General features: G+C 69.5%; 48 protein-coding genes and 4 pseudogenes (1 of these 52 only partly in view). 29 read left to right on the plus strand and 23 right to left on the minus strand.

Annotated elements, in window-relative coordinates; genetic code table 11:
• From ACHFIV_RS12670 to ACHFIV_RS12690, 5 genes are all read left to right on the plus strand, one after another.
• Positions 1-4,683 carry the 3' portion of a DNA repair ATPase gene (locus ACHFIV_RS12670; protein ID WP_398967026.1) on the plus strand. It extends 174 nt beyond the left edge of the window, so only the last 4,683 of its 4,857 coding nucleotides appear in the window; the start codon falls outside the window, past its left edge; the stop codon is at positions 4,681-4,683.
• A gap of 606 nt (positions 4,684-5,289) precedes the next feature.
• Positions 5,290-6,822: an alanine/glycine:cation symporter family protein gene (locus tag ACHFIV_RS12675; protein WP_398967029.1), complete on the plus strand. Its 1,533-nt coding sequence runs from the start codon at positions 5,290-5,292 to the stop codon at positions 6,820-6,822.
• Between the two features lie 545 nt (positions 6,823-7,367).
• Entirely contained in the window at positions 7,368-7,811 is a 444-nt protein-coding gene (locus tag ACHFIV_RS12680) for a hypothetical protein (protein WP_398967032.1), read from the plus strand.
• Positions 7,812-8,042: 231 nt separating this feature from the next.
• Positions 8,043-8,267, plus strand: a complete 225-nt coding sequence (locus ACHFIV_RS12685; protein ID WP_398967034.1) for a hypothetical protein — start codon at positions 8,043-8,045, stop codon at positions 8,265-8,267.
• A 162-nt stretch (positions 8,268-8,429) separates the two neighbouring features.
• Complete coding sequence (locus ACHFIV_RS12690; RefSeq protein WP_398967037.1) at positions 8,430-10,589, plus strand: cellulose binding domain-containing protein; 2,160 nt, start codon at positions 8,430-8,432, stop codon at positions 10,587-10,589.
• 306 nt (positions 10,590-10,895) lie between these two features.
• Here ACHFIV_RS12690 and ACHFIV_RS12695 read toward each other — a convergent pair whose 3' ends face one another.
• A complete protein-coding gene (locus ACHFIV_RS12695) occupies positions 10,896-11,576 on the minus strand; it encodes a TetR/AcrR family transcriptional regulator (RefSeq protein WP_398967040.1) in 681 nt (226 codons plus the stop codon).
• Between the two features lie 101 nt (positions 11,577-11,677).
• Between ACHFIV_RS12695 and ACHFIV_RS12700 the strand changes: the two genes are divergently transcribed.
• Positions 11,678-12,643: an NAD(P)-dependent alcohol dehydrogenase gene (locus ACHFIV_RS12700; protein WP_398967043.1), complete on the plus strand. Its 966-nt coding sequence runs from the start codon at positions 11,678-11,680 to the stop codon at positions 12,641-12,643.
• A 553-nt stretch (positions 12,644-13,196) separates the two neighbouring features.
• Here ACHFIV_RS12700 and ACHFIV_RS12705 read toward each other — a convergent pair.
• From ACHFIV_RS12705 to ACHFIV_RS12720, 4 genes are all read right to left on the minus strand, one after another.
• Complete coding sequence (locus ACHFIV_RS12705) at positions 13,197-13,670, minus strand: hypothetical protein (protein WP_398967045.1); 474 nt, start codon at positions 13,668-13,670, stop codon at positions 13,197-13,199.
• Positions 13,671-13,746: 76 nt separating this feature from the next.
• Positions 13,747-14,625 carry a DUF3626 domain-containing protein gene (locus ACHFIV_RS12710; protein ID WP_398967046.1) on the minus strand — a complete coding sequence of 293 codons (879 nt, stop codon included), beginning with the start codon at positions 14,623-14,625 and terminating at the stop codon, positions 13,747-13,749.
• A gap of 187 nt (positions 14,626-14,812) precedes the next feature.
• A complete protein-coding gene (locus tag ACHFIV_RS12715) occupies positions 14,813-15,202 on the minus strand; it encodes a WS/DGAT domain-containing protein (RefSeq protein ID WP_398967048.1) in 390 nt (129 codons plus the stop codon).
• A gap of 303 nt (positions 15,203-15,505) precedes the next feature.
• Positions 15,506-16,165, minus strand: coding sequence for a ScbR family autoregulator-binding transcription factor (locus ACHFIV_RS12720; RefSeq protein WP_398967051.1), 660 nt, complete (start codon positions 16,163-16,165; stop codon positions 15,506-15,508).
• A gap of 538 nt (positions 16,166-16,703) precedes the next feature.
• Between ACHFIV_RS12720 and ACHFIV_RS12725 the strand changes: the two genes are divergently transcribed.
• Positions 16,704-17,384 carry an HAD family hydrolase gene (locus tag ACHFIV_RS12725; RefSeq protein WP_398967053.1) on the plus strand — a complete coding sequence of 227 codons (681 nt, stop codon included), beginning with the start codon at positions 16,704-16,706 and terminating at the stop codon, positions 17,382-17,384.
• Between the two features lie 337 nt (positions 17,385-17,721).
• Here the strand turns inward: ACHFIV_RS12725 and ACHFIV_RS12730 are convergent, their stop codons facing one another.
• Positions 17,722-18,657: a helix-turn-helix domain-containing protein gene (locus tag ACHFIV_RS12730; RefSeq protein ID WP_398967055.1), complete on the minus strand. Its 936-nt coding sequence runs from the start codon at positions 18,655-18,657 to the stop codon at positions 17,722-17,724.
• 127 nt (positions 18,658-18,784) lie between these two features.
• Here ACHFIV_RS12730 and ACHFIV_RS12735 point away from each other — a divergent pair, with 127 nt between their 5' ends.
• Complete coding sequence (locus ACHFIV_RS12735) at positions 18,785-19,828, plus strand: saccharopine dehydrogenase family protein (RefSeq protein WP_398967058.1); 1,044 nt, start codon at positions 18,785-18,787, stop codon at positions 19,826-19,828.
• Positions 19,829-19,922: 94 nt separating this feature from the next.
• Here ACHFIV_RS12735 and ACHFIV_RS12740 read toward each other — a convergent pair whose 3' ends face one another.
• The 3 genes from ACHFIV_RS12740 to ACHFIV_RS12750 all read right to left on the minus strand — a co-directional run bounded on the left by ACHFIV_RS12740 (position 19,923) and on the right by ACHFIV_RS12750 (position 22,918).
• On the minus strand, positions 19,923-21,089 hold the full coding sequence (locus tag ACHFIV_RS12740; RefSeq protein WP_398967061.1) for an alkaline phosphatase PhoX: 1,167 nt from the start codon (positions 21,087-21,089) through the stop codon (positions 19,923-19,925).
• Between the two features lie 304 nt (positions 21,090-21,393).
• On the minus strand, positions 21,394-22,167 hold the full coding sequence (locus tag ACHFIV_RS12745) for a calcium-binding protein (protein ID WP_398967062.1): 774 nt from the start codon (positions 22,165-22,167) through the stop codon (positions 21,394-21,396).
• 235 nt (positions 22,168-22,402) lie between these two features.
• Positions 22,403-22,918: a lytic polysaccharide monooxygenase auxiliary activity family 9 protein gene (locus ACHFIV_RS12750; protein ID WP_398967065.1), complete on the minus strand. Its 516-nt coding sequence runs from the start codon at positions 22,916-22,918 to the stop codon at positions 22,403-22,405.
• Between the two features lie 454 nt (positions 22,919-23,372).
• On the opposite strand from ACHFIV_RS12750, the gene ACHFIV_RS12755 reads away from it, so the two are divergent.
• Positions 23,373-23,519 (plus strand): hypothetical protein, encoded by a 147-nt coding sequence (locus tag ACHFIV_RS12755; RefSeq protein WP_398967067.1) that lies wholly within the window; start codon positions 23,373-23,375, stop codon positions 23,517-23,519.
• A 751-nt stretch (positions 23,520-24,270) separates the two neighbouring features.
• Here the strand turns inward: ACHFIV_RS12755 and ACHFIV_RS12760 are convergent.
• Positions 24,271-24,888: a TetR/AcrR family transcriptional regulator gene (locus ACHFIV_RS12760; RefSeq protein WP_398967070.1), complete on the minus strand. Its 618-nt coding sequence runs from the start codon at positions 24,886-24,888 to the stop codon at positions 24,271-24,273.
• 121 nt (positions 24,889-25,009) lie between these two features.
• Between ACHFIV_RS12760 and ACHFIV_RS12765 the strand changes: the two genes are divergently transcribed.
• From ACHFIV_RS12765 to ACHFIV_RS12790, 6 genes and pseudogenes are all read left to right on the plus strand, one after another.
• Entirely contained in the window at positions 25,010-25,849 is an 840-nt protein-coding gene (locus ACHFIV_RS12765) for an alpha/beta fold hydrolase (RefSeq protein WP_398967073.1), read from the plus strand.
• A 541-nt stretch (positions 25,850-26,390) separates the two neighbouring features.
• A complete protein-coding gene (locus tag ACHFIV_RS12770) occupies positions 26,391-27,644 on the plus strand; it encodes a PP2C family protein-serine/threonine phosphatase (RefSeq protein ID WP_398967076.1) in 1,254 nt (417 codons plus the stop codon).
• A 397-nt stretch (positions 27,645-28,041) separates the two neighbouring features.
• Positions 28,042-28,317 (plus strand): annotated as a pseudogene (locus ACHFIV_RS12775) (alpha/beta hydrolase); the annotation flags it as partial.
• 42 nt (positions 28,318-28,359) lie between these two features.
• Positions 28,360-28,947 (plus strand): TetR/AcrR family transcriptional regulator, encoded by a 588-nt coding sequence (locus tag ACHFIV_RS12780; RefSeq protein ID WP_398967079.1) that lies wholly within the window; start codon positions 28,360-28,362, stop codon positions 28,945-28,947.
• A 125-nt stretch (positions 28,948-29,072) separates the two neighbouring features.
• Positions 29,073-29,780 (plus strand): type 1 glutamine amidotransferase domain-containing protein, encoded by a 708-nt coding sequence (locus ACHFIV_RS12785; RefSeq protein ID WP_398967083.1) that lies wholly within the window; start codon positions 29,073-29,075, stop codon positions 29,778-29,780.
• A 623-nt stretch (positions 29,781-30,403) separates the two neighbouring features.
• Positions 30,404-31,831: an MFS transporter gene (locus ACHFIV_RS12790; protein WP_398967086.1), complete on the plus strand. Its 1,428-nt coding sequence runs from the start codon at positions 30,404-30,406 to the stop codon at positions 31,829-31,831.
• 293 nt (positions 31,832-32,124) lie between these two features.
• Here the strand turns inward: ACHFIV_RS12790 and ACHFIV_RS12795 are convergent, their stop codons facing one another.
• The 5 genes from ACHFIV_RS12795 to ACHFIV_RS12815 form a co-directional block, all read right to left on the minus strand.
• A complete protein-coding gene (locus ACHFIV_RS12795; protein ID WP_398967089.1) occupies positions 32,125-32,709 on the minus strand; it encodes a hypothetical protein in 585 nt (194 codons plus the stop codon).
• Positions 32,706-34,265: a sensor histidine kinase gene (locus tag ACHFIV_RS12800; RefSeq protein WP_398967092.1), complete on the minus strand. Its 1,560-nt coding sequence runs from the start codon at positions 34,263-34,265 to the stop codon at positions 32,706-32,708. The genes ACHFIV_RS12795 and ACHFIV_RS12800 overlap by 4 nt, the downstream gene beginning before the upstream one ends.
• Positions 34,262-34,945, minus strand: a complete 684-nt coding sequence (locus ACHFIV_RS12805) for a response regulator (RefSeq protein WP_398967094.1) — start codon at positions 34,943-34,945, stop codon at positions 34,262-34,264. Before ACHFIV_RS12805 ends, ACHFIV_RS12800 begins: the two co-directional genes overlap by 4 nt.
• A 79-nt stretch (positions 34,946-35,024) precedes the next feature.
• Positions 35,025-36,698 carry a murein biosynthesis integral membrane protein MurJ gene (murJ, locus tag ACHFIV_RS12810; RefSeq protein WP_398967095.1) on the minus strand — a complete coding sequence of 558 codons (1,674 nt, stop codon included), beginning with the start codon at positions 36,696-36,698 and terminating at the stop codon, positions 35,025-35,027.
• A complete protein-coding gene (locus tag ACHFIV_RS12815; RefSeq protein ID WP_398967098.1) occupies positions 36,695-37,852 on the minus strand; it encodes a lipid II:glycine glycyltransferase FemX in 1,158 nt (385 codons plus the stop codon). Before ACHFIV_RS12815 ends, murJ begins: the two co-directional genes overlap by 4 nt.
• Positions 37,853-38,045: 193 nt before the next feature.
• Here ACHFIV_RS12815 and ACHFIV_RS12820 point away from each other — a divergent pair, with 193 nt between their 5' ends.
• Together ACHFIV_RS12820 and ACHFIV_RS12825 are read left to right on the plus strand one after the other, a co-directional pair.
• Complete coding sequence (locus ACHFIV_RS12820; protein ID WP_398967101.1) at positions 38,046-39,251, plus strand: L,D-transpeptidase; 1,206 nt, start codon at positions 38,046-38,048, stop codon at positions 39,249-39,251.
• Positions 39,252-39,780: 529 nt separating this feature from the next.
• Positions 39,781-40,350: an SMI1/KNR4 family protein gene (locus tag ACHFIV_RS12825; RefSeq protein ID WP_398967104.1), complete on the plus strand. Its 570-nt coding sequence runs from the start codon at positions 39,781-39,783 to the stop codon at positions 40,348-40,350.
• Between the two features lie 240 nt (positions 40,351-40,590).
• Here ACHFIV_RS12825 and ACHFIV_RS12830 read toward each other — a convergent pair.
• Positions 40,591-40,698: pseudogene (locus tag ACHFIV_RS12830) on the minus strand (IS5/IS1182 family transposase); the annotation flags it as partial.
• Between the two features lie 208 nt (positions 40,699-40,906).
• Here ACHFIV_RS12830 and ACHFIV_RS12835 point away from each other — a divergent pair.
• Positions 40,907-41,398: an SRPBCC family protein gene (locus ACHFIV_RS12835; protein WP_398967106.1), complete on the plus strand. Its 492-nt coding sequence runs from the start codon at positions 40,907-40,909 to the stop codon at positions 41,396-41,398.
• Between the two features lie 493 nt (positions 41,399-41,891).
• Here ACHFIV_RS12835 and ACHFIV_RS12840 read toward each other — a convergent pair whose 3' ends face one another.
• Positions 41,892-43,064, minus strand: coding sequence for an epoxide hydrolase family protein (locus ACHFIV_RS12840; RefSeq protein WP_398967109.1), 1,173 nt, complete (start codon positions 43,062-43,064; stop codon positions 41,892-41,894).
• Between the two features lie 80 nt (positions 43,065-43,144).
• Between ACHFIV_RS12840 and ACHFIV_RS12845 the strand changes: the two genes are divergently transcribed.
• The 7 genes from ACHFIV_RS12845 (at position 43,145) to ACHFIV_RS12875 (ending at position 49,795) form a co-directional block, all read left to right on the plus strand.
• Positions 43,145-43,720, plus strand: a complete 576-nt coding sequence (locus tag ACHFIV_RS12845) for a CGNR zinc finger domain-containing protein (RefSeq protein ID WP_398967110.1) — start codon at positions 43,145-43,147, stop codon at positions 43,718-43,720.
• A 710-nt stretch (positions 43,721-44,430) separates the two neighbouring features.
• Positions 44,431-45,141: an urease subunit gamma gene (locus ACHFIV_RS12850; RefSeq protein ID WP_398967113.1), complete on the plus strand. Its 711-nt coding sequence runs from the start codon at positions 44,431-44,433 to the stop codon at positions 45,139-45,141.
• Between the two features lie 5 nt (positions 45,142-45,146).
• Positions 45,147-47,120 (plus strand): urease subunit alpha, encoded by a 1,974-nt coding sequence (locus ACHFIV_RS12855; protein WP_398968189.1) that lies wholly within the window; start codon positions 45,147-45,149, stop codon positions 47,118-47,120.
• Positions 47,121-47,169: 49 nt separating this feature from the next.
• Positions 47,170-47,844, plus strand: a complete 675-nt coding sequence (locus ACHFIV_RS12860) for an urease accessory protein UreF (protein ID WP_398967115.1) — start codon at positions 47,170-47,172, stop codon at positions 47,842-47,844.
• 34 nt (positions 47,845-47,878) lie between these two features.
• Positions 47,879-48,586 (plus strand): urease accessory protein UreG, encoded by a 708-nt coding sequence (ureG, locus tag ACHFIV_RS12865; protein WP_398967118.1) that lies wholly within the window; start codon positions 47,879-47,881, stop codon positions 48,584-48,586.
• Entirely contained in the window at positions 48,583-49,398 is an 816-nt protein-coding gene (locus ACHFIV_RS12870) for an urease accessory protein UreD (protein ID WP_398967121.1), read from the plus strand. Before ureG ends, ACHFIV_RS12870 begins: the two co-directional genes overlap by 4 nt.
• A gap of 109 nt (positions 49,399-49,507) precedes the next feature.
• Entirely contained in the window at positions 49,508-49,795 is a 288-nt protein-coding gene (locus ACHFIV_RS12875; protein ID WP_398967124.1) for a hypothetical protein, read from the plus strand.
• Between the two features lie 55 nt (positions 49,796-49,850).
• On the opposite strand, the gene ACHFIV_RS12880 is transcribed toward ACHFIV_RS12875, so the two are convergent.
• The 3 genes from ACHFIV_RS12880 to ACHFIV_RS12890 form a co-directional block, all read right to left on the minus strand.
• Positions 49,851-50,180, minus strand: coding sequence for a hypothetical protein (locus ACHFIV_RS12880; protein ID WP_398967127.1), 330 nt, complete (start codon positions 50,178-50,180; stop codon positions 49,851-49,853).
• A 172-nt stretch (positions 50,181-50,352) separates the two neighbouring features.
• Positions 50,353-51,291, minus strand: a complete 939-nt coding sequence (locus ACHFIV_RS12885; RefSeq protein WP_398967130.1) for a DUF1963 domain-containing protein — start codon at positions 51,289-51,291, stop codon at positions 50,353-50,355.
• 97 nt (positions 51,292-51,388) lie between these two features.
• Positions 51,389-51,637, minus strand: a complete 249-nt coding sequence (locus ACHFIV_RS12890; RefSeq protein WP_398968259.1) for a hypothetical protein — start codon at positions 51,635-51,637, stop codon at positions 51,389-51,391.
• Between the two features lie 110 nt (positions 51,638-51,747).
• On the opposite strand from ACHFIV_RS12890, the gene ACHFIV_RS12895 reads away from it, so the two are divergent.
• Positions 51,748-52,569 (plus strand): DUF1963 domain-containing protein, encoded by an 822-nt coding sequence (locus tag ACHFIV_RS12895; protein ID WP_398967133.1) that lies wholly within the window; start codon positions 51,748-51,750, stop codon positions 52,567-52,569.
• Positions 52,570-52,588: 19 nt separating this feature from the next.
• Here ACHFIV_RS12895 and ACHFIV_RS12900 read toward each other — a convergent pair.
• Both ACHFIV_RS12900 and ACHFIV_RS12905 read right to left on the minus strand, forming a co-directional pair.
• A pseudogene (locus ACHFIV_RS12900) lies at positions 52,589-53,847 on the minus strand (ISAzo13 family transposase).
• A 114-nt stretch (positions 53,848-53,961) separates the two neighbouring features.
• Positions 53,962-54,288, minus strand: coding sequence for a hypothetical protein (locus tag ACHFIV_RS12905; protein ID WP_398967135.1), 327 nt, complete (start codon positions 54,286-54,288; stop codon positions 53,962-53,964).
• 425 nt (positions 54,289-54,713) lie between these two features.
• On the opposite strand from ACHFIV_RS12905, the gene ACHFIV_RS12910 reads away from it, so the two are divergent.
• From ACHFIV_RS12910 to ACHFIV_RS12920, 3 genes and pseudogenes are all read left to right on the plus strand, one after another.
• A complete protein-coding gene (locus tag ACHFIV_RS12910) occupies positions 54,714-55,427 on the plus strand; it encodes a tectonin domain-containing protein (RefSeq protein WP_398967138.1) in 714 nt (237 codons plus the stop codon).
• A 214-nt stretch (positions 55,428-55,641) separates the two neighbouring features.
• Positions 55,642-55,758 (plus strand): annotated as a pseudogene (locus ACHFIV_RS12915) (hypothetical protein); the annotation flags it as partial.
• Between the two features lie 26 nt (positions 55,759-55,784).
• Positions 55,785-55,994, plus strand: coding sequence for a hypothetical protein (locus ACHFIV_RS12920; protein ID WP_398967140.1), 210 nt, complete (start codon positions 55,785-55,787; stop codon positions 55,992-55,994).
• Between the two features lie 73 nt (positions 55,995-56,067).
• On the opposite strand, the gene ACHFIV_RS12925 is transcribed toward ACHFIV_RS12920, so the two are convergent.
• Complete coding sequence (locus ACHFIV_RS12925) at positions 56,068-56,415, minus strand: hypothetical protein (RefSeq protein ID WP_398967142.1); 348 nt, start codon at positions 56,413-56,415, stop codon at positions 56,068-56,070.
• Between the last annotated feature and the right edge of the window lie 272 nt (positions 56,416-56,687).

The following is a 56,687-nucleotide window of genomic DNA, read 5'->3' on the forward strand; positions in this document are numbered from 1 at the left end:
GAGTTGCTGGACGTCGCCGCCGTCGGAAACGATGTCCTGTTGTTCGGCTCCCACCCGGCCTCCGCGCAGAGCGCCGAGCCGTCGGTCGCCGACCTCTTCACCCTCCACGACCGGGACCTGAACCCGCTGTCCGAGGGCGCGGTGCCCGGTCTCCTCGACGACCCCGGCTTCGTACGGGATTTCTCGGCGCTGCACCGGTACTTCCGGGACGCGCGCCTGCTACGGCTGCGACGCGTGGAGGGCCGGCTCCTCGCCGTCTTCCGGACCGGGCAGAAGGCCGACGACATCCGCGTCCTGCGCTGGTCGGTCGGGCCGTCGGGCGAGACGCGGTTCCTCGACGCTCTGGGAGAACGCGACCACGTCTTTCCGCCCCCGCATGATGTCGACTGGGTGGACACGACCCGCGACGACCACGTCCATGGCCGGCACCCGCACGTCTCGCTCGGCGGCCGTCTCTTCGTCTCCACGGTCGGCGGGGCGCTGACGGTCAAGACGGAGAACGACGCCGAGACGGCCGAGGGCGTGTACGCCGAGCCGGTCGACGAGCCGCTCCAGGCACTGGCCGATGCCGAGGTCGCGTATGCGTTCGTGAGGGCCCTGACCCTGGTGCGCGTCCGCCCGTACAAGGAGGAGGTCGTCCGCCACCTGGTCTTCAACGGCCTGACCGGGAGCGTCGTCAGGCTCGACGGCATCGGTCAGTCGTGTCTGCGGCTGCCCGGGGACGAGGGAGTCGTCTTCCCCGGTGGCTACTGCCTCGCCTCCGGTGCGATGAAGACCTTCGACACCGACACCTCGGGGCTGGTCCTCGACCGGGTGATCCGTTCGCCCGACGGCGAGAACCTCCTGTTCTCCTTCCACTCCCGGCCGGAGCACCGCGGTCTTCTCCTGCCGTACAACCTGATCCGAAAGGAGATCGCCCATCCGGTGTCCTGCCGTGGATACGCGCTGCTCGACGACGGGACGATGGTCGTGCTGCGCGACGAGGCCGGCGAGCCCGGCCGGGTCCACCTCGTGCAGATCTGGCGGACTCCGTACGTCTCCGACACCCATGTGAACCCTGCTGTGGACGGCCCGTTGGCCCGCATCGGCAACGCGGACCTCGTCCGAGGGATCGCGGACTGCCTGTCGATCGTCCGCCAGGCCACCGAGCTGACCCCCGCCGGCGAGGTCTACGAGGCACTCGCCGCCGCCTGCGTGCGCGCGGGCGACGTCCACCACTGGCTGGGAGACCCGGAGACCGGTGACTTGCGCACCCCCCTGGCCGAGCTCCGGGCCACCGCCGCGCAGGTCCTCGACGAGTTCGAGACGGTGACCACGCTCACCCGGCAGGCGGCGGAAGCGTACGCGGACTCCGCCCAGCAGATCGGCCGGCTGGTCCGGCGCATCCGGGGCGAGGCGCCCGCCACGGCCGACGAGTGGATCTCGCGGATCACCGAGCTCCGCCGGGCGCAGGGCCATCTGCTGACCCTGAAGGACATGCGGTACGCCGACACGGACGGCATCGACAGCCTCGCCGGGGACGTCGAGGCCGACATCGCTTCGGCCGCCCAGCGGGCCGTCGACTTCCTCCGGCGTGAGGACGCCTTCGCCGCCCACCACATCGAAGCGGAACGGTTCGCGACAGAGGCCGGCGCCGTCACCACCGTGGCGGGCACGGCCCCGGTCGCCGGCCGGCTCGACACGCACACCGCCGACTTGCGGACGCTCAGCGAGATCATCGCCGGTCTCGACATCGGCGACGCCACCGTCCGCACCTCGATCCTGGAACGGATCGCCGACGTCCTGGGCGCGCTGAACCGCGCCCGGGCCCTCCTCGCCGCCCGCCGTGCCGAACTCCTCGACCAGGAGGGCCGGGCGGAGTTCGCCGCCGAGTTCGCCCTGCTCGGCCAGGCAGCCACCGGCGCGCTGGCCGCCGCTGACACCCCCGACCGCTGCGACGACCAGCTCGGCCGGCTGCTGCTCCAGCTGGAGAACCTGGAGTCCCGCTTCGCCGAGCACGACGGTTTCCTCGGCGAGATCGCCGGCAAGCGCGCCGAGATGTACGACGCCTTCGCCGTGCGCAGGCAGTCCCTCCAGGACGCCCGCGCCCGCCGCGCCGAGCGCGTCGCAGCATCGGCGGACCGCGCCCTGGAGACGATCGCCCGGCGAGCCGCGACCCTTTCCGACCTGGACGAGGTGAACACGTACTTCGCCTCCGACCCCATGGTCGCCAAGATCCGGCGCACCGGCGCCGAGCTGCGGGAGCTCGGCGACGAGGCACGGGCAGAGGAACTGGAGGGCCGCCTCGGCGCCGCCCGGCAGGAAGCAGGTCGCGCGCTACGGGACCGTACCGAACTGTTCGCCGACGGCGGCGCCACGATCCGGCTCGGCCGGCATCGCTTCGCCGTCAACAGGCAGGCCCCCGAGCTGACCCTCGTACCGCACGGGGACACCCTCGTCCTCAGTCTGACCGGGACCGACTACCGCGTGCCCGTCACCGACCCGGACGTCGCCGAGACCCGCCCGTACTGGGGCCGGGTCCTTCCCTCCGAGTCGCCCGGCGTCTACCGGTCCGAGTACCTGGCCGCGCGCCTCCTCGCCGAGCACGGCGCCGGCGGACTTGCGGGTGAGGACGTGGCCGCGCTCACGCGACGGGCCGCCGAGGCCGCGTACGACGAAGGGTACGAGCGCGGCGTCCACGACCACGACGCGGCGGCGATCCTGCAGGCCGTCCTCAGGTTGTCCGCAAGCACCGGACTGCTCAGGTACCCGGCTCCGGCACGCGCGGCCGCCCAGGTCTTCTGGGCCCACACCGCCACCGCCGAGGCGCGGGAGCAGTGGACCCACCGCGCCGACGCCCTGGCCCGGGCCCGCGACCTGTTCGGCACGGAGTCGGCCGTCGACGGCCTGCGGGACGAGCTGGCCGAGGAGATCGGCGACCCGACGGCCGCCGCGTACCTGGTCGAGGAACTCGTCACAGCGCCGACGGGCTTCGCCGTCTCGGACGCGGCACGGACCCTGCTCGACGAGTTCCGCCGCGCCGTCGGAACCTCCGCGTACGACGACTCCCTCGTCTCCCTCACGGGACCGCGCGCGCGTCGGCAGGTGGTCGAGGCCTGGCTCACCTCCTACGCGTCGGTATCCGGGGAGCCGCTCGACGAGGGCGTGCTCGCCGAGGCCGTAGCGGTCGAACTGTGCCCGGAGCTCGACCGCTACGAGGTCGCCGCCCCCGTCACGGAGACGGTCACCGGACTCCTGGGCAGCCACCCCCGCCTGCGGGGCGGCGCGTTGGAGGTGCGGCTCGACGAGTTCCTGGTGCGGACGCGGGAATTCGCCGCCACCGACGTGCCGGCCTACCGCGCGTATCAGGAGCGCAGAGCTCACCTTGTCTCCACCGCGCGCGACCGGCTCCGTCTTGACGAGTACCACCCCCGGGTCATGTCGTCCTTCGTCCGCAACCGGCTCGTCGACGAGGTCTACCTCCCTCTCATCGGCGACAACCTCGCCAAGCAGCTCGGCGCGACCGGAGGCGCCCGGCGGAGCGACTCCCAGGGCCTGCTGCTGCTCCTGTCCCCGCCCGGTTACGGCAAGACCACGTTGATCGAGTACGTGGCCGAACGCCTCGGCCTGCTCCTCGTCAAGGTCGACGGACCCGCCCTCGGACACCGGACGACCTCGCTCGACCCCGCCGAGGCGCCCGACGCGACCGCCCGCCGGGAGCTGGAGAAGATCGCCTTCGCCTTGGCGGCGGGCAGCAACGTCCTGCTGTACGTCGACGACATCCAGCACTGCTCGTCCGAGTTCCTGCAGAAGTTCATCCCGCTCTGCGACGCCACCCGGACGCTGGACGGGCACGACCTTCGCGGCAAGCGCTTCGCCGTCTGTATGGCCGGAAACCCCTACACGGAGTCCGGGCAGGCCTTCCGTGTCCCGGACATGCTCGCCAACCGGGCCGATGTGTGGAGCCTCGGCGATGTGCTGACCGGCAAGGAGGAGGCCTTCGCGTTCAGCTTCGTGGAGAACGCCCTCACCTCCCATCCGGTCCTGGCGCCCCTGGCGGGCCGTGACCGCTCCGACCTGGAGCTGCTGGTACGGCTGGCGGCCGGGGATCCGACAGCTCGCCGTGACCGGATCACGCACCCCTACACCCCGGCGGAGCTCCAGCAGGTCCTCGCCGTACTCCGTCACCTCCTGACCGCCCGTGAGACCGTGCTCGCCGTCAACGAGGAGTACATCGCCTCCGCCGCAACCGCCGACGGGGCTCGCGTCGAACCGCCGTTCCGGCTCCAGGGGTCTTACCGCACCATGAACAGGATCGCTGCCCGTGTCTCACCCGCGATGAACGACGCCGAGCTCAGCGCGGTGATCGACGACCACTACACCGCCGAGGCCCAGACCCTCACCGCCGAGGCCGAGGCGAACCTCCTCAAGCTCGCCGCGATCCGCGGCCCCCTCACCCCGGCGCAGGCCGCCCGCTGGACGGAGGTGACAGGCGCCTACACACGCACCCAGGCACTCGGTGGCTCCGCCGGCGACCCCCTCGCCCGGGCCGTCGCCGCCCTCGGCCTGCTCGCCGACCGCATCACCGCCGTCGAAGCGGCCATCACCCGCGCCACTGATCCGCGCCACCCCCTTGCGCACCCCGCAGGACGGCACGCGTCACACCCCGTGGACGTCACCGCTCCCGATTACCGCCGCAACTGACGCAGGAAGGGGCGAGCAGCATGGACCGGCCCTTGCACGCGGCGATCGGGGAGCACCCGGTCCTCTGCCTGATGTGCGACAACGACACATTCCGGAAGCGAGAGGTGATGCTCAACGGCAGCCGAGGCCGGCGCCCACACGCGCCCTTCACCACCGGCCGTCAGGCGCCGCCCGCCCCGGACGGCGGTTGGAGGACGGCCGGTGATGCTGCTGTTACCGCCGACACATCGCACCGATCGACAGGAGTGTCCTGCCGCGAGCTCCTGACCAGGGAAAATAAGTGCACGGTGAACGGATAGGCCTGTCCGGATAACGGTCACATCACGCTTCCTGCGCTTTTCGCAGATCACCGTGAGTGAGGTGATATGCGTCACACTGCGGACGTGCGGTGTCGTGGTAGGAATGCGCAACTCCGCAGGTGGCACCACCCCTCGCCTGTCCTGCGGAGAGCCGGGCACATCCCGGCTGCACGACCGAGGTGATCACACTCCGAGTCCACGGACGTCGGTCCCTCGGCTCGCCGACCGGACAACGGCGTTCGCTCACAGACCGCACCCCCACTGGCGCTGCCTCCCGCACGCCGGTCCTGCGCACTGAGGTCCCACCGTGTCACTCGATTCCTTCACCCAGTCCGTCGACAAAGCCGTCAGCGGCTTCTTCGAACCGATAGCCACCTGGCTCGTCGAGATGGTCTTCTACGCCGTGCCCGTGGGCGGCACCCAGCTGCCACTGATCGTGGCCTGGCTCGTCGTCGCCGGCCTGGTCTTCACCGGCTGGTTCGGTTTCGTCCAGCTGCGCAAGTTCCGGCTCGCCGTGGACGTCGTGCGCGGGAAGTACGACGAGAAGGGATCGGATGGCGAGGTCAACCACTTCCAGGCGCTGACCGCCGCCGTTTCCGGCACCGTCGGACTCGGCAACATCGCCGGTGTGGCCGTCGCGGTCTCCATCGGCGGCCCGGGCGCCACGTTCTGGATGATCCTGTGCGGCCTGCTCGGCATGGCCACCAAGTTCGTCGAGGTCACGCTCGGCGTGAAGTACCGCGAGGTGCACGCCGACGGCACCGTCTCCGGCGGCCCCATGCACTACCTCCCCAAGGGCCTGGCCGAGCGGTTCGGCAAGAACGGCAAGACCCTCGGCAAGATCCTCGCCGTCCTCGCCTCCTTCATGATCCTGTTCTTCGGCCTCTTCGGCGGCAACCTCTTCCAGGTCAACCAGTCCTACGCGCAGCTCGTCTCCGTCACCGGCGGCGAGGACGGCGCTATCGGCTCCTCCGCCGGCGCCCTGTTCTTCGGCATCCTGATCGCCGCCCTCGTCGGCATCGTGCTTCTCGGCGGCATCCGCTCCATCGCTTCCGTCACCAGCAAGCTGGTCCCCGCGATGGCCGGCATCTACATCGCCGCCTGCCTCGTCGTCATCGCCGTCAACGCCTCCGCCGTGCCCTCCGCGGTCTCCACGATCATCGAAGGCGCCTTCAACCCCGAGGGCGTCGCCGGCGGTGTCCTGGGCGCGCTGATCATCGGCTTCAAGCGGGCCGCGTTCTCCAACGAGGCCGGCCTGGGATCCGCCCCGATCGCCCACTCCGCGGTGAAGACCAAGCACCCCGCCAGCGAGGGCCTGGTCGCCCTCCTGGAGCCGTTCATCGACACGGTCGTCATCTGCACCATGACCGCCCTGACCATCGTCATCGCCAACCCCGCCAGCTACGTCGAGCTCCGTAACGGCGGCGAGTCCATCGGCGGCGTCACCATCACCTCCGACGCCTTCGGCACGGTCATGCCCTGGTTCCCGTACATCCTCACCGTCGCGGTGATGCTGTTCGCGATCTCCACGGTGCTGACCTGGGGCTACTACTGCATGAAGGCCTGGACCCACCTCTTCGGCCGCAGCAGGACGAGCGAGCTGACCTTCAAGGTCCTCTACACCCTCTTCGCGATCGCAGGCTCCCTGCTCACCCTGCAGACGCTGATCGACATGGCCGACGCCGTGCTCTTCATGCTCGCCGTCATCAACATCATCGGCCTCTACCTCCTCGCCCCCGTCGTCAAGCGCGAGCTGAACACCTTCCTCGACTTCGTCAAGAAGCGCGACGCCGGCCTCGACACCGAGCCCGACCAGGAGCCGGTGAAGACCACCGTCTGACCCCTCCCCCGGCGACCCGCCTCCCCGAAGGGCCCTGTTACTCACCTCGCGCCTCGGTGAGAAGCAGGGCCCTTCTCTCCCCGTCTCGACACGTGGAAGACGCCCTGTCGAGGCCCCGCAACCGAGGCCCCGCAGCGCTCGACAGGGGTGAAGGAACGCGGCCTTCCGTGTCCGCTCCAGGACGGTGACCCGGTAACCGACGATCAGCGCGATCCGGGTGGCGTCAGGCGGGTCTGCTCAGGCTTCCGGGACCGGAGGGCGTACGCGTTCAGGGACAGGCTTGCCGTGAGGCGTCGCGCGTGGGGGACGTGCAGGGTTTCGTCCGTGCCGTGGGCGTTCGCGCCGCCTGCTGTGGTCAGGTCGCACGGTGGGACACGTGTGTGACTCGCCGAAGTGATACCGGTGGCTGCGGTTGTCGGAGGGGGACAACCGATGCCTTTCTTCGTGGCGCACGGTCATAGACCCTGACTGGTGCACCGTAGCCGCGAGGGTGGTCGAAGCGTGCGCCGGCCGCACCCGCTGGGACTCGGACACGAAACATCGAGATGCGTACCCTGATCAGTACCGCCTTCATGTCGCTCGACGGCGTACTTCGTCTGGTGAAACCACCACACTCGCTGCCGGCAACCACGAACCGAACCGCGGTCAGCCGAGCAACTTCGCCTGAAGCGGCGCCAGAGCGGGATCACCCGCACTCGCACCGCGAGCTCGGTTACGACCTGACGCGCGACTGCAGCCACCAACTCCTCGACCTCGGTCGTGTCCGATGCGCCGTGAACCGTGATCTGGAGACCGGGCATTTCCCAAGCGCACTCGATCTCCATGCCTTCGACAGCGATCCGGTAGTGGCCGTCGCCAGCCACCGGCACCGCCCCCCAGCCCGTGGGCTGCAGCACATCCAGGCACCTGTCCGAGCGCACCGGCCCGAGGAAGACGTCGTCATCGGTGGCAAGCAAGTACTCAAGCACACCGGCAGTATGCCGACCTGACACGGCGAGCGTTCATGACGCGGCACTTGCGTGAGCCGATTCCCGGCGCGCCGACCCGGCACGGCGCGATCGGGGCATCATTGCCGCATGAGTGCCTCCGACACCGCCGCCTCCGCCGACACCGCCCACGAAGACATGTGGATCCTCGTCGCCATACACCGGAACACGGCCGGTGCCCCGCGCCCGACGGCGGCTCTCCGCGCTTGACTGCGCGAGCGCGGCATCGACTGGATGCCGTTCGCCGCCGAGGAGATCCGCCTGGACCTGCTCCAGTGCCCCGGCCCCGGCGACGAGACAGGAAGCCGCCAGTGCGTTGCCGAGGTCCGCGTCCGCCACGAGGCCCTGCGTCGCCTGGGCCTGCACCCGGACCAGCAGACCGCCCACGTCACCGGCCCGCCTTCGCCCGCCTGGTGGCACGCGGAGGCCGAACGGCTCGCCACCTGGCGGCACGGCTGACGCGAGGTCAAGGTCGCCCTCGTCGGCACCATTGACGAGGCCAGGCCTCCCCCGCATCATCACGGGAGCGCTCCCACGAGCGTCGCACCGAAGGCACCCCACCGACCACTTGCACCGGGCGTCCTGCCGACCGACGCGGCGCACGCCCGAGGAGGACACCTCATGCCGCTCCCACACCTCCCTGCCACCGGCCGGTTAGGCCGTCCGGCCCGCAGAGCCGGAAGAACCGCGGGCAGACGTCCCGCCGCCGCGCTCGTCTGCGCCCTGACCACGGTCGCCGCCCTCGCCGCCGCTCCCCCGGCGCCCGCCGCGACCGCCAGGACCGCCGCGGACCCGGTCGCCACGACGACGGCCGCCGGCGACGCGTCGACCGTCGAGGTCTCCGTCAACGCGGGGGTGGGGCTCGGCACCATCGACAAGGCGGCGTTCGGCGTCAACCACGCGCTCTGGGACTCACACATGAACGATTCCGAGGTGACCGGCCTGTTGGGCGAGGCGGGCGTCGGCGTGATGCGCTACCCGGGCGGCTCCTACGGCGACATCTACCACTGGAAGGACCACACCGCCCCCGGCGGCTACGTGGCGCCCGGAACCACCTTCGACGAGTTCATGGGCAGCGTCCGCGCCTCCGGCTCCCAGCCGATGATCATCGCCAACTACGGCACCGGTACCCCGCAGGAGGCCGCCGACTGGGTCCGCTACGCCAACGTCACCCGCGGCTACGGGGCGAAGTACTGGGAGATCGGCAACGAGATCTACGGCAACGGCCACTACGGCAGCGGCTGGGAGGCCGACGACCACCCGGACAAGAGCCCGCGTGAGTACGCCCGCAACGTCCTCGCCTACGCCGAGGCGATGAAGGCGGTCGACCCGACCATCAAGATCGGTGCCGTGCTGACCACGCCGGGCGACTGGCCGGACGGCATCGTCGGCACGGGTGACTCGGCCGACTGGAACCACACCGTGCTGTCCGCGGTCGCCGGGACGATCGACTTCGCCATCGTGCACTCCTACCCGGGTGGTGCCACCGCCGACGAAGCGCTGGACCGGACCGCCCGACTGCCCGGACAGCTCCGCGAGGTCCGCCGGCAGATCGACCGGTACGCCGGGGAACGCTCGTCGAAGATCGGAATCGCGCTGACCGAGGTCAACTCCAACGTCCAGATGAACAGCCGCCCCAACGGCCTGTTCGCTGCGGACACCTACATGACGGCGCTGGAGAACGGCGTCTTCAACGTCGACTGGTGGAACGTCCACAACGGGCCCACCAAGGTCGAGACGGTGGACGGCGACACCGACTTCAACGACTTCGGCCTGCTCTCCAGCGGCGGATGCGTCGGCGACGTCTGCCAGCCGGCCGTGAACACACCGTTCCACCCGTACTTCGGCATCAAGTCGCTGACCAAGCTGGGTCGTCCCGGTGACACGATGGTCGCCTCCTCCACCGACAGCGACCAGGTATCCGCGCACGCCGTGCACCGGGCCGACGGCACGCTGAGCGTGATGCTGATCAACAAGGACCCGCTGAACGCCCGCAGCGCGGACATCAGCTACACCGGGTACACGCCCACTACCCAGGCACCGGTCGTGCACCGTTACGGCCGCGGCGACACCGATGTCACCCGGGTGGCCGTCACCGCCGGGAGCGACCAGGTACTGCCTCCGTACTCGATCACCACGATCACCGTCGCCCCGCACGCCTCCGCGGCCTCGGTCGGCGCGCCCGGCGCACCGAAGACCACCGCTGTGGGCAGCTCGACCGCCACGGTGAGCTGGACAGCCCCCGCGAACGGCAAGGCGGTGCGCTACGAGGTGTACGAACGCCTGGGGACCAACGCCCAGTTGCTCACCACCTCGACCTCCACCTCGGCGACGCTGCCCAACCTGCCACCGGGCTCCGAGCACACGGTCAACGTCCTCGCCCGGGACGCGGACGGCCGCCTCTCACGCCCCTCCGAGCCGCTGACTTTCGCCACCACGGCTCCGCGTGACAGCAGCTGCCTGGTCAACTACCGGGTGGACAGCGGCTGGGGCAGCGGATTCGTCGCCACCGTCACGGTCTCCAACGTCGGAGACGCCCCGATCAACGGCTGGACCCTGGACTTCACCTGGCCGTCCACCGGCCAGTCCGTGCAGAGTGCCTGGAACGCGAACGTCACCAGTTCCGGCACGCGCGTCCACGTGACCGACCACGGCGCCAACGCCGAACTGTCCCCGCGCGGCGGCTCCACCGCCACCTTCGGTTTCGTCGGAGCCAACGACGGTGCCAACCCCGCCCCGATGACGTTCACCCTCAACGGCACCGTCTGCCGCACCTCCTGATCTACCGCCCGCAGGCGCGGGCGGCGCCCGGAGGATCGTCGCCCGCCCTCGGAGGAGGCGGGCGTCGAGGCAGTACGTCGTTCTCGCGCGGGAGCTGAGATCCCTGCCCCGCCTTCCTCACCGGAGCTTCTGGCGTGAGGCGCCGTCGGGTTCTGCTGAACCTCGACCACTCCTCACACGCTCCTGCGGAGCGTCCTTGGACGGACATCGAGTGTCCCGCCTTCTCGACCAGTCGGAGGGTGCGGGAAGGCGACTGCCCATTGGTCGCGATGCACGTCATCACCGGGGGCGCGTGCCGTGTGTACGTCAGGCTCTGGAGGGCCGCCGCCTCTGGGGGTTGTCAGCCGCAATCGGAAGGCTGTTCAGTGTCAGCAGCGCCGGCGGCGGCAGCGGCTCGTTGGCCTTGCCGGCGCGGAACGACTGGAGCAAGTAGGCCAGCAGACGCCGGGACGCTGCCCCGTCATCCGGGAGGGCGGTCACCAGAGCGCAGTGTGCCAACAGGACGACGGCGAGGTCGGAAGGGTGAAAGTCGGCCCGCAGCGCGCCCGACGCCTGGGCTCTGCGTACGAGGGTCGTGAAGTCGCGCTCGGCTCGTCGCCGGGACTGAGCGTGTTCTGAGCTGCTCTCCGGGAAGGCCGTGAGGAACGCGGCCGGGAATCCGCGTTCCTCCCGTTGCAGAGCGCAGACCGTCTCGATCAGTTGCTGGAAGCCCTGCCACGGGTCGGGGGCGGCCAGAGCCTCAGTGAGCGCCCGCGTGCAGGTTTCCATCTGCTTCGCGAACGCGCCTCTCACCAAGGTGTCCCGGGTCGGAAAATGCCGGTACAGCGTTGCCACGCCGACACCGGCCCGACGGGCCACGGTCGCCATCGGAGCGTCGATCCCGTGCTCCGCGAAGACCGCGCGGGCGGCGACGAGGACGCGCTCCCGGTTTCGCCGGGCGTCTGCCCGCACCCCGCTCCGGGCTGTGATCCGAGAGGAATCGGCCATCACTGTCTCTCGCTTCCGGTCCAAGTGGACGATCGCGTCCGCTTAAGAGTCTACGGTCGACGCCGGACCCCTGTACGACCCCCGGCAGCAGAGGCGGAGCGATGAACGACCGCATGATGAAAGCAGTGCTCTACAACCGCTACGGCGGCCCCGATGTGCTCTACACGGGCCGCGTGCGACGCCCCGAGCCGTCCCCCGGCGAGATCCTTGTGAAGGTGCACGCGTTCAGCGTCAACGGCGGCGAACTGGCAGCCCGTGCCGGCCGTCTCCGCCTCCTGACCGGCCGGAGATTCCCCAAACGTGTCGGCTTGGACTTCACCGGCAAGGTCGCCGCACTGGGCGGCGGGGTCACACGGTTCGCGGCCGGCGACCGCGTGTGGGGAGTCCTGGGGCGCACCTCCGGATTCGGCAGCGCCGCCGAGTACGTGACCGTGCCCGCCGATCGGACGGGCCGGCTCCCCGACGGTCTTGACCTGGTGGACGCCGCCGCGCTGCCGGTAGCCACCACAGCCGTCACCGCCCTGTGGGGCAAAGCCGGGCTGCGCCCCGGCGAACGACTCCTCGTGCGGGGCGCGGCGGGCGGTGTCGGCAACGCCGCCGTCCAGCTCGGACGGGCGTACGGCGCCGAAGTCACAGCCCTCGCCCGCGCCGCCAACCTCGCGTTCGTGCGCGGGCTCGGCGCGCACGAGGCTTACGACCACCGGACCGTGCGGCCGGCTGAACTGGGCCGCTTCGACGTGGTCCTGGACACCGTGGGCACCGACCTGCAAGCCTGCAGGCGCCTGCTGAATCCTGGCGGGCGCATGGTCACCATCGCCTTCGACCTGACACGGCCCGCCGCGTCGCTCGGCTACCTCGTGGCCAGCACGGTCCACGGTCAAGGACGGGTGCGTTTCTTCAGCGGCAACCCCACGCGGGCGGACTTCGACGACCTCGCCCGCCGTGTGGCCGACGGCCAGTTGCGCCCCGCAGTCGACACGGTCTTCGCCCTGGAGGACACCGCGGCGGCCCACCGAGCGCTGGAGGCGGGCGGGGTCCAGGGCAAGTACGTGGTCAAGGTCGCGTAGGACTCCTGTGAAGACGCCGATCACAGCGACTCGTTGATGGCAGCGGTGAGAGTGGTCGGCTCGCGGGAGACCGCCGGCTTGTCGTCTTCGACACCGCAGGCCCGCGGGATCCACGCGCACCTGCAAGACGGAGAGCTGGACGTCGCCCGGCGACTGAGGCCGCGTGCACGTACCTAGGTGTGAGAAAGAAGGCTTCAGCCCACCTGACGGAGTATCCGACCCTGGTGCACGACGTGGGGCGAGGGGGCGTGTGCGTGGCAGGGCGTGTCCTTCTCCCATGGAGGCGCCGGGGCTGGATCACTGTTCGCGTACAGCCAGGCACCGGGGACGAAGCAACCTCCCTAGACCCGGCTCACTCCACCTTCAGAATTCTGCTCCCGCTGCTCACCCCCGTGAAGGTGATGCGAGCCCTGCTGCCGTAGTGGCTCGTTCGCGGCGACGGTGCCTACCTGCTGGCCCTGCGCTCCGTGCACCGTCACGGCGGGCACTCACTGCTGCTCGATCAGACCGGCAAACGCCTTGCTGGAGGTGAACGAAGCCGGCCTCGCGACGGTCAGGTGAGGGTCTCCCGCGCCCAGCGGGCGATGCCACCGAGCCTGGCTGCTGCGACGTGGACATCGCCCGTCCTGACAGGCTGCTCGACTTCGTGGTCGTAACCTTCCAAGCCACACTCCTCCTCAACCATCCGTCCGATGCGGTACGCCTCCGCCATGATCGGCAGTGCTTCGCTTCCCGGGTAGCGATAGGGGATCTCGATGTTGGCGGTGTCCCCGTCGTAGTCCAGTTGCAGATGACCAGCAGGCCCGTCACGCCACAGGGTCAGGCTGTAGGGGAAATCCTCGGTGGTGACAGGGCCGACCTTCCGCGATATCCGCTGTATCAGCCTGGCCCAATTGGCGCGCTGCTCACCAGTCAGCTTCATGGGCTCGATGTCGGCATCCGGGTCGTAGGCGGAGTTGATCGCCTTGAGGGTCTCGTCGAAGGACCGGCCTGGAACGACCCGCAGAAACATGATGTCGTAGGTCACCGTCCGCAGCCTACGTGTCGTCCAGGCTCGCTACGTCCGGGGTCATGGCGGGGTGCGCACTCGCGTCGCACGAGGACTACACAGCCGCTACCGGAGCATCCGTCCTTCCCGTGGCCTTCCACGAGGCCCCGAATCGCGCCAGGTAGTGCCACACCTTCTTGACCGCCTGGGGGTCGTGGAGGCCGGTGCGGGCGGCGTCTCCGACGATCCGAGGGTCGAGCATGCCGTCGACCGCGATCCGTGTGCCCAAGTCGACGTATGTCTGGCCGCGATAGCCGGGGTGACGCCCGAGTTCCTCAGTCCCGAGCCGGAAGCCGGGGTGCCACTCCACCGGGCAGCCAAGACGCAGAGCGGCGTCCTCGATCGTCGTGCCCTGGTAACAGGGGTCCAGTACCAACGCCTCCACATCGCGTTGCAGCTGGACCGACGCGTGTACCTGCGCCTCGATGTAGTCGTCGAGCTCGTCCTGACGATCTGCGCAAGCAATCTCGATGAGCCCCATGCCGGCCGCGACACCGAAATCAGATGGTTCGAGGGAACTGTCCGGGTAACAGAACGTGCTGCGCGTCAGCGTCTGGGCCGACAGCCGAAAGTGGGCCGATCCGAACCGCGGCGCCCCGCCGGCCGGCTTGCGACGGAAGTTCAACGCGCCGTAGACAGGCCGCTCATCAGCGGTCGCCTCGTCGTAGGTTCCATCGAATATTCGGCTCTCCCAACGCCATCGGTCGCCGCCTGGGTGCGCGGTCAGACCACCGTTACTGGTCCCCGTGACGAACTGCGAGTGATAGACGCCTCCCTCGGCCATGGCGTCCAGGATGGGCTTGCCGTGCAGCAGACGGTCCGGGTGGAAGTTGAGGGTCACCCGCAATGCCGGGTCCATCGCAGGGCCCGACGACAGTTTCGCGACGTGCCGAAGTGCCCGTTCCTGTGCTGTCCGGGAGGCTGCTGAGCTCATCAGCACAATGATCCCCCACCTGATCGACCGGTGCACGCGGCCACCGAGGGCCCTCCCCAGCATGACGGAGCGTTTGATCGAGGACCGATCGAGTCTCCAAGGGTGCCCAGCACGTATGCACGCCGGCCTGGCGCAATACGGCAACAGGCCGTCTGCCGGGTACGCCGAGGCGTCTTCGCTGTTCCAGTCAGCTCTCTTGCTGCGTCACACCTGTCGTGGAACTTTCCGCATCGCCCGGTCCCGGATCCGTGAAGGTGCCGGGCCCGGAGGCGGTGGCAGGGTAATGCTGCGCAAGAGCGCCTTCGAGGGCGTCGAGCTCGGCGAGCCAGCGGGCGGGGAGTTCGTCGATGTCGGGCAGACCGGGGTCGGCGACGACGGCCAGACACGCGGTTCCGGCGTATTCGCCCAGGCACACCGACAGGTGGTGTCCTGCAGGCAGGAACATCAGCGGCAACAGGGCCCGGATCCGGTGGCCGTTGAGGTCGAGGGGCCGCGGAGGACCGGGGACATGGCTGACCACCATGGTGGTGCGCCGTGGGTCGAGGACACGTGCCAGGGCTCTGCCCTGCCAGCGCATGGGCAAGGTGTCGAAAGGGACGTCTGTGCCCCGGCCGCTCGCGCATGCCGGCGATCGAGACCCGGCTCACCGACGGAGGATCCTTGCCGCGTCGGACCCGGCTCAGGGCACCACACCGGCGCCCGGCCGTCGCCGCACCGCTACCCCCTCCCCCGTAACGGGAGAACACGGAGAGCACCGTCTGGACGAAGGGCTCTGCCTCCGGGCACCTGCTGCGGCTGCTTGCCCGCCCCCATCGGCGCCGGCCGCCCCGCGCCGGTCCCGGAGGGCGTCGGCGTGGAGGCCGACGAGCACGGGGCCTCGTCAGGCGCGGCGCGGAGCCAGGTCCTCCGGCGGCGTGGGAATCCGCCCCCGGGCACGGGCGAGCAGAACGGCCGGCTCGGGCTCCGCCTGGAGGGACTTGAGCATGAGCAGCCACCACTGGTCCAGCTGCTCCGCCCAGTTGCGGCCGCCCGGCATCTCCTCGCTCAGCGTACAGAGGCCGAAGAAGGAGTACACGAGCGTCAGGGCCGCGGTCGACGGTGCCACACCGTCCGCCAGCTCACCGCGCGTGCGGGCCTGGGCGAGAAGCCGGGTGACGGCCAGGGCCCAGCCGCCGAACGGCGTGGGCACGGGGGACTTCATGGTGCGGCGTTCCGCCCACAGGCGCGCACCCGCGCGCGCCACGACGTCCTCGCTGAGAAACCGCGCGACACCGAAGCTGAGCACGACCAACTTCTCCAGGGGCGGGATGTCGGGTGCGGAGTAGGGGGCCGCGAGTTGTGGCCAGGTGGCGAACTGCTCATGGATCACCGCAAGCGCCAGCTTCTCCTTGCTGGAGTAATGGAAGTAGATCGCTCCGCTCGTCTTTCCGGAGTGATCACTTATGTCATTGACACTCGTACCCGCATATCCACGTTCGATGAATAGGTGCGCTGCTGATTCGAGCAGCTCTTTACGGGTGGCGCGGGCCCTGTCCTGCACTTCAGTTCCACTTTCGTTCATAGGTTCCAAAGGTTGCGACGAAGGCCGGCGCCTCCGTCCGGAGGGTCCGACCACAGCGCGCGGAAGATCCTATTATTCTTCGGCCGTGCGTGCCCGGGGATGACTTCCGCGTATTCGCCGCCTGTTGTGCAGAATCGTTTCGCGAGGAGCCAGAACCAGGACCCGATCGGTACGGCTTCAACCCTGCGGACCGTTGCCCATCAGGGAAGTCGTCCGCTTTCCGTGGAACATTCCGCACCGTGCGCAGAGAAGGTGGCCATCCTCCTCGGAGATGTTCCCGTCACTCGAAATGGTGATTGCGCACTTCGGAAGGCCCAAATTAACGTAATGCCTACGATGTTTCGGATTCGGCCAGAACGGACGGTCTCGTCTCCGTGACACGCACGGAAATGTCACGTGGCACATGAGGGGTGCGGCCACGCACACTTCCGCCTCACTTCTCCGCATGGATGACCCACCCAGGCACCCGTCTGCGCCCGTACCGCCGGTCGGCGCAGCCTCCGAGAACGGCAGTCACATGACAGTTCTTCCCATCCTTTCCTGGTCCCCGTCCGCCATCGTCTTCGACTGCGACGGGACCCTGATGGACACCGAGCGACACTGGCAGGAGGCCCGGAACATCACGTTCCGGGTGTTCGGCGTCAAACCACCGGTCGGCTTCGCCGACCGGGCCAAGGGCGTGCACTACACCGAGTGCGGGGCGCTCATGGCCGAGGAGGCCGGTAAGCCGGACCTCGTGGACGACTTCACGGACACGCTTCTCAGCACCTTCACCGCACTGGTCGACCAGGACCCGGTGACCATGCCCGGAGCCGCCGCCCTGGTCCGGCTGGCCGTCGGCCGCGTTCCTCTCGCCGTGGCGAGCAACTGCCCCCGGACGATGGTGGAGTCCTGCCTCGGACGAGCGGGGCTGCTTGGCTGCTTCGACCACGTCGTGGTCGCCGGCGAAGCGCTACGGCCGAAGCCGGAGCCCGATGTCTACAGAGAGGCCGCACGCCTCTGCGGCGTGCGGCCCGAACAGACCCTGGCCGTGGAGGATTCGCTCACCGGCATGCAGTCCGCACGACGGGCAGGTCTCCGCGTCATCGGGATCGGACCGTGCCCGCCGGGTCTGGATGCGGAGCAGGCCGATCTGTGGGTCAGGAGTCTCGCCGAGGACGAACTCCTGTCATGGGCCAGGCGCCGGATCCGCTCCTAGGGCGGCTCAGCCTCGGACGCCGGGCCTGGGCCCGAGAAGGCGGACAAGCCGGTGCCGACATCGACTCCTGGCTTGCCCACGCCCTGGCCGTGCGCCTCGGGCACGACCGCGACCCGGCCGCCCGCGCATCCGCAGCAGGCCTGCTGACGTTGTCGGTCCGTGCGCACGTGGCCCGCTCGCCGAACTCGCCAGCCCGCCTCCGGCGCCGATGCAGACGAGACGGTGTTTCGCGGCACGGCTCGCCACCCCCCGGGCCGAAGCCGTCGACACGCTCGCCGTGCTCCTCACGCGCGTCGCCGTGCAGCGTCCGGCCGTCCGCCTTGGAACTACTCCTCCATCACGGACGGAAGGTGCGGCGGTAGGTGTCGGGTGGGACACCTACGCTGCGGTGGAAGTGGCGGCGCAGGGTGGTGGCGGTGCCCATACCGGTGGCTGCGGCGATCGTGTCCACGGTGGCCTCGGTGGTCTCCAGCAGTGCCTGTGCATGGCGAATGCGCTGGGCATGAAGCCATTTCAGTGGCGTGGTGCCAGTGAGGTCCTTGAAGTGGCGGCCGAGGTGGCGTGAGCTCATGCGGGCCCGACGGGCCAGGTCCTCGACGGTCAGCGGCTCGGCCAGCCGCTCCAGCGCCCAGGGGAAGAGATCGCCCAGGGGATGGTTGCCCGGGGCGGGGAGCGGAGTGGCGATGAACTGGGCCTGCCCGCCGTCGCGGTGGGGTGGCACGACCAGACGCCGGGCGATCTTGTTGGCGTCGGCCGAACCGTGGTCGAGGCGGACCAGGTGCAGGCAGAGGTCCATGGCGGCGGCCTTGCCCGCGGAGGTCAGGACGTCACCGTTGTCGACGTAGAGGACGTCCGGATCGACGCTGGCCGCTGGGTGGCGCCGGGACAGTTCCCGTGTGTGAGCCCAGTGTGTCGTGGCGCGCCTGCCGTCGAGCAGCCCTGCCGCACCCAGGACGAAGGCGCCCGTGCACAGTGAGGCCACGCGGGCGCCGGCCGCGTGGGCCGCACGCACGGCATCGACCAGATCGGCAGGCGGGTCGCGGTCGGTGTCGGCCCAACCAGGGACGATCACTGTGTCAGCGTGCGCGAGGTGGTCGAGTCCGTGGTCGGGTTCCAGGCGGAAGCGGCCGACACGCACCGGCCCGCTCCCGCAGAGGGAGAAGTCGTACCAGGGGTCCACGATGTGGGTCAGGTCGGACCCGAAGACCTCGACGGCCACGGACAGTTCGTAGTGGAGCATGCCGTCGGTGATGGCCAGTGCAACAGTGGGCATGTCCGAAACTGTACGGGCCATGTCGTTTCCGACGCTCGTGCGGGGTGCTCCCGGAGGGACAGGATGCGGGTGTCAGCCCGCAGAGGATGTTCCTCGCCGCGGACGTTCGAGTACAGGGAGCAGTCTCATGGGTGCAGGTCAGCTGGTGACGGTGTTCGGTGCTTACGGTCATACCGGGCGGTTCGTGGTCGCGGAACTGGCCGCGCGCGGGTTCGTCCCGGTACTGTCCGGGCGCGATGCGCAGTCCCTGGAGGAGCTGGCCCACGAGCACGGGCTGGAGGCCAGGGTGGCGTCGGTCGACGACCCGGCCTCGCTGGACCGGGCCCTGGCGGGCACGGCTGCGGTCATCAACTGCGCCGGCCCCTTCGCATCGACCGTCAGCCCCGTGATCGAGGCCGCGCTCCGCGCGAGAATTCCGTACCTGGACGTGGCCGCCGAGCTCGAGGCCAACCTCGACACCTTCGCCCACTACCGCGAGCGGGCCCGGGCTGCCGGAGCAGTGATCGTCCCTGCCATGGCCTTCTTCGGCGGTCTCGGCGACCTCCTGGCCACCGCGGCGATGGGTGACTGGACCGAGGCCGACGAGGCGCACATCGCCTATGCGCTCAGCAACTGGCACCCCACCGCCGGTACCCGGCTCTCGGGCGCGGTCTCCCGCGAGCGACGCGGGAACCACCGCCTGCGCTACAGCGGCGGACAGTGGGAGCGCCGCACCGACCCGGCCCCCACCCTGGACTGGACGTTCCCGGAACCGACGGGAACCCGGCCGGTGGTCGGGGAGTTCACGATGGCGGACGTCGTCACCGTCCCCCAGCACCTCTCCATACCCGACGTGACGACCTACATGACGGCCGAGGCGGTCCGGGACATCGCTGCTCCCCACACGCCGGCGCCGACCGCCACCGACGAGAGAGGCCGCTCGAACCAGACCTTCCTCGTCGACGTCGCCGTCCGCTCCGGCCGAGCCGAACGCCGGGCCACGGCAAGCGGCCAGGACATCTACGCCGTCACCGCACCCCTCGTCGCCGAGGCCCTGGAGCGCGTCCTGACGGGCCGCACCAAGGCCGTCGGCGTCGTGTCCGCCGGTGAGGTCTTCGACGCCGCCGACTTCCTGCACGCACTCGTCCCGCACATCACACTCGACCTGCACCCGCGGAAGCAGGACGCCTGACCCCAGCCATCCGCCCGGCGGCCGGGCCTGTGCCCTCAGCGAGGCGGGCAGCGGACGCGGAACCGGCGCCGCGTCCGCTGCCGAGCGGAGCGGGTCAGGTGCGGAACGGCCCCGTGACCTCGTAGGTGATGCCGCCGGACGAGCTGCCACTGGTCCCGCGCTGCGAGGAGAAGTAGAGCCGCCTGCCGTCCGGGGAGAAGGCCGGACCGGTGATCTCCGAGCCTGACTGGCCGCTGATACGCAGGAACGGGGCGACGGTGTCGTCGGGGGTGATCAGGCAGATCTCCATGCTGCCGCCGTCCTCCGCGACGTACAGGTCGCCGGAGGTGGCGCGGGTGACGTTGTCGACGCCGGTCAGCGGGGCGGCGCCGCCCGTGACGAGCGAGTCGTCGTAGGCGAGGGAGAGGGACGAGGCGTTCGCGTCGTACGCCCACACCCGGTTGTCGCCCTTGGTGGTGAACCAGCAGGTGCCCGCCGCGTAGAAGCAGCCCTCGCCGCCGTTGAACACCTTGGCACCGGAGACCTGATAGCGGGTCTGGGTGGGCGATCCGTCCGGGTCGGGAACGGTCGTCCAGGTCACCGGGCCCGAGGTACCGGTGCCCGCCACCAGCACCTGCAGCGTGCCGGACGAGAGGTTGCCCCAGGTGGTGGGGCGGAAGCGGTAGAAGCGGCCGTCCGTCTCGTCCTCGGTGAGGTAGACGTAGCCGTGGTCGGGGTCCGCTGCGGCGGCTTCGTGTTTGAACCGGCCCATCGCGGGGCGCTGCACCGCGGTGTCCACTCCCCACGGGTCGGTCTCGTACACGAAGCCGCGGGTGACCTCCTCGCACGAGAGCCAGGTGTTCCACGGGGTCCGCCCGCCCGCGCAGTTGGTGTTCGTACCGGACAGGATCCGGTACGCCGAGGTGACGGTCCCGGACGAGCTGAAGCGCACCGCGCTCGCCCCACCGCCGCTGCTCGCGGACACCTCCGCGTTGGAGACGTAGATCCAGCCGCTGCCGTCGGTGAAGGTGGCACCGCCGTCCGGGGCCCTGTGCCAGGTGTACGAGGTGCCGGGGACGGTCTGCCCGGAGCGGGCGATGATCCTGCTGGTGAAACCGCTCGGCAGCAGAATGCCGTTGCTGTTGGCCGCCTGCAGCGCACCGTAGGGGCCTGCGGCCGGCTGGGCCGGATCCGCGAAGGCGGCACCCCGCCACAGGGTGCCGCCGAAAGCCGCCGCCGAGCTGCCGATCACCGCTGTGCGCAAGAAGGTCCGACGTTCCACGATCACTCCACGGGTGACGTGCTGGCCCGCCGGTCCGGTCGGCCCGGCGGGTCGAACGTCAGGACAGTAGAGGCGCGTAGTTGCCGAAGCGGCAACGCCCGGTGAACGGAAGGCAGTCAGTCCTCGCGCACCGGGAAGACCAGGACGGCGTCGTGGTCCAGGCAGGCGCCCGTTTCCAGTCCGGGGCGCCGTCTCCACAGCGGCGACGCGATGACCGGCCGCCCTGCGGCGGCTCGTGGACCGTGCCCAGGCCGGTGCGCGGTCACGGCCGTGGTCGCTCCCGTGTGTGAGGGCCGGGTGACGCCTACGGGAGGACGATGTTACGGCCCGGACCTCCTTCGACCATGTCGTTCCCCGGGCCGCCGGCCATCAGGTCGTCGCCGGCCTCGCCGTGCAGCATGTCGTCGCCGGAGCCGCCGAGGAGGACGTCCCTGCCGTCTCCGCCCATGACGTGGTCGTCGCCGGAGCCCGCGTACACGAGGTCCTTGCCGCCGTAGCCCTCGACCATGTCGGCGCCCCGGCCGCCCCACATCCGCTGGTCGCCGTCGTCGCCCATCAGGTGGTCCATGCCGTCACCGCCGTCCAGGAGGACGCGCCCCATGACCATGTCGTCGCCCGCGTCACCTCGTACCGTGTGCGCGGTGTGGGCGTGCAGGGTGTCGTCACCGGGTCCACCACTGACGGTGGCGACCCCGAGGTCGCTGGTGGCGATCTCGTCGTCGCCGTCGCCGAGGAAGACGTCGATCCGGTCCGGCCGGGTGCTGCCGGTGGGCAGTTCGCAGACGACATACGTCTCGACCCCCGGCTCCAGGTACGCGCAGTGGTCGCCGGGGCGGAGCGGGACCACGTCGCGGAAGCCGATGCGCCGGACCCCGTCTCCCTGGTCCATCGGAACCACGTGGAGGTCGTTGACCTGCCCCGGGGCGGCGGTGAAGGTGATCGACTGCGTCGCCCGGTCGGTGCCGATGCGGGCCTTTGCTCCGATGGCGGTGGGAGCCGCGACGGCCGGGGACGCGGCGAGGCCGGCGGCGAGCAGGGCGACGACGGCTGCGCGGGCGGTGACTCGGTGGCGGTTCATGGGGCCTCGTCTCGATGGGATGGCCGGTGTGGCGGCCCGGCGGCGTGCTCGCCGTGTACGAGCGCGATGCCGCCCGGCGTGATCACCCGCGTACAGGCGCGGTAGTGGCTGGTGCCTGGAGCGGACGGTGCACCGTCCGCTCCAGGCGTCAGCCGGTCTGAATCGTTCGGGGCCGGTGCCTGTCAGCAGCGCCGGTCGGCGCTGTGGTGCGATGGCACGGCAGTGCGGTCGAGTGTCAGCTCACGTTCACGTCCACGCAGGCGTAGAAGGCGTTGGCGGTGTCCGCGATGTTCCAGACGGCCAGCACCTTCTGCTTGCCCGTCAGGTTGCCGAAGTTCACCTGGTGGGAGACGGTCTCGCCCGGTCGGGCACCGCCGTCGTTGAACTCCGCGATCTTCCGGCCCCCTGCGTAGTACTGCCATGTGCTGGTGGCGTGCCGTGCCGTCAGCCGCCAGTTGAAGCTGGTCGTCCGGCTGACCGGGGTTACCTTCCAGCCTTTGCCGTCGTTGTTGAGCTCGGCGAAGGCGGCGTTGCCTCCATGGCAGCTCATTAAGCCCTTGGGGCCCTCGACACTCTGCGGCTCGTACTTGATGGAACCGCAGGAGACCGTGCCGGCGGCGCACTGGGCCTGCCGACTCGGGGGCGAGGAAATGTAGCCGTGCGCGCTCGCGTTGCCGGCGGGCAGGCTGATGGCCAGGAGCGGGGCGATGCCCATCCCGATGGCGATGGCCAGCCGTTTCTTGCTCTTCATGAGAACTCCTCCGGGGGGGGTTGGTACTTGCCTGCGCGAAACTGGCAAGCGTGTACATGACAAGCGATGACATACATGGCGCCGGAGCGGACAACGCTTGGCCAGGAAAGCGTACCCTGCTTGGTCTAGACCAAACTAGAGGGCGAGTGCGACCGACCGGTGGAGGAGATCGGGTCGGCCTCGGCTTCCGGCACCCCGAGCGCCGGTCCGATCGGCGTTCCGCCTCTCCCCTCGACCTCGGCTCCGCACGCCGCCGTACGACTGGCGGCGGACACGCCGGTGACGGGCAGCGCCGGTCGGCCCGGGGCTCGGAGGCGTCGCACGGGCACGGGCCACGGGAGCCCGGTCCGCGGTCCGGCGCACGGGACGTGCGGCGACCCTGCACGGATCGATGCCCGGGCATCCCCCCGTCTTTGCGGGGCAGGAGGACGGCATACCGACTCGAGGAGGAACCATGTCCGGACTGATCGCCCGCCTCACGCAGTTCACCCGCAGCCCTCAGGGCCGACGCACGATCACATCGGCCAGACGCGCCGCGGCCGACCCGCGCAAGCGCGCCCAGGCTCGCCGCCTGTTCGGCCGGTTGCGCGCACGCCGGTGAGTCGGTGCTTCGGCCAGGGCGCGCGGAAGGCGATGACCGGCATCGTGCGCCTGGATGTCCGGGCGGGCGGATCGGCTCCGCTCGCCTTCCAGAGCACTTGCCGGTGGGCGGGTCTGAACCCGTCTGAACCCGCCGGACCGGCCTGACTGCCATTCCGCTGGGCACCGGTCCGGACCGCTCCCCTTTTCCGGGACACCGAACCGGTGGCCACCGGAAACGGCACACAAGCCGCGAGACATCGGGCAGCATCCCGGGGTCGAGTCACGGCCAGGACTCCGCGCACGGATCCTGCTGACGGACGAGTTGGCGACTGGGGCACGGACGCAGCTGAAGGGGTGCCATGACCGACCGGCCCGAGGATGCGGCGCACGGTGGCGGCCTCGGAGGGGCGCACGAGGGTGCCCTGATCGCGTCGGCCTCGCGCCCAGGATGCTGATGCCGAGCTCGCACTCCGTGAGGCCGGGACGGGCAGTGGTCCTCCGCCCCGGCGGCAGCGGCACGCAGCCGACGGACGGGACGAGCGGGCCTGGTCTCCGCAAACAGATCGGCGCCGACGCGCTGGTCGCGCTCCATCGGACCGGGCATTCCCCCGGTTGAGCACGGCGGCACGGATCTCTGCCCCCGAAAAGCGCCGTCGTCGGCCTGGCACTTGATCGCACGACGTCACTCAACCGGACAACGAGCGGTGTGGGACGAGTACGAGCGCCCGTCGGACCCGGAAAACCCTGCCCGGTGACACGCCCTGTGGGGCTCAGCGCGTGCCCGTGGCCCCGTCCAGCAGCGCCGTTGCCAGCGTACGGGCGTGCGCCAGTCGACTGCCGTCGCCCTCCAGTCCGGCCCGCACCATCGCACCCTCCAGCAGGAAGGACAGGTGTTCCGCCAGCGCGTCGGCCTCCCCGGGGCTCTCGGGCAACAGCTGCCGGAGGTGGTCGAGGATCAGCCCCTCGACTGTCTCCTTGTGGCGGCGTACGACGTCACGTCCGGCGTCCCCGACGGGCAGCTCGGCCGCCACGTTGAGCAGGCCGCAGCCGCGGAACCCGGTCTCTTGGGCGGTCTCCGCACAATCGGCGTAGGTGTCGAAGACGGCCAGGACCGCCTCGCGGGGGCCTTCCGCCCCCTTGAGCCGTGAGCGGTACGTCGCGAGCCACTCCTTATGCCGGGCGTCGAGATAGGCCCTGACCAGCTCGGCCTTGGAGGAGAAGTTGTTGTACAGACTCGTCTTGGCCACGCCGGCTTCGGCGATGATCGTGTCGATCCCGGTAGCTGTCACACCGTCGGCGTAGAAGCGGCGTGCGGCAGTCACCAGCAGACGCTCCCGGGCCGGCCGCCGCCTGCCGACCGCAGCCGCTCCCGTCTCGATCTCGTTCATCCCAGGCTCTCCGATAGCGGTGGACGGACAGTTTTCACCAGGGCGCACCATCATCCACTAAGTGAACAGACCTGTACAGTTTAGCTCAGGAGGCAGATCTACCCAGTCAGGAGCCGACCGCATGCACTTCCTGCCCAGTGACCTGATCGTTGACGGGGTCCGCATCTCCTACCGCGACCGCGGTGAGGGCGATCCGGTGGTATTCGTGCACGGCACGCCCTCGTACTCGTACGAGTGGCGGAACGTCGTGCCGCACGTCGAGGCCGCCGGCCACCGAGCGATCACCTACGACCTGCTGGGTTACGGGCGCTCCGAGCGCCCGGTGGACCGCGACACCTCGGTCGCCGCACAGACGGACCTGCTGTGCGGCCTGCTCGATGCCCTGGACATCGAGCAGGCCACCGTCGTCGGCCACGACATCGGCGGCGCCATCGCTCAGCGATTCGCCATCGCCCGCCCCGGGCGGGTGCGGCGGCTCATGCTCATCGACACGGTCAGCTACGACTCCTGGCCTTCCGCGACCTGGCGGAAGATCATCGAGGAGCAGGTGGAGGAACACATGCAGCTGCCGCAGGAGGCGTTCGACGCCCTGCTCACCCGGCAGCTGGAGATGACGGTGGCCGACGGCGGGGCGACGATGACCGGTGACGTCCTCGCCGCGTACCTGGCGCCCCACCGGTCGGCACCGGGCCGTGTCTCCTTCTTCGAGCACCAGGTGCGGCACTACGACTCCCGGTACACCGAGGAGATCACCGACCAGCTCGCGTCCCTGACCATGCCGGTCCGTATCCTCTGGGGCGAGCGCGACCGGTGGCAGCCCCTGGCCTACGCGCGGCAGCTCGCCGCCCACATCCCCGGCGCCCGCCTCACCGTCATCCCCAGGGCCGGGCACTTCGTGATGGAGGACGCGCCCGAGCGCGTCACGGAGGAGATCCTCGGCTTCCTCGGCGGCGGGTCATGAGATCGACGGCGGCCGGCCGGATCCGGTCTGGTGCACCTCCCTCGCGGTTCTGGACGAAGGTGGCTGCGAAGTCGTCCGACGCGACCCCGCCCACCGCCAACACGACGCCGTCAAGAAGACAAGCATCGACCGGATCGCCCGCGACCGGTCGGGGTGTCTCGCCGCACGCAGCCTGGCCGGCAGCACAACGCTGAGCCGGCCCCGGACGCCGGCCTCGTTCCACGCACCAGGCCGGCGGCCGGCGCGTCACGCCTGCACCGAAGGCCGGTTCCAGCGACGGGTATGCGTGGAACGCGTGGACGAGTCCCGCTCCTGCGTGCACAGTGCACACGATTCCCTCGTTCGTCGTTGACAGTCCTTCTACGGGCCCGCTGTCCGGGGCCAGTCGGCCGGCGTGCGCCTGACGCCGGCGATGGCGAAGACTCGGCCGTCGAGCTGGACCGCGATGTGTTTCTCGCGTGTACCTGTAGCGCGAGGTCCATCCTTGGAGGGGGACGGAAACACATGCGAGTGGTCACGAGACGGAGACCGGATGAGCGCCATGGCGTATGGCAGTGAGCGGATGCTGACGGGGCTGCTCGAGGCCTCGCACACCATGTCCATGGAGCAGCTGCCTGCCACCGTGCGGGAGCACGCTGCGTGGGCGGGGCTGAACAATGTGCTGATCTACCTGGCCGATCTTCAGGAGGACCGGTTGCGGCTGCTGACCGGACATGGTCTGGACGCGGGACGCGAGAGCGATCCGTATCCGGACGAACTGCCGGTGGACGGCACGCTCCCCGGCCGCGCGTACGAGACCATCAAGGAGTTGCCCGACACGGAAGACGCAGCGGGCCGGTGGTGGGTGCCGATGCTGGACGGCGCCGAGCGCATCGGTGTCCTGCGTGTCGACACCGCCGCCGACAGCGCGGGCGAGCAGGTGAAGCCGCTGCTGCGGCACCTGGCGACATTGGTCACGATGCTGCTGATCGAGAAGCGGCCGCACAGTGATTCCTACGCACGCAGAGTACGGATCCGGCCGATGAACGTGGCGGCGGAGATGCAGTGGAACCTGATGCCACCGCGTGCTTTCGCCAACAGGAGCGTGACGGTCAGCGCGGTCCTGGAGCCGGCCTACGAGGTCGGCGGGGACGCCTTCGACTACGCCTTGGCCGACGACACCATCCACCTGGGCATCTTCGATGCCATGGGTCACGACATCGCCGCAGGCCTGGCCGCCAACCTCGCCGTCGCCGCCTGCCGCAACGCCCGTCGGCAAGGTGCCGACCTCATCGAGACCGGACGGCTGATCGAACAGGTCCTGGTCAAGTACCTGTCCCAGACCCGCCACGTCACCGCGGCCCTCGCCGACCTCGACCTGAGCACCGGGGAACTGGCCTGGATCAGCCACGGACACCACTCCCCCATCCTGGTCCGCGAAGGCCGGTGGTCGCCCCTACCACCGTGCCCACCCGGCCCACCGCTCGGCACCGACCTGGGCCTGGAAGCCACCCTGTGCCATGCGCAGCTCAACCCCGGCGACCGCCTCGTCCTGTACACCGACGGCATCACCGAAACCCACGACCCGGGCGGGCAGGAGTTCGGCCTGGACCGGTTCATGGACTTCGTCATCCATCACAACGCCGCCGGAATGCCCGTCCCCGAAACCCTGCGCCGTCTGATCCACAGCATCCTCGACTACCACCAGGGCCGTCTCCAGGACGACGCCACCGTTCTGTTCCTCGAATGGCACGGCCCCCGGGAGACCGCCGAGCACCCCGACTTCATCCTCTACTCCCACCCCGACAACCGGTAACCGCACGGCCACTCCGGCGCGGTGTGCTGCAGGTCGACGCGGCCGAGAGGGCGGTCGACGGTACGCGTGCCGGTGCGGTGTGGGACTTCGAGTGGCACGCATGCGGCACGGTGGCGGACATCGCCGCGTGCACCGGAGTCGCGCTCCGGGAACGGCGGCATTCCTGACCGCACAGATCGGCCGGGCATCTCGCCACCGACCGAAAGCGGCGGGCACCCTGCCGGAACGAGCTTCGTGAGCGCATGGCTCAGCTGCCCTGGGAAGCGGTCGATCACACGTTGACGATCGAGTAGACCAGTCGTATAGTCCTTCACATCGGAACGCGGCGCACGCCGGTTCCACCCGCCACTCCCGGACAAGGACAACCGCCATGGGCCGCATCAGGGCCGGCACGGTCACCGGCCATTACGACGACTTCTTCGATCTCGACGGGCACCTCGGCACCAGGGTCGGCGAGGAGGCGGCGCGCGACGCCTGGGACGTGGCGACAGGCACCGACGCGATCGCCGCGGCGGCCGCGCCCCTGACCTGGGCCACCGACTTCCGCGCCGGCATCCCGCGAAGCGGCGTCCCGGCGCTGTTCGGGCACGGGACCGCCGACCGCATCCTGCCCGTCGAAGCCACCCACACGGCCGGGGTCAACGCGATCCTGCCGGACTTCCTGGACGGCTGACCGAGAATAGACGACCGGTCTATTGAGCGATAGGATGGACACATGCCAGCCACTCAGGGCGACACCCGCCGCAGCATTCTGGACTCGGCTCAGCGCATCATGTCCCACAAGGGATTCGCCGCAGTGGGGATCAACGAGATCCTCTCCGAGGCCGGAGTCCCCAAGGGGTCCTTCTACCACTACTTCAACTCCAAGGACGCCTTCGGCGAGGCGATGATGCGGTCGTACTTCACCGACTACCTCGCGGACATGGACCGCGTCCTGGCCGAGCCGGGCCTCACCTCGGCGCAGCGGCTGATGAACTACTGGCAGGCCTGGCACGAGACGCAGAGCGTCGACGAGTGCCAGGGGAAATGCCTGGCCGTCAAGCTGGGCGCGGAGGTCTCCGACCTGTCGGAGTCGATGCGGCTCGCACTGAAGGACGGCACCACCGCCATCGTCGACCGGCTGGAGCGGACGATCGCCAAAGGTCTGGAGGACGGCTCGCTCGCGGTCGACGATGACGCCCGCACCACCGCGCAGGTCCTGTACGACATGTGGCTCGGCGCAAGCGTCATGGCCAAGATCCACCGGGACGCCGGCCCCATGACCACCACGATGGCGGTCACCCGTCGACTCCTGCACCTGTAACGCCCACACCGTTTACGACCCACCATCCCCACCATCCCGCCCGCGTCCGCGCGGCCTTGCGACGAACACAAGACGACCGGTCTATTAACAAGACGACTGGTCTACTTACTCAAGGAGCAGCAAGCATGAAGGTTCTCATCGTCCTGACCTCGCACGACGAGCTCGGCACCACTGGCAGGAAGACCGGCTTCTGGCTGGAGGAGCTGGCCGCCCCCTACTACCGGTTCAGGGACTCCGGCATCGACCTCGTGCTCGCCTCGCCCAAGGGTGGCCGCCCGCCTCTGGATCCCAAGAGCAACGAGCCGGCCAACCGGACCGACGAGACCCGCCGCTTCGAAGCCGACCCCGATGCCATGGACGCTCTCGCCCACACCGTCCGTCTCGACTCCGTCTCCGCCGACGACTTCGACAGCGTCTTCTACCCCGGCGGTCACGGCCCCCTGTGGGACCTGGCCGAGGACGCCGTCTCCGTTCGCTTGATCGAGACCACCCTGCGCACCGGCAAGCCACTCGCTCTGGTCTGCCACGCCCCCGGTGTCCTTCGGCACGCGGTGAACACGGACGGTTCGCCGCTGGTGCGGGGCAAGAGGGTCACCGGGTTCACCAATAGCGAGGAAGAGGGGGTCCAGCTCACCGAAGTGGTCCCTTTCCTGGTCGAGGACGAGCTCGTGGGGCTCGGCGGCGACTACTCCAAGGGTGAAGACTGGGCGCCGTACGTCCTGCGGGACGGCCTGCTGATCACAGGGCAGAACCCCGCCTCCTCCGGTCCGGCCGCCGACGCCCTCATCGAGCTCGCCACCAGGACCGCCGCGACCGGTCAGGCCGGCGCGTGAGCGTCTCCGTCGTGATGCTGCGCCGAGCGGAGTGATGACCCCGCCGGGGTGGAGGCCCGAGCGGCTCCGGCCCCGGCGGACCCGCCAAGGCCACCCGGTCACTCCCGTCGTGCGATACGACCCGATCCGGGCCCTGGAGGGCGATCCCCTCGACGGCGCCCTCATCCCCCGGCCCCCCACCGCGAGGCAGCACCTGTCGGGGACGGCAGCCCGGCCCGCCAGCACGCACCACCCCACCGGCGCGCCGCCGCCGAGCACCTCATCGTCATCGTCATCGTCATCGTCGACGGCCTCCCCTGCCCTCCGCATCCGCCGATCCGCCAGGCCTCGCGGTCCGCGGAGGCGGCTGGGGTGTGTGCGTCCACGCGCGGGAGCCGGTCTCCGGAGTTCAGGGTGGGGCGAAGGGGCGGCACGGGGGGGCGGCGGCCAGCCGGTGCCACCACCCGACCGGTTCCACCATCCCACATGATGGACAAATTTTCATCGGTCCGTGAGATGCATGAGAGCGTTGCGGCGCCCGCACTGGTAGCGCGGCCTTGCCACGAGGGGGCGTGCGCCGCCATGCGGGACCGTCGGCCCTCTACGTCGACGGCCGCACTCCGCCCTCGTGGGAAAGCCCCAGAATGCACGCTCCCACCACCGGACCCGCCCAGGCCCCGTCGCAGTCCCCGGCCGAGGCCCTGCCCGCCAACTCGCGGTCCCGCGTCCTGATCGCCAGCCTCATCGGCACGACGATCGAGTTCTACGACTTCTACGTCTACGCGACCGCCGCGGTCCTGGTCTTCCCGAGACTCTTCTTCCCGAGCAGCGACGCGACCACGGCCCTGCTCTCCTCCTTCGCCGTCTTCGGCGCGGCGATGGTCGCCCGCCCGATCGGCGCCATCGTCTTCGGCCACCTCGGTGACCGCCTCGGCCGCAAGGGCACCCTGGTGGCCTCGCTGCTCACGATGGGCATCGCCACCTTCCTGATCGGTGTTCTGCCGACCTACGCGCAAGCCGGCTGGGTCGCCACTGCACTGCTGGTGCTGATGCGGCTCGCCCAGGGCTTCGCGCTCGGCGGCGAGTGGAGCGGCGCGGCCCTGGTCGCCACCGAGAACGCACCCGCAGGGAAGCGCGCGCTGTGGGGCACGTTCCCGCAGCTGGGCGCACCGCTCGGGTTCATCATCGGCAACGGCCTCTTCCTGATCATCGGCGCGCTGCTGCCCTCCGCTGCGGGCGCCGACCCCTCGCAGCCCTCCGACGCGTTCCTGAGCTGGGGCTGGCGGATCCCGTTCCTGTTCTCGGCTGTCATGGTCGCGATCGGTCTGTGGGTGCGTATGCGCCTGGTCGAGTCGCAGGTCTTCGCGAAGACGCAGGAGACCGGCAAGGTCCGCAAGCTGCCGCTGGCCACCGTCTTCCGCCACCACTGGAAGCAGCTGATCATCGGCAGCTTCGCGATGCTGGCGACGTACGTCCTCTTCTATCTGATGACGACGTTCTCGCTGAGCTACGGCCGCACCGCCGAGGACGCGGACGTCCCGGGCCTCGGCTACAGTTACACCACGTTCGTCCTCATGTTGATCTTCGGTGTGCTGTTCTTCGCCGTGTTCACCCTGGTCTCGGGCCCGCTCGCGGACAAGTACGGCCGCCGCAAGACCCTCGCCTGGGTCACCGCAGGCATCATCGTCTTCGGCCTGGTCTGGGTGCCACTGATCAACCTGGGCACGCTCGGCGTGGTCCTGTGGCTGGTCCTCGGCTTCACCCTGATGGGCACGACGTTCGGCCCGATGGGCGCGATGCTCCCGGAGCTCTTCCCGACCAGCGTCCGCTACACCGGCTCAGGCATCGCCTACAACGTCAGTTCCATCCTCGGCGCGGCCGTCGCCCCGTTCGTCGCGGTCGCCCTCTGGGAGGCCGGGGACGGCTCCCCGTGGCTGGTCGGCGTCTACCTCTCCGTGATGGCGGTCCTCACCCTGATCGCCCTCCTGATCGGCAAGGAGACAAAGGACGTCGCCCTGGACGAGGGTGAGGTACCGGCTTCCCCCGCCGGGGCCGAGGCTCCCTCCGCCTGACGCGCACCCGGCGCCGCGGCGGTGCTGCCCGTAGGGGAGCGGCGCCCGGTGCCTGTTGCCGGCGTACCGGCCGGCGGCCCACGTGCGTGAACGTACCTGGGTCTTCGGCCGGTGCGGCCGGAATGCGTGCCCGGTGCCGGACGGGGGCGAACGCCGCCTGCCACGACACGCACCAACCCGTCCGGCCGGGCCTCCACGCAACACCGCTCCTGCGCAGGGCACGCCCCCGGACACCCGGCGAACCACTCGGCCACGTCGCCACCCGGACCACCGAGTGGCCCCTCCCTGCTGCCTCACCGCGGGGCCGACCCGGCGGCGGACGACGCGACGCCCGGCCGAGGGTCGCACCGTGCGGGAGCGCGCGTGCCGTCCGTGCCCCGCAGCGTCACCATCGGTGTGCCGTCGACGTTCTCCGCGAACGCCACCGTGCAGACGAGCTGCCCCTCGGCGGGCCGGGTGAGCCCGTCGAGGGGCGCCGCCAGGGTGACTTCAACCCCGTTCGCGGTCGTCCTTGTCCTCGCTGGGGCGTTCAAGGCGGGCAACGACGTCTCGTTGACCAGTCCCGCCCGCTTCTCCGCTTCGTTCGGGCCGGCCAGCAGCGCGGCGACGGCCTTCTCCGTGGCGGGCCGACCCCCCTCCTCACTGCTGTCCGGTCCCTGCTGCTCACCGGCGAACCCGCTCTCACCGACGGACCGGGGAACGGGCATCAGCACACCGTCCGGAGAGAGGAAGAACAGAAGCATCCGCACCTGACGGGCAGGGAGGACGTCGACAGTCGCTGCGCTGCCCGCGCCGACGACGTCGGTCTCCTGGATGCCGCACGCTGTGAGCGGGAGCCAGGCCGCGCACACGGCCACCGTACGCAGGCACACCCTCATGCCGGTGCCCTCTCCGTGTCGTCCCGTGACGGATCCACCAACGCCGTCGCCTCGTCGGCACCGGGTCCGTCCACGCCGTTGGCTCGTTCGTGCCCGGTGGGCCCACCGAGGGGGATCTCGACCGTGAAGACGGCTCCGCCGTCCGGTCCGTTCCCGGCATGGACGGCGCCGCCGTGGAGCCGGACGTTCTCCTGGGTGATCGCCAGACCCAGGCCGCTGCCCGCCGATCTGGTACGGGCCGCGTCGGCCTTGTAGAACCGGTCGAAGATGTGGGGCAGCACGTCCGTCCGAATGCCGGGCCCGTTGTCGGCGACCTCCAGGACCAGCAGCTCCGCGCCGTCGGCGGCCGTCCGCGTGCGCAGGCGGACCGTCACCGGCTCCGATCCGTGCCGCAGCGCGTTGCCGACGAGATTGGCGACGACGACGTCGAAACGGCGCGGGTCGAGCCGTGCCCGGATCCCGACCGGCAGTTCGGTGTCGACACGGTCATCCCACCGCCGGTGCAGCAGGGTCCTGCCGATGGTCTCGGCGACGTCGACCTCGTCGGTGTTCAGCTCGGCCGCACGTGCGTCGAAGCGGGAGATCTCCATCAGGTCCTCCACCAGCACCGCCAGCTTGCCGGTCTCCGCGCTGATCAGCCGGACGGCCCGTGCCGTGTCCGGGTCGAGGCCGTCCGCGTCCTCGTCGAGCACCTCGGTGACGGCGAGCATCCCGGCGAGCGGGGTGCGCAGTTCGTGTGAGACGTCGGAGGCGAACCGCCGGGCACGCGCCTCCGCCTGTTGCAGTTCGTCGACCGACTTCTCGAGCTGCGCCGCCGACTCGTTGAACGTACGGGCCAGATCCGCCAGTTCGTCGCTCCCCGACACCTTGATCCGCGCGTCGAGCCGGCCACTGCCCATCGAGCGGGCCGCCCTGCGCAGTTCACGGACCGGGCGCAGCACACTGCCTGCGGCGATCAGAGCCGGCACCAGGGCGATGGCGAGGCCGGGCAGTGCGCCGTCGCGCGCGGCGGTGACCAGCGCGTCGACGTTGGCCTGCTCCTCACTCATCCGCATCACCGCGAACAGGACCAGCCCGGTGGGCACGGTGGCGGCACCGCCGGTCCTCGTCAGCACGGGCACTCCGACGGTGAGATACGGGACACCGTTCTTCAGGACCCTCTGGAAGCTCCCGTGCGACGTCGTCAGGGCGGTGCGGCGCAGCTCGGGGGTGATCACGGAGGAGGTGGGGCTGGTGCTCGAGGAGACACGCAGCGAGCCGTACTCGGCGAAGACGATCCACGGATGGGGCTTCGCCTTGCTCGCGAGGACGAACAACAGCTCGCGCAGTGTCTCCGGGTCGACGGGAAGTGCGGGCGCGAGCGTCTCCACCTGTTCGCGGAAGGAGGCGACCGCGGTGTCCTGGGCGCTGACGAGGACGGCGCTGCGCGCCTCACGGTAGGTGAGTGTCGCGGTCGTCCCCGCGCTGACGGCCGCCACCAGCAGGAAGGCGAGGACGAGGCGCGTGCGCAGACCGAAGGTGGCTATCCGCCGGACGCTCGTGCGGGCGGGGCTCACAGGGGTCCGAAGCGGTAACCGAAGCCCCGCAGGGTCTGTATGTAGCGCGGGCTGCCCGGGGTGTCCTCGATCTTGTTGCGCAGTCTGCGGACACAGGCGTCGACCAGACGGGAGTCACCGTGGTAGCTGTGCTCCCACACGTGCTCGAGCAGTTGCTGACGGCTGAACACCTGTTCCGGCGCGGCCGTCAGGTGGAGAAGCAGTCTCATCTCGGAGGGTGCCAGGGCCAGGCGTTCACCGGACTTGGCGATGGTCAGGCCTACGCGGTCGACGGCGAGGTCTCCGTGGAACTCGACGGTCGGGCGGCCGCTGCCCGGGGCCTCGATCCTGCGCAGCACGGCGCGGATGCGGGCCTCGATCACCTCGGTGCGGGCCGGTTTGACGATGTAGTCGTCGGCGCCTGCCTCCAGGCCGATGACGACGTCGAAGTCGTCGCCTCGGGCGGTGAGCATGATGATGGGCAGCTGGCTGTCCTCCCGCACCCGGCGGCAGACCTGCACACCGTTCATTCCGGGCAGCATCAGGTCCAGCAGGAGCAGGTCGGACCGGAATTCGCGCAGTGCGGCCAGTCCGGCCTCTCCTGTGGCGGCCGTGCGGACCTCGTGGCCGCGGCGGCGCAGTCCCAGCTCGACACCCTCGCGCACGGAGGGGTCGTCTTCGATGAGGAGCACGCGGGGCATGTGCGGGGCGTCCCTGGGGATCGTGGTGGGCGGGTCAGGAAGGGTAACGCTTTCCGTGGGCTTCACGGTTCCGCCGGTCTCAGCGCCCGCGCCGGAGCCGGGCGACCGCGCCGGTGACGAGGGAGTCGACCTCGGTGAGGCGCAGAGGGCGGGCGAGGAGGACGAAGACGGCTGCCACGGAGAGCGCGCCGGCTGCGGCGGCGACGGCCGGTCCGGCGGTGGCCGACACTCGCGCGGCGCAGACTCCGAGCAGGGTGGCGGGCACGGCGGCGGCGAGCAGCCTTGCCTGAGCGGCAGCGGTGCCGGAGCGCCACAGCGGTGGGCGGGGCGGGACGGAGCAGGGCGGGCGGGATGGATCCTTGCCGGGCGACAGTCTGCGGTGCAGCACCAGAGCGGTCAGGGCCCAGCCCGCGAACAGGGCCAGCGAGTAGCCGCCGGCCATGCCGGTGACCGCCCAGCGCGCCGGCAGGAGTTGGTACGCCGTCCATGACAACCCGGCGTTGAGGCCCGCGATCACCAGGTTCAGCAGGAACGGGGTGCGTGTGTCGGACAGGGCGTAGAAGGAGCGGGACAGCACGTACTGTCCGGAGAAGGCGATCAGTCCGGGGGCGAAGGCCATCAGGATTCCGACGAGTACCGCGACGTCCTCCGGTCCGGTCCTGCCGTACCGGAAGACCAGCGCCGTGGCCGGGTGGGCCAGCGCGAGCAGCGCACACGCGGCGGGCACGATCAGAGCTCCGCTCGTGCGCAGCGCGTACCCCGCGTCCCGCCCAACCGCCGCCGTGTCGCCGTCGGCCGCCGATCGGCTCATCCGCGGCATCAGCGCCGTCACCAGGGACACCGTGACGATGCCGTGCGGCACCATCCAGAGGGTGTAGGCGTTGTTGTACGCGCTGAACCCCGCGCCCTCGACCTGCTGGGCGGCGGCGCGGGCTCCGGCGGACGTCGCGAGCCGGGTGGTGACCCAGTACCCGGCCTGGTTGCTGAGCACCAGCAGGACCAGCCAGCCCGCGGAGCGCAGTGGCCGGGTGAGGCCGCTGCCGCGCCAGTCGAACCGGGGCCGGTAGCGGAAACCGGTGGCCCGCAGCGACGGCAGCAGGGCGAGCGCCTGGACGACGATTCCGGCCGTGGTGCCCCACCCCAGGAGTGCCCGCTCGCCGGTGGTCAGCTCACCGCCCGCGCCGATTGCCAGGTAGAGGCCGAACACGGCGATGACGACGACGTTGTTGAGGACCGGTGTCCACATCATGGCGCCGAAGCGGCCCCGGGCGTTGAGCACTTGACCGAGCAGGGTGAACAGGCCGAGGAAGAAGATCTGCGGCAGGCAGTACCGGGCGAACGCGACCGTCATCGCGTGCTGGTCCGGCGGGTAGTCCGAGTAGAGGCCGACGATCGCCGGCGCCGCCCACACCGCCGTTCCCGTGAGTACGAGCAGGGCCAGTACGCACAGGGTGAGCAGCCGGTCGGTGTAGGCCTCGCCCCTGTCCTCGTGTTCCTTCGCCGCCCTGACCAGTTCCGGCACGAACACCGCGTTGAGCGCGCCGCCGAGCAGCAGGACGTAGACGATGGTGGGTGCCGTGTTGCCCACCGCGTACCCGTCGGCGACCATCCCGAGGCCGAGTGCCGCGGCGACGACCGCGGAGCGTATGAACCCGGTGGTGCGTGAGACGACCGACCCCGCCGCCATGATCGCACCACTGCGCAGTGCGGATGGCTGCTCCACCGTCGGCCCGGCTGTCGCGGTGGTGGTCATCGTCGCGCCATGTAGGTCTGGAACGCGCGGTACAACGCGTGGTTGGCCGTACCGTCCAACGGTCTCTCCCACTCCCCCACGGTTTCGACGACCTCGCCGCCCGTGCCGAGCTTCCAGCGCAACAGCCCGTACGGACGGTCGTCGGGATCGAGGGTGGAGGGTACCCCACGCATGTCGTACACGTCGGCGCCGAGTGCGTGGGCGTCGAGCAGCATGCGCCACTGCAGGAGGTTGGAGGGCCGGACCTCACGGCGGTGGTCGGCGGAGGCGCCGGTCTGGTACCAGATCCGGCGGCCGAAGCGGATCATGGTGTGGGCAGCGAGTATCTCGCCCTCGTGGCGGGCGAGGTAGATCTGCATACGCCCCGGTTCCTCCGCGTTGAGGGCGGCGTACTGACGCTCGTAGTACCCCAGGGACCGGCCGAGGCGGAAACCGTCGCGTTCCTCGGTGATCCGCAGCAGTCGGTAGAACTCCGGCAGGTCCGCCGCGCTGCCGACGACCACCTCGACGCCCGACTTCTGCGCCCGGCGGACGTTGCGCCTCCACTCCTGGTTGAGCCCCGCCCACAGGTCGTCAGTCGTACGCCCGGTGAGCTGGACCCGAAAGACGTGGCGCGGCTGCGCGTCCTCGTCGTCCTCGCCTCCGCACCGGTTCCAGCCTCGGGCACGGAGCCGTTCCGCGACGGCTGTGCCGAGCGGATCCACCTCACTCGCGAGGACGTCGGAGAGCCTGCGGCCGGGCCCGGTCCCCGATCTGAGCCGTGTCCTGCTCCATCGGCGGTACGTCGGCGAGGGGCCTATCCGTACGGCGAACACTCCGGACGCGCGCAGATGTCTCAGAAGCGGGCCGAGCCAGCCGTCGATGTCCGGGTCGGCCCAGTCGGCGACCGGTCCTTCCGGCAGGTAGGCGAAGTACTTCCGGGTCCCGGGGAGTTGACGCAGCAGGACGAGCGCGGCACCGGTCAGCCGGCCGGCCGCCGGGTCCGGTCCCCAGCCCACCAGTTGGGAACGCCAGCCGTCCTTGACCTGAGCCCACGACGGGCTCTGCAGGAACCCTGCGCCCAGGTCGGAGCCCGCGCCGGAGAGCAGGAACGAGCGGTACGTCTCGGAGTCGATGAGTCCCAGCGGTGTTTCCTGACCGCGGACAGCCGTCATGAGCAGCGATGACACGGTATGAGCCTCTCTGTGGGGAGTGCAGAGAAGGCTCACAGCCGTCCGTGACCGCTCGGCGCGGCGAATGTGACCGGACGATGACCGTTGTCCTGCAGTCGCCGTCACATGGCCACAGTGCCGCCGACCTGGGCTTTCCTGGTCCTACAGTCTCGGTGTCCCGACCCGGTCACGAAGGATGGAGATTCCCTTGAGCCTTATACGTGTGCGCACCGCGGCGGTCGCGGTGCTTCTGGCACCGCTCGCGGCCTGCTCCTCGGGAGGAGGCTCCGGCGCCGCGGCGGGGGACCCCGAGGGCGGCGGCACCAGCACTGTGGAGGACCGCCCCGCGACGGTGACCGTGACGCCGGAAGGCAACGGCGTGCGGGCCGGTGGCACGGTGAGGGTCACCGCGGCGGGAGGCACCCTCACCTCGGTCGGCGTCACCGACGACGAGGGCCGCCCTCTGCCGGGGAAGGCCACCGCCGACGGGGTGACCTGGGTCTCGTCCCGCAAAGCGGTCCCCGGCACCTCGTACACCGTCACCGCCACGACGACCACGAAGGCCGGCACGGCGAACACGGTCACGTCCGAGTTCACGACGGCTGAGGCCGACAAGGTCAACAGGGTCGACTGGCGGCCCGGTGTGAGGACGGTCGTCGGCGTCGCCCAGCCGGTCTCGCTGGCCTTCGACAACCCGGTCGCCGACAAGGCCGCAGTCGAGAGGCAGTTGAAGCTGACCACGTCGAAGGCCACCGAGGGGTCCTGGGCCTGGCTGAAGGACTGGACCGGCCGTGACCGGATCGACTGGCGCCCCAAGGAGTACTGGAAGCCCGGCACGAAGGTCTCGCTCAGCGCCGAGCTGAACGGTACGTACTCCGGTGACGGCGGCTGGTTCGTCCGTGACTACTCGACCAGCTTCACCGTCGGCGCGAGCCGGATCGTCAAGGTCGACCTCGACCGGAAGCAGCTCATCCTGGAACAGGACGGGCGGACGGTCCGGACCATTCCCGTCTCCGGCGGCACGCCCGGCGGCGACAGACGCTCCTGGCGCGGGACCGCCGTACTGATGGCCAAGGAGGGCACGATCAACATGAACTCCGAGACCGTCGGCCTCGGCGACGCCTACGACAAGATGGTCGACCAGTCGATGCGGCTGACCTGGTCCGGCATGTACGCGCACGCGGCGCCGTGGAACGCCAAGTGGTTCGGTAAGGCGAACAAGAGCTCCGGCTGTATCGGCATGAGCGACACGAACGCCGCCTGGCTCTACGCCCGGCTCCAGCCCGGCGACCCGTTCGAGATCCACGGCAAGGACACCAAGGGCGTCGTCGCCCCGGGCAACGGCTTCGGCGACTGGAACGTGCCGTGGGCCGAGTGGCAGACGAAGAGCGCCCTGCGCTGACACGGGTGACCGGCTCGCGGTCAGGGGGTTACGTGCCCCGTGCGGGGAAAGGGGGGGCCTTGTCGGAGCCGTCGAATGTGCTGACCGTACGTCAGTGCCCGGCCCTGGCAGGACTGCCCTTCCGGCGGCGGCGGGCGAGGCCTTGAGGCCGGGGTGAGCGGACCCTTCCGCCGGCTGACCCGCAGGGCCCGAGAAGAGTGCGCAAGGAACCGCAGGAGCATGCCGGTTGGGTCTGCGCATTCGGCGGGCTTCACAAGCGACCGCTGTCGTTTCTCGTGCCGCCGTGGCCCGCCGGTCTCCTGGAGGCTCGCTCCTCGGCTGGGCCCGCCGGGCCCAGCGGTTGTCCGTGCGCAGTCGGCGGGCGGCCACTTCGGGAACCGGCCCTGGGTCCCGGGTCGCAGGGTGATTGGGGAGAGGGACTCGAAGCGTGGGCGAAGTACCATCCCCGCAGGGTTCTCCGGTCGGCACTTCGCCATCTCCGCCGCGGCGCGGTCGTACGGAGGCATGCGTCTGAGGTGGGCAGAGGGCAATGAGTGTGGCTGAGAGTTGGTCCCGAGTGATGGCTCTTCTTCGGCAGCACGCCCCGGCCGATCACGCGGATCTGCCAGGTCCCGCCACGGAGCAGATGCTCGCGGCCGCCGAGGTGCGGATGGGGGTCTCCCTCCCCGGAGATCTGCGGACGTGGCTGTCGCTGAACAATCTGGATCTGCCTGAGGAGGATGTCGACGACGAAGTGGCGTGTTGCGGCTTCGACGGGTTCCCGGACGAGGGAAGCTTCTTTCTCGGCATTCAGGCGATGGAGAAGCTCTACGCGAACCGCCGCGTGCCCGGTGGCTTCGACCCTCCGGACCATCCGGACAATCCGTTCTGGCGTAATGAGTGGATTCCGTTCCTGTCGGACCGGGACGGCTGGACGGGGAAGTTCATCGACGTGCGGGACGGGCGTGTCGGCAGGTGGTTCGTCGGTGAGATCACGGTCACGGGCGAGTACGAATCGATGGCCCGGTATTTCGACTCCGTAGCGGAGATGCTGGCGAGGATCGCCGATGGGGGCTCCCCGGGCTGTGAGGTCATCGAAGGTCGACTCGTCTGGTCGTGAGACGGTCCCCCACCGCATGCCGGACATCACCGGTCCTCGCCCTGGAGCGGCGACGAGTTCGTCAGCGTCGAGGATTCGGGGTGCGGAGGGCTGCTGCGACGGCAGTCATGCGGTGGGGGCTTCAGCGGCCTCCTGGGGGATCCGCCAGGGCTTGGGTCGCAACGCGTCGTTCGACCGGTGCTCGTCCCGCGGACAGAGCGCCGTTGACTGTTCGCTGAGTCGTGGTGGGCGCACGCTGGCGGGATGGAGCTTGCAGCGTCGGTCATCCTCACGGGTGACGATGGGTATGGATACCCACTCGGCCAGAGCATGAGGCAGGTCGAGTGCGGCAGGATGGGGAGCCGACAGGGCTTCTGTGCCGTGGAGTGGGGTGCGACTTCGCACGCTTCCCACACAGCGCGGGGGCTTGTGCGTTGCGGTTCCCATCCTGCCCGGTTCTGCGTCACTCGATCAGTGGCCACCTGAAAGGGCTGACCGACACAGAACACAGTGCCCTCAGCCGAGGAGCACGACGCGCAGTACAAAAGCACGTTTCGTGAAGGAAATGATGCGCATCATGAGATACACCGTCTCCATCGAGATCGCTCTGCCGCGGGAGAAGGTGGTCTCCCTGCTCGCCGACCCGGCACACCTGCCGAAATGGCTGCGGGGCCTGGTGCTGCACGAACCGCTGAGCGGGGAGCACGGACAACTCGGAAGCACGTCGCGGGTCCTGATGCAGACGGGCCGGCGGAAGATGGAGTGCACCGAGACCATCACACGCCGGGAACCGGCGGACCTGCGCGAGATCCCGAGAACCAGCGTCGTGCATTTCGAACGCGAGATCGTCGGCGAGGGCATGTGGAGCGCCGTGCGCGACCGGCTGACCGAAGCCGGACCGGAAATGACCCTCTGGGAAAGCGAGAACGAATACCGGTTCAGCGGTTTCCTGATGAAGCTGGTGGGACTTCTGATGCCCGGTGCCTTCCGTAAGCAGTCGCATCAGCACATGCAGGACTTCAAGGCGTTCGCCGAGCAGGGAAAGGACGTCCGCGAAGCGAGGGGCTGATCTGCCCTGGTAAGGGGCAGGTGTACCGGCGGTGTCCGGTGATGGCCGGGGCCGAAGGCGGCCAGGCCGTTGCTGCGGTGCGCCGCACGCGTCGCAGCGCTTCAGACATCCGCGCGGAGTGGCCGGCCGGTCGGGGCCGCACTCACGCGCCCCCGGAGCGCGGCCTGCCTCGGGTGGCGAGCCACCAAGCAATCGTCCGGACCTGGTTCAGCGGCGAGTGTCTCCGAGCGCGAGTGGATGCGCCGCCTCAGCGGACGGCTCGACATACCGCCAGGTCGGCGGCCCGGACGGGGCCGGCACCATCCGTTCGGGAGCTGCGCCCGGGAGTGGAACGGCCCGCGGCGCCGGCCGCCTGACATGCGGCCGCGCCCCGGGCCTGGGCGGACCAGGGCAGCAGGGAAAGGGCAGCGACGCGGAGCGCGGGCGAACCGTGTCGTACGGACAGCGCTCGAGCCGGATCAGGCGGTCAACGAGTGCCGGCGTCCAGCCGCTCTCACCGATGAGCGGCCAGCACTGCGGCAAGTCCCTCTCGCAGATCCTTGACGAAGTACTGGGGGACCTCCAACGACGGGAAGTGCCCCCCGGTCTCGGGCGACCTCCAACGGACGATCCGCCGGTATCGCTCCTGCGCCCAGACGCGTGGATACTTCTCGATGTCGTGCGGATACTGTGTGATTGCCGACGGGACGTCGACCCGGAGCCCGGGGTCCAGTGAGTTGTGGCTCTCGTAGTAGATGCGGGCCGACGATGCTCCCGTCCGGGTCAGCCAGTACAGGGTGACGTCGTCAAGAAGTCGGTCCCTGGAGATCGTCTCGAAAGGACTGTCTCCGGTGTCCGACCACTCTGCGAACTTGTCCAGAATCCAGGCAAGAAGCCCGACCGGTGAGTCCACCAACGAGTAGCCGATGGTCTGTGGCCGGGTCGCCTGCTGCTTCGCGTACGCCGCGCGGTGCTGCCAGAAATCGCGGGTGTCCTCGGTCCATCGGCGCTCGGCCGTCGTCAGTCCGTCCGTCGTCAGCCCGGGCGGCGCCTCCGCGAACGTGCTGTGGATGCCGAGAACGTGCGCCGGGAACCTGCCGCCGAGAACCGTGGTGACCACGCCTCCCCAGTCGCCGCCATGGGCCACGAACTCGGCATAGCCGAGCCTCCCCATCAGTTCGACCCATGCGGCCGCGATCATTTCGGTTCCCCATCCGGTGGTCGTCGGCTTGTCGCTGTATCCGAAGCCCGGCAGCGAGGGAACCACGACGTGGAACGCAGGCGCGTCCCCATCCTCCGGATCCGCCAACTCCCCGACCACGTCGGTGAACTCGGCGACGCTACCCGGCCAGCCGTGCGTCATGATCAGAGGCGTGGCATCCGCGCGCGACGATCGGCGGTGCAGGAAGTGAATTCCCAGACCATCGATGGTCGTGCGGAACTGACCGATCCGGTCGAGGCGTTCCTCGAAGGACCGCCAGTCGTACTCGGTGCGCCAGTAGTGCACGACGTCGATGAGGTCGGCGAGAGGAACGCCCTGCTCCCATCGGCGAGGGCCGCGCGCGGCGCCGTGAACCGTCTCGGCCTCCGGCAGGCGCGCCGAGGCCAGTCGTATGCGCAGATCGGCGAGATCGGCGTCCGTTGCGTGAGCCTCGAACGCTTGCACGTCGCTGGTCGGGTGGGACATGAGACCTCCTGGCTTCGCGGAACCGGCCAAGACGGTTCTACCGTTCTCCCGACCTCGCCGCAACCGGCTAAGGTGGTTCCATGCGCGCCGCTTTCCCTGAATTCCGCCTCGGCTCGGTGCTGGCGACCAGCTTCACGGGCACACTCTCGGAGCGTCACGGCGACAGCGTGGAGCGCATTCCCACGCCGCAGCGACTCGTCGACTGGCTGGCCGTGTACGGCCTCGCCGTCGACTCCTGCACCACCTCCCAGCTCGGCGTCGCCCGGGAACTGAGGGAGTCGATCCACGCCGTCGCCACAGCGGCCGCGATCCAGGACCCTCTCCCCGCACCTGCCGTCCACGTCATCAACAGCCGCAGTTCACAGGGTCAGGCGGCGGCCGTCCTGACGCACGAGGGCAAGCGGAGATGGCAGCTCAGCCCGGATTGCCGCGTGGAGGACGCTCTCAGCGTGATCGCCGCCGACGCGATCAGCGTCATCTCGGGCGAACGAGACGGAAGACTGGCCCTGTGCGCCTCACCGACCTGTCGAGCCGCCTTCTTCGACACCAGCCGGAGCCGCACCCGAAAGTGGTGCGACATGAACACGTGCGGCAACCGTCAGAAAAAAGCGCGCTTCAACGCCAACCAGCACAGCCGCAACGGATCAGCTGAGTGAGCGGATCGTCCACGGCGTGCGGCACCGGACATGCGCGGTGAGCCAGGTGTTCGATGGCTCGTGGGCGTCGGACCTGCCGTGCCGCTCGGCCGGGGGTCCGACGTCTGCCGTCACCGGCTCACCCTCGGAGCCACGACCCCTGGGCCACGAACGCAGCAACCGGTAACCCCATCCGTTCCCACCGCTCCTCCGTGACTCGTGCGGGCCACTGACGCCGCGCGACCCGATCCGGTGGGCCTGCGACGACCGGCCACCGGCCCGGCAGACGCTGAACCACAAGGTCCTCTCCGCCGTCCCGCAGGGGGTCAGCCACGCTCCCGGCGCAACTGGACCACGCCGTCCCTGCGGCACACCCGCTTGAACGAATCCTCCGCGAACAACCCGCCGGTGCCACACGAGCCGCCCCGGCCGCGACCCTGAGCCGGCCTCCCCGCTACCGAGGTGAACCGGGCACAGAAGGTCCCCTACCATCTCGCCCCGTTCCCTTGTCCGCCCATTTCCGGTGACCACTCATTTGAGTAGTCATCAGTCGCTACGTCGCTTTTCGTCGATCCACCATGATCATGATGGACCACGTCGGGCCGGATCGGGTGGCCGCAGGAGCTGCACCGACAACGCCGCAAGCAGCGATCTGGACTGCTTGCCGCCCCATCACCGGCTGACGGCTCAGGGCAGGAGCCCTGGGCGGGAGCGACTGCGAGGAAGTGGCTGTGCACCTGACCCCCCACGAACAGGAACGCCTGATGATGCACGTGGCGGCGGACGTCGCGGAGAGGCGTCGAGCCCGCGGAGTGCGGCTCAACTACCCCGAGGCGATGGCGCTGTTGATCGTCCACGTCCTGGAGGGGGCCCGGGACGGCAAAACCGTCGCCGAACTCATGTCCTCCGGACGGAAGGTGCTGTCCCGGGAGGAGGTGATGGAGGGCGTGCCGGAAATGATCGAGAACGTACAGGTGGAGGCGACGTTCCCCGACGGCACCAAGCTGGTCACCATCCACGGCCCCTTCCCTGAAGTGGGGGACGAGGAACCGGTCGTCTCCCCGGGGAGGGTTGACTTCTCCGCACGGCCGGGCGACGAGGTGGTGGTCTTCAACGAATGTCACCGGCAGCTGGGCCAGGTGACGAAGCTGACTGTCGAGAACCCGACCGACCGCCCCATTCAGGTCGGCTCCCACTATCACTTCGCCGAAGCCAACGACGGGCTGACCTTCGCCCGCAAACAGGCGTGGGGTCTCCGTCTGAACGTACCGGCCGGCAGCTCCGTACGCTTCGAACCCGGCATCACCGAAGAGGTCGAGCTCGTGCCCATCGAGGGTGCACGTGTCGTCCACGGTCTGCGGGACAAGGTCAGAGGCCTGCCGGAGAAGATCAAAGGCTCGCTCGACGACGTCAAAGGTTCTTTCGACACGGAGCGGGTGTGAGTCTCATGGCACAGTGCCCCGATTGTTCCTGCTGCCAGGACGGGCCGAAGCCCTCCGATCCGCTGCCCCGCGCCGCCTACGCCGACCGGTTCGGCCCGACCACCCGCGACTGCATCCGCCTTGCCGACACGGCCTTGCGGATCAAGATCGAGGACGACTGGTCGGGGGGCCCGGGGCGCAGCGGCAACGAGATGGTCTTCGGCGGCGGCAAGGTGATCCGTGAGTCGATGGGCCAGTCCGTCGTGCCACGTGACCCGGGGAAGGGGAAATCCGGAAGGTCTGCCGTCGCCCCCGGCGCGGTGCCTCCGGACACGGTCGTCACCGGTGTGGTCATCCTGGATCACTGGGGCGTGGTCAAGGCGGATGTGGCCATCCGCGACGGGCGCATCGTCGCGCTCGGCAAGGCGTACAACCCGGAGACGATGGACCCTCTGCATGAGGAGGGCGCTCGCCACAACGGAATCGGCCCCAGGCCCACCGACTTCGTGATCGGTCCGGACACCGAGGTCATCTCGGGCAAGGGCAGGATCCTCACCGCCGGCGGGATCGACACCCACGTCCACTTCATCTGCCCCGACCAGGTCCATGAAGCGCTCGCCGCAGGTGTCACCACGCTCATCGGCGGCGGTACCGGACCGGCGGAGGGCAGCACCGCCACGACAGTCACGCCGGGCTCCTGGCACATCGATCGCATGTTCGAGGCATTGGACGCCTTCCCGGTCAACATCGGCCTGCTCGGCAAAGGCGCCACCATGTCGAAGGAGTCGATGCTCGACCAGGTGGACGCCGGCGTCATCGGACTCAAGATCCACGAGGACTGGGGGGCCACCCCGGCCGTCATCAAGAAGTGTCTGGAGGTCTGCAAGGAGACCGGGGTACAGCTGGCCCTGCACGCCGACTCGCTGAACGAGGCCGGCTTCGTCCAGGACACCATCGACGCGATCGACGGCCGATCCATCCACATCTTCCACGTCGAGGGCGCCGGCGGCGGCCACGCCCCGGACATGATCAAGATGGTGAGTGAGCCGAACGTACTGCCCGCCTCGACCAACCCCACCCGGCCGCTGACCGTCAACACGGTCAAGGAGCACTTCGACATGGTGATGGTCTGCCATCACCTCAACCCGAAGGTCGAGGAGGACCTGGCTTTCGCGGACTCCCGGATCCGGCCCTCCACCATGGCCGCAGAGGACATCCTCCACGATCTCGGCGCCATCTCCATCATGTCCTCGGACGCGCAGGCCATGGGCCGCATCGGTGAGATGATCATGCGTACCTGGCAGACCGCGCACGTCATGAAGGCACGCCGCGGCTTCCTGGAAGAAGACCAGCGCCCGGGCGACCCGGAAGCGGAGCCGAAGGGCGGGAAGAGCACAGGCAGGGCCACGGCGGATACGACGCCACAGGCCGAGCCGCCCCTGGCTGACAACCGGCGCGCCCGCCGGTACGTCGCCAAGTACACCATCAACCCGGCCCTCGCCCAAGGCATCGACTCCGTCGTCGGGTCGGTGGAGACCGGCAAGCTGGCCGACCTGGTGCTGTGGGAACCGAAGTTCTTCGGGGTCAAGCCGCACATGGTCATCAAGGGCGGACAGATCGCTTACGCCCAGGTCGGCGACGCCAACGCGTCGATCCCCACGCCCCAGCCGGTCCTGCCACGCCCGATGTGGGGAGCCACGGGCCTGGCCCCCGGGTCCCTCTCCTACAACTTCGTCACCGAGCGGGCGATCAAGAACGGTGTGTCCAAGGGGCGCAGGCTGAGCAAGCAGTTCAAGGCGATCACGGACACGCGTGCCATCAAGAAGGCGGACATGAAGGAGAACAGTGCCACCCCCACCGTCCGGATCGATCCCGACACCTACGAGGTCATCGTCGGCGGAGCGAAGGTGACGGACGTGACGACGTTCGTCGACGGGCAGATCGTCGACCGGGCCTACGTCTCCGAGCTTCCCATGGCGCAGCGCTACTTCCTGTTCTGAGCGACGCCCGGCTCCGCCCGCTCCGAACCATCGACAAGAGGAACCAACGATGAACTGTGCCGCGCTGCTCCTCCTGGCCGACGGACGGTTCCCCGCCGGGGGACACGCGCATTCCGGCGGGGCCGAATCAGCTGTGGCGGCTGGGCAGATCAAGGACGCCGACGCGCTGGAGGAGTTCTGCCGGGGACGGCTGCACACCGCCGGGCTGGTCGCGGCGGCACTGGCTGCCGCAGCCGCCGCAGGGCACGATCCGCTGGCACTGGACCGGGCCGCCGACGCCCGCACCCCGGTGGTCGCCCTACGCGACACGGCCCGCAAGCTGGGCCGGCAGATGATGCGAGCGGCTCGTGCCACCTGGCCGTCGGCCGAGCTCGACGCGCTCGCCGCGGCCCGGCCGCGGGGCGCACACCAGCCGGTGGTACTGGGCCTTGCCGCCAGGTCCGCCGGACTCGCACCACTGGATGCCGCATACGCGGCGGTCTACGAAACGGTCAGCGGACCCGCCACGGCGACGGTCCGGCTCCTGAGCCTGGACCCGTTCGACGCCACCGCGGTACTCGCGCGGCTGGCGGCGGACCTCGACGACGTCGCCGCAACCGCCACGACCGCGGCCCAGCGCGTCCTCCACGAGGGAACTGACGCCCTGCCCGCCGCGTCCGCGCCGCTGCTGGACATCGGCGCCCAACAGCACGCCACCCGACCGGCACGCCTCTTCGCCTCCTGACCTCCCGCTACGAGAAACGACACAGGGACATCACGTGCACCTCGACCACGACCTCGACCTCGACGACAAGTTCCCCCACCGCCACACCTACAGCGCACCCGCCCGATCGCGGGACGACGGTACACGGCGCGCTCTGCGCGTCGGACTGGGCGGCCCTGTGGGTTCCGGCAAGACCGCCACCGTCGCAGCCCTGTGCCGGGCCCTGCGCACCGAAGTGTCCATCGCCGTGGTGACCAACGACATCTACACGCGTGAGGACGCCGATTTCCTGCTCCGGCAAGCGGTCCTGCCGCCCGAGCGGATCCAGGCCGTCGAGACCGGGGCCTGTCCGCACACCGCGATCCGCGACGACATCTCCGCCAACCTCGAAGCCGTCGAAGACCTGGAAGAAGCGACCGGCCCCCTCGACCTGGTCCTGGTGGAATCCGGCGGAGACAACCTCACCGCCACCTTCTCCAGAGGGCTGGTGGACGCTCAGATCTTCATCATCGACGTCGCGGGCGGCGACGACATCCCCCGCAAGGGCGGTCCGGGCGTCACCACCGCCGATCTCCTCGTCGTCAACAAAACCGACCTGGCCCCCTATGTCGGCTCGGACGTGGAAGCCATGGCGCGCGACGCGAAGGCCCAGCGGGGGGAGCTCCCCGTCGCCTTCACCTCCCTCAAGGAGGAAGGCGGCGTCAAACCCGTCGCGGACTGGGTCCGCGAACGCCTCACCGACTGGGCCACGGCCTCGGCATGACACTCGCCACCGCACCCGCCGTGCAGGCCGGCCACGGCACAGCCGGCATCGGCGTACGAGCCACGGCGCGTATCGTCGCCGCCGCGACGCGGGGCGTCACCGTGCTGCCTCTCCTGGATGGCGACGGGCCCTTCGAATTCCGGCGTCTGCGCTCACGGGGCGCCGAAGCGCGGGTCTGCATCGTCGGCGCCATGAGTGCCCCCCTGGGTGGCGACCGCCTGCGCATCGAGGCCACCGCCCAGGAGGGCTCTGCCCTCCACGTCACCTCCGCCGCCGCCACCCTCGCCCTGCGGGGCCCCACCACCGCACACGCCAGCTACGACGTCCACCTGACCGTGGCGGACCACGCGGATCTCAGATGGCTGCCCAAGCCCCTGATCAGCGCCGCCGGCAGCAATCTGCGGCAGACATGGACCATCGACCTCGCCCCCACCGCACGGCTCCTCCTGCGTGAGGAGCAGGTCCTCGGACGCACAGGTGAACCACCCGGCCACATCACCACCAGGCTGACCGTCCGCCGGGGCGGAGACGTGCTCCTCGACCAGGCAACGGACTACGGCCCGGGAGCCCACGGCTGGGACGGCCCAGCCGTCCTCGCCCACCACCGGGCAACCGGCCAGGTCCTCATCGTCGACCCCGCCTACGACACAGAACCGCCGCCGCCCCGGACCCATACGGACGCCCCGGAAGACGGACTGGCGGTACTCACCCCCCTCGCCGGCCCCGCCGCCCTCATCACCGCCGTCGCCCCCGATGGTCTGCGCCTACGCCACCTCCTCGACGCCGCCCACACCACGCACCCATCCCGCTGATCCGGTCCCCGCCCCGTCCCTCCACAGCGGTGCCGGGCGGCGGGGCCTCTGCTCCGGACCAGGGTGGGGGCGGGTGCCTCGGGTACGGCCAGGGTGGCAATAGGGGGCGATGCAGTCCTGGAGCCCATCTGTTCAGCACGAGCTGCGCCGTCTGCTCAGTGAGTGGGACCCGATCGGCGTCGCCGACGACGTGCAGGACGAGTACGACTGCATGCTCGCCCCCATGCTTCAGCGGCTCCGGGACGGTGCCGACGAGACGGAGATCGGTGAATACCTGCGGCGCGAGACGAAGGAGCACTTCGGTCTCGACCCTCTTGGCGCGCGACCGGAAGCGATGGCTGTCCGAGTGATCGCCTGGTGGACAGCTGCCGGGAAGGCCGATGGTGACCGGGCGTAGCCGTTCCTTCCCGAATTAAGGTGTTCGTGGGTTCAGGTGTGTCGTTGACGCATGCTCAGTGAGATCGTGATCGTTTCATCCTGAATCCGCAGGTCACGGGGTTGGCGTGGGGCGGAACTGACTGGCTCGTGCCGGTCAGGAGCGTGATCATCGCGGCGAGATCGTTCGTCACCGCTGGACTTCGATGCTGGCGAGGACGAGGAGGGCCCACAGGAGGGCGGTCGCGTGGCGGGTGAACAGCATCTGCCCACTCCCCGAAGCCCGCCTCTGCGGCCTCCAGCCGAGCCAGCCGCCCTTCGACATCGTCCAGCTCTTTGCGCAACACTCCTGCACGTTCCTCCAGCTCGAGCCGCTGCTGCACCGTCCATGTCAGCACATCTGTCATGCGGCGGAACCTACGCGGCCGGCCGCCGAGCCCGCCCCGGAACGCCGAGCCCCAGCCCGTCAGTCAGAACTCACGCCAGGATCTGCGGCTTCAGGATGGAAATTGATCATCGGCGCAGACGTCTGGACAGCCTTCGGCAGCCCTCCCCGTTGCAGAGGTGCATCGAACCTGGTCACGGGGCCTGGAAATTGGTCACGGGTAGCGCCTCACCCAGCCGAGTGGCGGCCAAGTCGTCGTGGCGGATCACGAAACTCGTGTAGTACTCCTCGTGGACCCGGGCTTCACGGGCGAGCGATATCCATTCGCTCGTCAGCCGGTGCTTTTCCTTCTCCAGGTGGGAATACCATTTCGCGATCGGGATGGCGGGGATCTCACCTGCCTTCTCGCGTCTCGCGAGAGTCTGCTCCGCGATGCTGTTGATCACCTCGTCATCGGCATACCCGCCGATGACGACGAAGGCGCCAGACGGCCAGAGGCCGTAGGCCAGAGCTCGAAGTTCGTCCAGGTGCGGCAGGTCACGCTCCATGTACCGCACCAACTGCTGCTGGAAGGGCGACATGTCCTCCCAATCGAGGTCCTCCCAGTACTCGTGCCAGTCCTCGTCCTCGCCCTCCTGGAGCCAAAGGGGCAGTTCGGCTCTGAGCTCGGCGCAGAGGCCGAGCTGCTCGCGGACACAAACGGAGCTGGGGGCTTCCGCGACCGCGGTTTCAGTGCCGTCCGGTACATACACGACTCGCGCGTACCTCCCGGAACTGTCCCCGTGGTCCATTTCCTGGTCCACGAAGAAGAGCAGCGTCCCGTCCGCCGGCAGGTCGAAGCCGTCGACTCTCGGTAGCGCCCCACAATCGACGGAAAAGAGCAACGGCAACAGAATGTCTTCGGCGGACGGCCACTTCATGCCCATCGGCAGCCGGGGCAACCCACCGAACTGCCCGACCGGAGAACCACCGCCCACCCCGGACAACCCGATCGACAAACGAAGGTGCTGACTGAATCTGCTGATCTCGTCGTCCGGGATGCCCATTTCAAGCGCTACCCGACGAAACTCCCCCTGATGATCCATGCCCATGAAGATAAACCCTTCCCAACCCGGCTGCGCTCGATCATCCACGTCAGCATGTCCACATTGCGCCTCCCCCCGCTGCGGGGCCTACGAGACGCCTCGAGCGGACCTCCCCAGAACCCGCGAACCTGCCCGTGGCAGACGATCACCTGCCAATGATCACGTTCGAGATCAGTACGAGCGCGTCAACCTCCACCCACACCAGCGTCCCGCCCTGCGGATTCAGGGTGTTGACACCTTCCGCGCGGCCGTTGTGGTGCGGGAGGGTGAGACTGGCCTCGACCGTGGCGGGATCGAGTTCGAGGCCGTTCACGAAGGCGTGCAGGTGCGGTGGATCGGCAGCGCGGACGGCTACGGTGTGCGTCCCGTGGTATTCGCCATCTGGGCGGAGCACTCACCAGGGTCTCCCCGAACCTGACCGAAGCCTTCGTTGTCCCGGAGGCCACGGGGTTGTCGGTGGCGGGAACTACAGTCGCCGGTGTGACGGATAGTGAGCTTCGAGAAATGCTGTTTCCCTTCCGAACACGGGCAGTTGAGGAGGGGTACCCGTGGGAGGACATCGACCCGCTGCCGGCCGAGGAGGTGGGACGGTGGATCGGCCACGTCCGGCCTTGCGCAGTCCTCACCGGTGGCGGAGACGGGCCGGTCGCCGGCAGGTTCGGCGGGCCGCTGCTGCTGCCCGCCGAGATCCAGGACCCTGAGCACCCGTACCTCGCGTCCGTCGACTTCGCCGTGCTGCCGAAGGACGCGACGGACCTCCCTCTGCCGCCCGACGGGCGCCTGCTGCTCTTCGCCTCACTCGATGCAACGGACGGCGACGGCAACTGCGGCCAGGCCATTTATGTCCCGGCCGGCACACCGGTGGAGGAACGCGACAAGAACACCTGGAACGGCTACCCCGGCGATGACTACTACCGGAAGATCGTCGATTCCTACCCGCAGGGCGAGCTGAGAGCTAGAGCCGAACCGGACCTGCCGTACCACTCACTTCCCGGATTCCCGCACGCTGACGAGCTGGTCACTGTCTGGTGCGACGCCTCTGACAGAAGGGGGCATCTACAGATCGGCGGATACGCGGACCAGGAGGACTCCGACCCGGACCCGCTGAAATTTGTCGCGCAGCGCGCCGTGCGTCAGGCAGAGCGGGGGCGGTGGGGCGGCGGTGAGCCGGTGTCGGGCGCTGTCGAGGACTGGGTGCTGCTGGCCCACTGGAACCCGGACATCAGCGGTCGGGAAGGCGCGGACGTGCAGTGGGGAATCCAGCGCGCGGACCTGGCGGCCCGTCGCTTGGACCGCACATTCAGCACCGTCTATTGGAATCCCTAACCGGGCCAGGACAGAACACCTACAGTAATTCGGGTTGTCGGCGCTTGCTGTTGTTGGCGTGTGCGACAGAGTGGGACAAAAGGAACGCGGCCCCGCTAAGCCCCTCACCGGCCGTGCGCTTGGCGGCGATGGCGATGCCGCCCGCGTCCAGGGCCGATCTCTCGTTGCTTCCTGTATCCAGTTCGGCCCCAATGGTCAGGCCAGTCCCGGTCGTTGTGGCGGCGATGGTCTCGAGAACCACTTGGTCGCTGGTCAGACGTCGCCCCCGCCAGTTCGCGGTGATGTCGCAGAACATCCGGTGCTCTATCTTGTTCCACTTCGAAGTCCCCGGCGGTAGGTGACAGACCGTGATCTCCAGGCCGCTCTCTCGTGCGAAGGCGGCCAGATTGCTCTTCCAGGTCCAGCGGCGGGGGTCGTTGGAGCCGCCGGAGTCGGCGGTGATCAGGAGCCGGCCGGCATTCGGGTGGTCCGCCCGTCCGCGGTGCTGCCACCAGCGCGGATGAACTCCACCACGAACTGGGCGGTGTCGTGGTCGGTGCCGACGTTGACCCATCCGGTGTTGTTGGCGATGTCGTAGATCCCGTAGGGAATCGCCATGGGCTGGTCGTTGGTGGTGAACGTGTGGCGGTCGACCTTGATCGCGTTCTTGCCCGGCCGCCAGGTGCGACCGGGCCGGTCACGGTTGCCGAGCCATTCCTTGGCCTTGGTGTCGACGCTGATCACTGGCTGGGCGTCGTTGAGGAACTCGGTGGCGGTGGCATTGAGGTGGGTGAACTGGGCATCACGGTCCGGATGGCTGATGCCCTCTGTTGTCTTCGCCGTTCCCTGCAGGCTGTAGCCCAGGGTGTGCAGCAGGTGGCCGACGGTTGAAGCGCAGATCGGGTGGCCCTGTGTGGTGAGGGTCGAGGCCAGAGCCCGTAACGACAATGGTCCACCGCAGCGAAGAGACGGGGCGCCTCGAGTGTGCGGCTTGATCAGCGACTCCAACGCGGGCAGCAGGCCGGAGTCGCTGTCTGTCAGCCGCTTGCGGCCGGCGCCTGAGGCCCGGACCCGTCGGGTCGGCGAGGAGCAACCGGCCAGCTCGGCAATACCTCGCGCGATAGTGGCAGTGCTGGTTCCAGAGGCAACTACTACCCGGACGATCCCGCCGTGCCCGAGGGCCGTCGCCTCAACGCCCAGGTGCAACCGGCGCCGACGCTCATCGAAGCGCGGCAGGATCTGATCGAACTTAGTTCGCAGAGCACGGGCGGCAGCGCGGCCCGACAGACACGGAGTCATATCTCAGGCTCCCACCAACACCCCTCTACCGAGCCCCATTGATCAGAAACTCATGGGGTTCTCGTCCAGGACGGTGGGTGGGGTGGGCACCACATCCGCACAATAAGGGCGCGGCTAACGTCGCGACCGGGTGGCGATCACCGTGGTGGCCGTGCCCGCCGCCCCGTATAACGTGTACAACAGGCCTTGGCCCAGGAGCTCGCCGCGCTTCACCTCCTGGGCGTACTTGCGCTGGCGATACGTGGCCGTGCCGGTCGAATCGCCGCCGCGGTAATTGTAGTCGAGCACGCAGGTATAGCCCTTCCGCATCTGCCCGGGGTGCTCCTCGCCATCCTCGCCCAGCTGGAGCCACGGGCAGTCCGGGCCGCCGTGGGCCGCCCCGGCCCTCAGCAGGGTGATCACCCCCCACGCTAGCGGGACCACGAAAAATGCGATGAACATTCCGCGCAACCTCATTGCGGCACCTTATTTGATCCGAAACGGTTTGTGTTCTGGGTTGTTGGACGTGTGTGAGCGATCGGGTGGGGGACGCGCGACATCTGTCGCCGTCGGCGTAGGAGGCCCTGCGGTTGTCGGCGGTGGTCGCGTTGGTGGCGGACCGTCCGTCCGCTGAGTGGCCACCTGGCAGCTCCACGCTGCGCCGGAGCAGACAGCCAGTGCTCTTGTCGATCCCCTAGCAGTGGGACAGCGCTTCCAGCCGACATGCTCCGCCGGAAACCGCTCCCGCCCATGCCTCCCAACGGCGTGGGTGCCAAACCTCTGTTCTGCTGGCTCGTTCAGTACGGGAACGGGAATTCGCCTCCCTTATCGGCTCCTCGAGGCGTGAAGCATCGCCTCGATGTCGGCTCGATGAAGGGTGATCCGGAATGGCGGACTGGGTGAAGGTCGCGGGCGGCCTCAGTGCCATCACAGCGGGGTCCAGGACCACGGTATGGGGCGTCAACGCAGGCAGTGCGATCTACCACTACACCAACTACGACGGCTCTCCGTGGATCAACGTTCCCGGAGGGCTGAGTGACATCGGCGCCGCTGCGGACGGCACCGTCTGGGGAGTCAACAGCGGCAACCGGATCTACCGGTACACCGGGGACCATGACGGCGCGAACCCGTGGAAAGGCATCGACGGCAGCCTGGTCCGCATCGACTCGGGCTCCCGGACGAACGTGTGGGGCGTCGACTCCGCCGGTGGCATCTACAGGTACACGAACCACGACGCCAAGCCGTGGATCAAGATCCCCGGATCGTTGAGCGACATCGGCGCCGGCGCGGACGGCACCGTCTGGGGAGTCAACAGCGGCAACCAGATCTACCGGTACACCGGAGATCAGGACCCGTCGGATCCGTGGGCAGACGTCGCGGGCAGCCTGAAGCGGATCGCGGTGGGTTCTCGGACCAACGTGTGGGGCGTCGATCCGGCCGGCAGCATCTACCGCTACACCAACAACGACGCCAGTGGCGCCAACCCGTGGGTCAGGATTCCCGGAACCGCCACCGACATCGCCGCCGGAGCCGACGGCACCGTATGGCACCTCAACACCGCCGGCGAGATCTACCGCTACACCGGCGACCAGCCGAGCTGACCCGTTCCCACCAGGCACAGCGGGCCCTCGACCAGAACGGTCGAGGGCCCGCGCGGACGCCCCCGACGCTCTGCCGGTGATGGGGATCGCCGACGCCGGGTGACGAGCGACCGCGGCAGCAGGGCCTTGAACGGCGTACGCCTCCGGTGGGCCGGGTCATGCGGTCCGGTATCCCGTCGGCGCTCTTCCGCCCGGTGGTGATGTCGGCGACTGCCGTGCTGTCAGCCGTCGCAGAAGGCCTGTCGACCGTGGGCAGGCGCTTTCCGCGCCAGACCAGGGAGTACGGGTATGCGGGGAACGCCGTCCGGACATCTCGCTCGGCATGCTGTGAGCAGCGCGGTGTCGCAGGCTGGGAGTATGAGTGCGCCGATAGTCATCCACCGTCCCTCCCCCAGCGGTGGCCGCCGGGTCACCATCCGCGACCAGATCGCCGGGCTGGCCCACGACGACCGTGACGTGGAGGAGTTCATCCGGCGGGCCGGTCTCCCTGACGCGGGGCGCCTGCTGGATGACCCGGACTGGGTGGAGTGGCGAGGGGGCCGGGCGCACCAGTATCAGGCCGCTTGAGGGCGCTGACCCGACGAGAGGCCTTGTCGCCGGACTGCGGCGCGGACCTGGCTGCGCCGCCGGGCACTCTGCACTATTCAGGGCGCGGTGGCCCCTCCAGCTTTCCGGGACCGTGGGTGAGGGCACGTGGCCGGCTCTGTTCCACGTCGAGAGGGAGGCGCGGGCGCGGTAAGTCGAGTCCCGCCCACCAGCGCCGCCCGTCCGGTGTGGTCTCGACACCGACATCGCGTGGCCCGAGAGCGACAAGGGCGCGCATGTGCCCGGCGTCCCGGAGCACTTGGTCGTCGTCACCCGTCGCCATGTCCTGCCGGTGGCTGATCGCCAGGACCATCACCTGGTCGCGTTCCTCGTCGTCGGCCAGGTGCAGCGAGATGCGCCTGCCGCCGTCCTGCGCGGCCGAGCGGAACAGGAGCTCGACCACCTGCTGAGGGCGGTCGTCCTTCGGTCGGTAGCCCCAGCGGCGAAGTGTGTCCGCGACCTGGCACCCCGCGCGGGCAGCGGCGGCCGGGCTCGGGGTGAACGCCCAGTTCCGGACACTACGGCCTCGGATGATGACCGGGGCGCAGGGCGGGGCCTCCTGCCGCTCCGGTCGGGGGATTTCGACGGGCCTCTTCGGGGGCGGTGGAGTCTTCGGCGGATAGTCGGGGCGGTGCGGCGACACAGCGGCCTCCCGGCGGGAACGGAGGCGTCCAT

This window comes from Streptomyces sp. ALB3 (assembly GCF_044385685.1).
In the GTDB taxonomy this organism is placed as follows: Bacteria; Actinomycetota; Actinomycetes; order Streptomycetales; family Streptomycetaceae; genus Streptomyces.

Excerpts from the sequence above, each read along its gene's own strand:
- ACHFIV_RS12680 (WP_398967032.1), top strand. The coding sequence starts at position 7,368 with ATGCGTACCCTGATCAGTACCGCCTTCATGTCGCTCGACGGCGTACTT.
- ACHFIV_RS12685 (WP_398967034.1), top strand. The coding sequence starts at position 8,043 with ATGCCGTTCGCCGCCGAGGAGATCCGCCTGGACCTGCTCCAGTGCCCC.
- ACHFIV_RS12690 (WP_398967037.1), top strand. The coding sequence starts at position 8,430 with ATGCCGCTCCCACACCTCCCTGCCACCGGCCGGTTAGGCCGTCCGGCC.
- ACHFIV_RS12695 (WP_398967040.1), bottom strand. The coding sequence starts at position 11,576 with ATGGCCGATTCCTCTCGGATCACAGCCCGGAGCGGGGTGCGGGCAGAC.
- ACHFIV_RS12700 (WP_398967043.1), top strand. The coding sequence starts at position 11,678 with ATGAACGACCGCATGATGAAAGCAGTGCTCTACAACCGCTACGGCGGC.
- ACHFIV_RS12710 (WP_398967046.1), bottom strand. The coding sequence starts at position 14,625 with ATGAGCTCAGCAGCCTCCCGGACAGCACAGGAACGGGCACTTCGGCAC.
- ACHFIV_RS12715 (WP_398967048.1), bottom strand. The coding sequence starts at position 15,202 with ATGCGCTGGCAGGGCAGAGCCCTGGCACGTGTCCTCGACCCACGGCGC.
- ACHFIV_RS12725 (WP_398967053.1), top strand. The coding sequence starts at position 16,704 with ATGACAGTTCTTCCCATCCTTTCCTGGTCCCCGTCCGCCATCGTCTTC.
- ACHFIV_RS12730 (WP_398967055.1), bottom strand. The coding sequence starts at position 18,657 with ATGCCCACTGTTGCACTGGCCATCACCGACGGCATGCTCCACTACGAA.
- ACHFIV_RS12735 (WP_398967058.1), top strand. The coding sequence starts at position 18,785 with ATGGGTGCAGGTCAGCTGGTGACGGTGTTCGGTGCTTACGGTCATACC.
- ACHFIV_RS12745 (WP_398967062.1), bottom strand. The coding sequence starts at position 22,167 with ATGAACCGCCACCGAGTCACCGCCCGCGCAGCCGTCGTCGCCCTGCTC.
- ACHFIV_RS12750 (WP_398967065.1), bottom strand. The coding sequence starts at position 22,918 with ATGAAGAGCAAGAAACGGCTGGCCATCGCCATCGGGATGGGCATCGCC.
- ACHFIV_RS12755 (WP_398967067.1), top strand. The coding sequence starts at position 23,373 with ATGTCCGGACTGATCGCCCGCCTCACGCAGTTCACCCGCAGCCCTCAG.
- ACHFIV_RS12760 (WP_398967070.1), bottom strand. The coding sequence starts at position 24,888 with ATGAACGAGATCGAGACGGGAGCGGCTGCGGTCGGCAGGCGGCGGCCG.
- ACHFIV_RS12765 (WP_398967073.1), top strand. The coding sequence starts at position 25,010 with ATGCACTTCCTGCCCAGTGACCTGATCGTTGACGGGGTCCGCATCTCC.
- ACHFIV_RS12770 (WP_398967076.1), top strand. The coding sequence starts at position 26,391 with ATGGCGTATGGCAGTGAGCGGATGCTGACGGGGCTGCTCGAGGCCTCG.
- ACHFIV_RS12780 (WP_398967079.1), top strand. The coding sequence starts at position 28,360 with ATGCCAGCCACTCAGGGCGACACCCGCCGCAGCATTCTGGACTCGGCT.
- ACHFIV_RS12785 (WP_398967083.1), top strand. The coding sequence starts at position 29,073 with ATGAAGGTTCTCATCGTCCTGACCTCGCACGACGAGCTCGGCACCACT.
- ACHFIV_RS12790 (WP_398967086.1), top strand. The coding sequence starts at position 30,404 with ATGCACGCTCCCACCACCGGACCCGCCCAGGCCCCGTCGCAGTCCCCG.
- ACHFIV_RS12795 (WP_398967089.1), bottom strand. The coding sequence starts at position 32,709 with ATGAGGGTGTGCCTGCGTACGGTGGCCGTGTGCGCGGCCTGGCTCCCG.
- ACHFIV_RS12805 (WP_398967094.1), bottom strand. The coding sequence starts at position 34,945 with ATGCCCCGCGTGCTCCTCATCGAAGACGACCCCTCCGTGCGCGAGGGT.
- murJ (WP_398967095.1), bottom strand. The coding sequence starts at position 36,698 with ATGACCACCACCGCGACAGCCGGGCCGACGGTGGAGCAGCCATCCGCA.
- ACHFIV_RS12815 (WP_398967098.1), bottom strand. The coding sequence starts at position 37,852 with ATGACGGCTGTCCGCGGTCAGGAAACACCGCTGGGACTCATCGACTCC.
- ACHFIV_RS12820 (WP_398967101.1), top strand. The coding sequence starts at position 38,046 with ATGGAGATTCCCTTGAGCCTTATACGTGTGCGCACCGCGGCGGTCGCG.
- ACHFIV_RS12825 (WP_398967104.1), top strand. The coding sequence starts at position 39,781 with ATGAGTGTGGCTGAGAGTTGGTCCCGAGTGATGGCTCTTCTTCGGCAG.
- ACHFIV_RS12835 (WP_398967106.1), top strand. The coding sequence starts at position 40,907 with ATGAGATACACCGTCTCCATCGAGATCGCTCTGCCGCGGGAGAAGGTG.
- ACHFIV_RS12840 (WP_398967109.1), bottom strand. The coding sequence starts at position 43,064 with ATGTCCCACCCGACCAGCGACGTGCAAGCGTTCGAGGCTCACGCAACG.
- ACHFIV_RS12845 (WP_398967110.1), top strand. The coding sequence starts at position 43,145 with ATGCGCGCCGCTTTCCCTGAATTCCGCCTCGGCTCGGTGCTGGCGACC.
- ACHFIV_RS12855 (WP_398968189.1), top strand. The coding sequence starts at position 45,147 with ATGGCACAGTGCCCCGATTGTTCCTGCTGCCAGGACGGGCCGAAGCCC.
- ACHFIV_RS12860 (WP_398967115.1), top strand. The coding sequence starts at position 47,170 with ATGAACTGTGCCGCGCTGCTCCTCCTGGCCGACGGACGGTTCCCCGCC.
- ACHFIV_RS12870 (WP_398967121.1), top strand. The coding sequence starts at position 48,583 with ATGACACTCGCCACCGCACCCGCCGTGCAGGCCGGCCACGGCACAGCC.
- ACHFIV_RS12875 (WP_398967124.1), top strand. The coding sequence starts at position 49,508 with ATGCAGTCCTGGAGCCCATCTGTTCAGCACGAGCTGCGCCGTCTGCTC.
- ACHFIV_RS12880 (WP_398967127.1), bottom strand. The coding sequence starts at position 50,180 with ATGACAGATGTGCTGACATGGACGGTGCAGCAGCGGCTCGAGCTGGAG.
- ACHFIV_RS12895 (WP_398967133.1), top strand. The coding sequence starts at position 51,748 with ATGCTGTTTCCCTTCCGAACACGGGCAGTTGAGGAGGGGTACCCGTGG.
- ACHFIV_RS12905 (WP_398967135.1), bottom strand. The coding sequence starts at position 54,288 with ATGTTCATCGCATTTTTCGTGGTCCCGCTAGCGTGGGGGGTGATCACC.
- ACHFIV_RS12910 (WP_398967138.1), top strand. The coding sequence starts at position 54,714 with ATGGCGGACTGGGTGAAGGTCGCGGGCGGCCTCAGTGCCATCACAGCG.
- ACHFIV_RS12920 (WP_398967140.1), top strand. The coding sequence starts at position 55,785 with ATGAGTGCGCCGATAGTCATCCACCGTCCCTCCCCCAGCGGTGGCCGC.